The sequence below is a fragment of the Pseudomonas sp. F1_0610 genome (assembly GCF_047470865.1).
Classification (GTDB): domain Bacteria; phylum Pseudomonadota; class Gammaproteobacteria; order Pseudomonadales; family Pseudomonadaceae; genus JAZDRH01.
Genome location: NZ_JAZDRH010000020.1, coordinates 1 through 57,347, shown reverse-complemented (window position 1 = coordinate 57,347; position 57,347 = coordinate 1). Strand labels below are relative to the sequence as shown.

The 57,347-nt window shown below is 43.9% G+C and carries 50 protein-coding genes and 1 other RNA gene; 9 read left to right on the top strand and 42 right to left on the bottom strand.

Annotation, left to right across the window (positions count from 1 at the left end):
* Positions 1 to 355: 355 nt before the first annotated feature.
* Both VQ643_RS11670 and VQ643_RS11665 read right to left on the bottom strand, forming a co-directional pair.
* Positions 356 to 814: a hypothetical protein gene (locus VQ643_RS11670; protein ID WP_414199963.1), complete on the bottom strand. Its 459-nt coding sequence runs from the start codon at positions 812 to 814 to the stop codon at positions 356 to 358.
* 74 nt (positions 815 to 888) lie between these two features.
* On the bottom strand, positions 889 to 2,673 hold the full coding sequence (locus tag VQ643_RS11665; RefSeq protein WP_414199962.1) for a cation:proton antiporter: 1,785 nt from the start codon (positions 2,671 to 2,673) through the stop codon (positions 889 to 891).
* 151 nt (positions 2,674 to 2,824) lie between these two features.
* Between VQ643_RS11665 and VQ643_RS11660 the strand changes: the two genes are divergently transcribed.
* From VQ643_RS11660 to VQ643_RS11650, 3 genes are read left to right on the top strand one after another with little or no spacing between them, the layout of a single operon-like run.
* On the top strand, positions 2,825 to 3,493 hold the full coding sequence (locus tag VQ643_RS11660; protein ID WP_414199961.1) for a DUF6882 domain-containing protein: 669 nt from the start codon (positions 2,825 to 2,827) through the stop codon (positions 3,491 to 3,493).
* A gap of 1 nt (position 3,494) precedes the next feature.
* Positions 3,495 to 3,980, top strand: a complete 486-nt coding sequence (locus VQ643_RS11655) for a DUF2004 domain-containing protein (protein ID WP_414199960.1) — start codon at positions 3,495 to 3,497, stop codon at positions 3,978 to 3,980.
* A gap of 2 nt (positions 3,981 to 3,982) precedes the next feature.
* Complete coding sequence (locus tag VQ643_RS11650; protein ID WP_414199959.1) at positions 3,983 to 4,651, top strand: hypothetical protein; 669 nt, start codon at positions 3,983 to 3,985, stop codon at positions 4,649 to 4,651.
* 49 nt (positions 4,652 to 4,700) lie between these two features.
* Here the strand turns inward: VQ643_RS11650 and VQ643_RS11645 are convergent, their stop codons facing one another.
* From VQ643_RS11645 to VQ643_RS11610, 8 genes are all read right to left on the bottom strand, one after another.
* Complete coding sequence (locus VQ643_RS11645) at positions 4,701 to 5,999, bottom strand: adenylosuccinate synthase (RefSeq protein WP_414199958.1); 1,299 nt, start codon at positions 5,997 to 5,999, stop codon at positions 4,701 to 4,703.
* 68 nt (positions 6,000 to 6,067) lie between these two features.
* Positions 6,068 to 7,252, bottom strand: a complete 1,185-nt coding sequence (locus tag VQ643_RS11640; RefSeq protein ID WP_414199957.1) for an ATP phosphoribosyltransferase regulatory subunit — start codon at positions 7,250 to 7,252, stop codon at positions 6,068 to 6,070.
* A 305-nt stretch (positions 7,253 to 7,557) separates the two neighbouring features.
* Positions 7,558 to 8,430, bottom strand: coding sequence for a protease modulator HflC (gene hflC, locus VQ643_RS11635; RefSeq protein WP_414199956.1), 873 nt, complete (start codon positions 8,428 to 8,430; stop codon positions 7,558 to 7,560).
* Entirely contained in the window at positions 8,430 to 9,638 is a 1,209-nt protein-coding gene (gene hflK, locus VQ643_RS11630) for an FtsH protease activity modulator HflK (protein ID WP_414199955.1), read from the bottom strand. Before hflK ends, hflC begins: the two co-directional genes overlap by 1 nt.
* 84 nt (positions 9,639 to 9,722) lie before the next feature.
* Complete coding sequence (gene hflX, locus VQ643_RS11625; protein ID WP_414199954.1) at positions 9,723 to 11,021, bottom strand: ribosome rescue GTPase HflX; 1,299 nt, start codon at positions 11,019 to 11,021, stop codon at positions 9,723 to 9,725.
* Between the two features lie 17 nt (positions 11,022 to 11,038).
* On the bottom strand, positions 11,039 to 11,284 hold the full coding sequence (hfq, locus tag VQ643_RS11620; RefSeq protein WP_414199953.1) for an RNA chaperone Hfq: 246 nt from the start codon (positions 11,282 to 11,284) through the stop codon (positions 11,039 to 11,041).
* A 58-nt stretch (positions 11,285 to 11,342) separates the two neighbouring features.
* Complete coding sequence (miaA, locus tag VQ643_RS11615; RefSeq protein ID WP_414199952.1) at positions 11,343 to 12,308, bottom strand: tRNA (adenosine(37)-N6)-dimethylallyltransferase MiaA; 966 nt, start codon at positions 12,306 to 12,308, stop codon at positions 11,343 to 11,345.
* An 8-nt stretch (positions 12,309 to 12,316) separates the two neighbouring features.
* Positions 12,317 to 12,901, bottom strand: a complete 585-nt coding sequence (locus VQ643_RS11610; RefSeq protein WP_414199951.1) for a YajG family lipoprotein — start codon at positions 12,899 to 12,901, stop codon at positions 12,317 to 12,319.
* Between the two features lie 525 nt (positions 12,902 to 13,426).
* On the opposite strand from VQ643_RS11610, the gene mqo reads away from it, so the two are divergent.
* Positions 13,427 to 14,914, top strand: a complete 1,488-nt coding sequence (mqo, locus tag VQ643_RS11605; RefSeq protein WP_414199950.1) for a malate dehydrogenase (quinone) — start codon at positions 13,427 to 13,429, stop codon at positions 14,912 to 14,914.
* Positions 14,915 to 15,024: 110 nt separating this feature from the next.
* On the opposite strand, the gene VQ643_RS11600 is transcribed toward mqo, so the two are convergent.
* Both VQ643_RS11600 and VQ643_RS11595 read right to left on the bottom strand, forming a co-directional pair.
* On the bottom strand, positions 15,025 to 15,414 hold the full coding sequence (locus tag VQ643_RS11600) for a hypothetical protein (protein WP_414199949.1): 390 nt from the start codon (positions 15,412 to 15,414) through the stop codon (positions 15,025 to 15,027).
* A gap of 41 nt (positions 15,415 to 15,455) precedes the next feature.
* Positions 15,456 to 15,935, bottom strand: a complete 480-nt coding sequence (locus VQ643_RS11595; protein ID WP_414199948.1) for a YajQ family cyclic di-GMP-binding protein — start codon at positions 15,933 to 15,935, stop codon at positions 15,456 to 15,458.
* Positions 15,936 to 16,042: 107 nt separating this feature from the next.
* Here VQ643_RS11595 and VQ643_RS11590 point away from each other — a divergent pair, with 107 nt between their 5' ends.
* Positions 16,043 to 16,969, top strand: coding sequence for a 2-dehydropantoate 2-reductase (locus VQ643_RS11590; protein WP_414199947.1), 927 nt, complete (start codon positions 16,043 to 16,045; stop codon positions 16,967 to 16,969).
* Between the two features lie 7 nt (positions 16,970 to 16,976).
* Positions 16,977 to 17,546: a cob(I)yrinic acid a,c-diamide adenosyltransferase gene (locus tag VQ643_RS11585; RefSeq protein ID WP_414199946.1), complete on the top strand. Its 570-nt coding sequence runs from the start codon at positions 16,977 to 16,979 to the stop codon at positions 17,544 to 17,546.
* Here the strand turns inward: VQ643_RS11585 and VQ643_RS11580 are convergent.
* The 3 genes from VQ643_RS11580 to secA form a co-directional block, all read right to left on the bottom strand.
* Positions 17,543 to 18,487, bottom strand: a complete 945-nt coding sequence (locus VQ643_RS11580; RefSeq protein WP_414199945.1) for a Nudix family hydrolase — start codon at positions 18,485 to 18,487, stop codon at positions 17,543 to 17,545. The two genes, VQ643_RS11585 and VQ643_RS11580, sit on opposite strands and share 4 nt — an antisense overlap.
* Positions 18,488 to 18,534: 47 nt before the next feature.
* The gene (gene argJ, locus VQ643_RS11575) at positions 18,535 to 19,752 is read right to left on the bottom strand and encodes a bifunctional glutamate N-acetyltransferase/amino-acid acetyltransferase ArgJ (RefSeq protein WP_414199944.1); all 1,218 of its coding nucleotides are present in this window, start codon (positions 19,750 to 19,752) and stop codon (positions 18,535 to 18,537) included.
* Between the two features lie 81 nt (positions 19,753 to 19,833).
* Entirely contained in the window at positions 19,834 to 22,563 is a 2,730-nt protein-coding gene (gene secA, locus VQ643_RS11570; RefSeq protein WP_414199943.1) for a preprotein translocase subunit SecA, read from the bottom strand.
* 207 nt (positions 22,564 to 22,770) lie between these two features.
* Here secA and VQ643_RS11565 point away from each other — a divergent pair, with 207 nt between their 5' ends.
* Positions 22,771 to 23,223, top strand: a complete 453-nt coding sequence (locus VQ643_RS11565; RefSeq protein WP_414199942.1) for a DciA family protein — start codon at positions 22,771 to 22,773, stop codon at positions 23,221 to 23,223.
* Positions 23,224 to 23,270: 47 nt separating this feature from the next.
* Here VQ643_RS11565 and lpxC read toward each other — a convergent pair whose 3' ends face one another.
* The 19 genes from lpxC to tesB all read right to left on the bottom strand — a co-directional run bounded on the left by lpxC (position 23,271) and on the right by tesB (position 43,168).
* The gene (lpxC, locus tag VQ643_RS11560; protein WP_414199941.1) at positions 23,271 to 24,182 is read right to left on the bottom strand and encodes a UDP-3-O-acyl-N-acetylglucosamine deacetylase; all 912 of its coding nucleotides are present in this window, start codon (positions 24,180 to 24,182) and stop codon (positions 23,271 to 23,273) included.
* 101 nt (positions 24,183 to 24,283) lie between these two features.
* The gene (gene ftsZ, locus VQ643_RS11555; RefSeq protein WP_414199940.1) at positions 24,284 to 25,471 is read right to left on the bottom strand and encodes a cell division protein FtsZ; all 1,188 of its coding nucleotides are present in this window, start codon (positions 25,469 to 25,471) and stop codon (positions 24,284 to 24,286) included.
* Positions 25,472 to 25,519: 48 nt separating this feature from the next.
* Entirely contained in the window at positions 25,520 to 26,773 is a 1,254-nt protein-coding gene (gene ftsA, locus VQ643_RS11550) for a cell division protein FtsA (RefSeq protein WP_414199939.1), read from the bottom strand.
* 13 nt (positions 26,774 to 26,786) lie between these two features.
* Complete coding sequence (locus tag VQ643_RS11545; protein ID WP_414199938.1) at positions 26,787 to 27,641, bottom strand: cell division protein FtsQ/DivIB; 855 nt, start codon at positions 27,639 to 27,641, stop codon at positions 26,787 to 26,789.
* Complete coding sequence (locus VQ643_RS11540; RefSeq protein ID WP_414199937.1) at positions 27,641 to 28,573, bottom strand: D-alanine--D-alanine ligase; 933 nt, start codon at positions 28,571 to 28,573, stop codon at positions 27,641 to 27,643. Before VQ643_RS11540 ends, VQ643_RS11545 begins: the two co-directional genes overlap by 1 nt.
* Positions 28,570 to 30,021: a UDP-N-acetylmuramate--L-alanine ligase gene (gene murC, locus VQ643_RS11535; protein ID WP_414199936.1), complete on the bottom strand. Its 1,452-nt coding sequence runs from the start codon at positions 30,019 to 30,021 to the stop codon at positions 28,570 to 28,572. The genes VQ643_RS11540 and murC overlap by 4 nt, the downstream gene beginning before the upstream one ends.
* On the bottom strand, positions 30,014 to 31,084 hold the full coding sequence (gene murG, locus VQ643_RS11530; RefSeq protein WP_414199935.1) for an undecaprenyldiphospho-muramoylpentapeptide beta-N-acetylglucosaminyltransferase: 1,071 nt from the start codon (positions 31,082 to 31,084) through the stop codon (positions 30,014 to 30,016). Before murG ends, murC begins: the two co-directional genes overlap by 8 nt.
* Entirely contained in the window at positions 31,081 to 32,307 is a 1,227-nt protein-coding gene (ftsW, locus tag VQ643_RS11525) for a putative lipid II flippase FtsW (RefSeq protein ID WP_414199934.1), read from the bottom strand. The genes murG and ftsW overlap by 4 nt, the downstream gene beginning before the upstream one ends.
* Positions 32,304 to 33,653, bottom strand: a complete 1,350-nt coding sequence (murD, locus tag VQ643_RS11520; RefSeq protein ID WP_414199933.1) for a UDP-N-acetylmuramoyl-L-alanine--D-glutamate ligase — start codon at positions 33,651 to 33,653, stop codon at positions 32,304 to 32,306. The genes ftsW and murD overlap by 4 nt, the downstream gene beginning before the upstream one ends.
* A gap of 6 nt (positions 33,654 to 33,659) precedes the next feature.
* A complete protein-coding gene (gene mraY / locus VQ643_RS11515; RefSeq protein WP_414199932.1) occupies positions 33,660 to 34,742 on the bottom strand; it encodes a phospho-N-acetylmuramoyl-pentapeptide-transferase in 1,083 nt (360 codons plus the stop codon).
* A complete protein-coding gene (locus VQ643_RS11510; RefSeq protein WP_414199931.1) occupies positions 34,742 to 36,118 on the bottom strand; it encodes a UDP-N-acetylmuramoyl-tripeptide--D-alanyl-D-alanine ligase in 1,377 nt (458 codons plus the stop codon). The genes mraY and VQ643_RS11510 overlap by 1 nt, the downstream gene beginning before the upstream one ends.
* Positions 36,111 to 37,580, bottom strand: coding sequence for a UDP-N-acetylmuramoyl-L-alanyl-D-glutamate--2,6-diaminopimelate ligase (locus tag VQ643_RS11505; RefSeq protein WP_414199930.1), 1,470 nt, complete (start codon positions 37,578 to 37,580; stop codon positions 36,111 to 36,113). The genes VQ643_RS11510 and VQ643_RS11505 overlap by 8 nt, the downstream gene beginning before the upstream one ends.
* A gap of 2 nt (positions 37,581 to 37,582) precedes the next feature.
* Positions 37,583 to 39,307, bottom strand: a complete 1,725-nt coding sequence (locus VQ643_RS11500) for a peptidoglycan D,D-transpeptidase FtsI family protein (RefSeq protein ID WP_414199929.1) — start codon at positions 39,305 to 39,307, stop codon at positions 37,583 to 37,585.
* Positions 39,304 to 39,597 carry a cell division protein FtsL gene (gene ftsL, locus VQ643_RS11495; RefSeq protein ID WP_414199928.1) on the bottom strand — a complete coding sequence of 98 codons (294 nt, stop codon included), beginning with the start codon at positions 39,595 to 39,597 and terminating at the stop codon, positions 39,304 to 39,306. The genes VQ643_RS11500 and ftsL overlap by 4 nt, the downstream gene beginning before the upstream one ends.
* Entirely contained in the window at positions 39,594 to 40,535 is a 942-nt protein-coding gene (gene rsmH / locus VQ643_RS11490; protein WP_414199927.1) for a 16S rRNA (cytosine(1402)-N(4))-methyltransferase RsmH, read from the bottom strand. Before rsmH ends, ftsL begins: the two co-directional genes overlap by 4 nt.
* Position 40,536: 1 nt before the next feature.
* Positions 40,537 to 40,995, bottom strand: a complete 459-nt coding sequence (gene mraZ, locus VQ643_RS11485; RefSeq protein ID WP_414199926.1) for a division/cell wall cluster transcriptional repressor MraZ — start codon at positions 40,993 to 40,995, stop codon at positions 40,537 to 40,539.
* A gap of 284 nt (positions 40,996 to 41,279) precedes the next feature.
* An RNA gene (gene rnpB, locus VQ643_RS11480) (RNase P RNA component class A) lies at positions 41,280 to 41,628 on the bottom strand.
* A 40-nt stretch (positions 41,629 to 41,668) separates the two neighbouring features.
* Positions 41,669 to 42,277 carry an HAD family hydrolase gene (locus VQ643_RS11475; RefSeq protein WP_414199924.1) on the bottom strand — a complete coding sequence of 203 codons (609 nt, stop codon included), beginning with the start codon at positions 42,275 to 42,277 and terminating at the stop codon, positions 41,669 to 41,671.
* A gap of 3 nt (positions 42,278 to 42,280) precedes the next feature.
* A complete protein-coding gene (gene tesB, locus VQ643_RS11470; protein ID WP_414199923.1) occupies positions 42,281 to 43,168 on the bottom strand; it encodes an acyl-CoA thioesterase II in 888 nt (295 codons plus the stop codon).
* 125 nt (positions 43,169 to 43,293) lie between these two features.
* On the opposite strand from tesB, the gene VQ643_RS11465 reads away from it, so the two are divergent.
* A complete protein-coding gene (locus tag VQ643_RS11465) occupies positions 43,294 to 44,526 on the top strand; it encodes an NAD(P)-dependent oxidoreductase (RefSeq protein ID WP_414199922.1) in 1,233 nt (410 codons plus the stop codon).
* Here the strand turns inward: VQ643_RS11465 and VQ643_RS11460 are convergent.
* The 8 genes from VQ643_RS11460 to VQ643_RS11425 form a co-directional block, all read right to left on the bottom strand.
* Positions 44,508 to 45,800: a phosphatase PAP2/dual specificity phosphatase family protein gene (locus VQ643_RS11460; protein ID WP_414199921.1), complete on the bottom strand. Its 1,293-nt coding sequence runs from the start codon at positions 45,798 to 45,800 to the stop codon at positions 44,508 to 44,510. The two genes, VQ643_RS11465 and VQ643_RS11460, sit on opposite strands and share 19 nt — an antisense overlap.
* Positions 45,801 to 45,803: 3 nt before the next feature.
* A complete protein-coding gene (locus tag VQ643_RS11455; protein WP_414199920.1) occupies positions 45,804 to 47,555 on the bottom strand; it encodes a bifunctional alpha/beta hydrolase/class I SAM-dependent methyltransferase in 1,752 nt (583 codons plus the stop codon).
* On the bottom strand, positions 47,533 to 48,192 hold the full coding sequence (locus tag VQ643_RS11450; RefSeq protein ID WP_414199919.1) for a lysophospholipid acyltransferase family protein: 660 nt from the start codon (positions 48,190 to 48,192) through the stop codon (positions 47,533 to 47,535). Before VQ643_RS11450 ends, VQ643_RS11455 begins: the two co-directional genes overlap by 23 nt.
* Before the next feature lie 4 nt (positions 48,193 to 48,196).
* Positions 48,197 to 49,201, bottom strand: a complete 1,005-nt coding sequence (locus VQ643_RS11445; protein WP_414199918.1) for a phosphatidate cytidylyltransferase — start codon at positions 49,199 to 49,201, stop codon at positions 48,197 to 48,199.
* Positions 49,201 to 49,800, bottom strand: a complete 600-nt coding sequence (locus tag VQ643_RS11440; protein WP_414199917.1) for a CDP-alcohol phosphatidyltransferase family protein — start codon at positions 49,798 to 49,800, stop codon at positions 49,201 to 49,203. Before VQ643_RS11440 ends, VQ643_RS11445 begins: the two co-directional genes overlap by 1 nt.
* Positions 49,801 to 49,920: 120 nt before the next feature.
* On the bottom strand, positions 49,921 to 51,240 hold the full coding sequence (locus VQ643_RS11435; protein ID WP_414199916.1) for a DEAD/DEAH box helicase: 1,320 nt from the start codon (positions 51,238 to 51,240) through the stop codon (positions 49,921 to 49,923).
* Between the two features lie 16 nt (positions 51,241 to 51,256).
* A complete protein-coding gene (hrpB, locus tag VQ643_RS11430) occupies positions 51,257 to 53,734 on the bottom strand; it encodes an ATP-dependent helicase HrpB (RefSeq protein WP_414199915.1) in 2,478 nt (825 codons plus the stop codon).
* A gap of 112 nt (positions 53,735 to 53,846) precedes the next feature.
* The gene (locus VQ643_RS11425) at positions 53,847 to 55,139 is read right to left on the bottom strand and encodes a dicarboxylate/amino acid:cation symporter (RefSeq protein WP_414199914.1); all 1,293 of its coding nucleotides are present in this window, start codon (positions 55,137 to 55,139) and stop codon (positions 53,847 to 53,849) included.
* Between the two features lie 1,526 nt (positions 55,140 to 56,665).
* On the opposite strand from VQ643_RS11425, the gene VQ643_RS11420 reads away from it, so the two are divergent.
* Positions 56,666 to 57,235, top strand: coding sequence for a lecithin retinol acyltransferase family protein (locus tag VQ643_RS11420; protein WP_414199913.1), 570 nt, complete (start codon positions 56,666 to 56,668; stop codon positions 57,233 to 57,235).
* The last annotated feature ends 112 nt before the right edge of the window (positions 57,236 to 57,347 follow it).

Here is a 57,347-nt window from a genome sequence, read left to right as displayed (position 1 = left end):
ATATTTATTTTGTTACTTTAGATGGCAGTTCGATCGATAACCATAATAGTTTTATGTTGGACCTGTATAAGTTAAAAACAAACAAGAAGTACCAGTTTCCTTTGCTGTCCATTAACTTTATTGAATCTAATAAATAGTACTATAGTTTTAATAACTTTTTATTTTAAGGGAAAGGAAAATTAATAAAAAGCTCAACATCATGTGCTAGCTTAGGTTTAGGCCGAGCCAGCGTGCTTACATTGGCCTCTACGCCGAATCTAGGGTGTAGTTTCCATCACAAGCACGTACCTCGCAACTGATGATAGAAGGAGAAGGCTTGAGCTGCCAAACCATGTTAAGCTCCATTTTTATAATTTTATACGTAGTTTACTAAGGTTATATTCAACTGCTGGCAAATCATTGAAAACTTTTTAAATTGCACTTCTGAAATAAGCATTGAGATATTATCAACCGCGTCAGTCTCCAGCCCAACTAATATATAACCTGCTTGCTTGAGCGGCTGTGCTACTACCTTAAATACCTCGTTTAAATCTAAATCAGTATTTATATTCAAAGCCTTCAGTGAGATTGGAATGCTTTCTATTTTGCTTATTTCCTGCAACCAGTTTAGCCCTGATCCTGCCTCTTTCCAGCTTATTTTGGCGCTATAACCTATTGCAGATTGGTGAATATAACTAGCCAAAAGATTGCCCAGCTTACCCTCCTGAGCACAGTGTAAAATATATTCTTCCCTCATAACCGATTGCTCAGCTACGACTTCTTGGAAAAATTTAATACATAGCTGAGCATCCAGCACATCGCCATCGTTTAGCAAATACGATAGCTCTGTGATAGAAGGCAGCACTGCATCAATAATTTGTTGCAGCTGCGCCGATAGAGTGGCCTGCATTATGCTGATTGCACTAAAGCAATCAGAGTACAAGGTACTGGAGGAATACTGCCCTCTTCCATAGCATGCAGCTTTTCATCCACATCCATATAAAACAAAGGAATAACATCCTGATATTGCTGCAAATATTCATTCCAGCCAAACGTTTCATTTAGCTTCGTAGGTTTAATGGTTGCACCTTTAGCCAGCATTAAGCTTAAACGTGAATAGGTTGCATCAGGATTAAAGAGATTTTCATGACGCCGAAAGCGCTTATTATCGCTATTGGTTACTGATTTACTGCCGGCTGTTGAGCGAATTGTAAAGACTTTATTTTCGCCAATCATATGCCCAAAGTGATAAGCCGCCAATTCGTTTTGATGGCGGTTTGGTGATAACGCCCATACTTGTGCGGTATTGCTCAAATCTAAGAAGTTTTCTGCATGCTCTGAATAAGCATTACCAAAATAAGCAGGAATACCGTCCATACGCGCTTGGCGATAATATTCCCAACTACTGTCTGTCACTAGAACTGGTACTTTAAGTTTGATAAGTGCTTGAGCAACAGTGCGCGCGACATAATTACCACCAATGATGACTATTCCATTTGGCTTACTTTGTTGCACTTTTAGCAATTTAGCAACCAAGGTGCTGGTCAAACTTTGAAATACGACAGTGCCAATAATAACCGCAAAAACCACTGTAACGAGTTTGTTGGCATCAGCAAATCCTATACGTTCAAGGCTAAGTGCAAATAAAGAACTAACGGCAGCAGCGACAATACCACGCGGAGCAATCCATGAGAGCAATGCTTTTTCTCGCCAATCCAAATTAGAACCCAAAGTGGACAGCGCAATACAAATAGGTCGCGCCACAAATTGAATAATCACTAACAGACCTAATATAGGCCAGCCCATTTCAATCAAGGATGGTAAATCTAAACGGGCAGCTAAAATGATAAATAATGCCGAAATTAAAATCGTTGCCAGCTCTTCTTTGAAACGCAAAATATCACTGATATTAACGTCGCGCATATTGGCAAGCCAGATGCCCATCACAGTTACAGTTAACAAGCCCGACTCTTCAACCCAAGCATTAGATAAACCAAAAGCACCAATAACCAATGACAAAACAGCAAGGTTTTGCAGGTAATGTGGAATCCACACACGGCGTAACGCAACGCCTAATAAATAGCCAAATGCAACGCCCATAAATAGGCCTGCAGCGACAGTTTCAGCAAAAATAAATAGCAGATTAGTTAATGACTGGTGGTCTTGGCGCAACACAATAAAGTTAAATACCAAGACAGTAAAAATCGCACCCACGGGATCAATGACAATGCCTTCCCAGCGCAACACGCGGTTCACACTTGCTTTCGGACGCACCACTCGCATTAAAGGCGCAATCACTGTTGGCCCTGTTACGACTGTAACAGCACCAACTAAAGCCGAAAGCTCTGCAGGAAAATCTAATAACCAATAGCAGCTAAGCCCTACCACCACAAATGTAGCCAACATGCCGACACTAACAAGGTTGCGCACTACATTACCTAAGCCTTTGATCTCTGAAAACTTAAGCGTCAAAGAGCCTTCAAAAAGAATAATAGCCACTGATAAAGATACCAGTGGAAAAAGCAAACTACCGAAGGTTTCATCTGGATTTAATACGCCAGTCACAGGCCCTAGTGTTATGCCTAAAATAAGTAACGGCAAAATAGCAGGAACACGTAAGCCCCAAGCAATCCATTGTGCTATCAATGAGCCTGCACCAATAATTACAACAATCATAGAAGTCGATAACGACATAACTCTACCTTTATCCTTAAAGTAAACACGGCCAGCGCATACTAACGCTTTTATCTTTATGTTGTGACGTAAAAGTATTACTTTGTACTAATTAGATGACTAATATCTCACCTTCGCCTGCATCTCTTAACGGCCAATATGGATTCTTAGAATGGATAAATTAAATACGCTGATTTACACCACAGAGCAAGAGCTCATCGAGCGTTTTGCCGTCAGCGGCTATGACAAACAATATAATCTTTCAGAAGTGATTGGCGATCGTGATTGGCGTGTCGATTTAGATACACAAAAACTCTATTTTGCTGAGGATATCTGCTTTGACATCCAAGTACTCGGCACTTTTTCCCATGCAACAAGTACATGGCTGTGGAGCTGGGCCAATACACAATGGGAACTTCCACCTGCTTTATTAGAGCAAGCCTTGGCTTTGAAAAATTTTGGCGAAGAACATGATATCCCCATATTTACCCAAGATATGCAAGAAATTGAACAGCAACAAGTACATTTACTGGGCATGCTCAGCTCTGGAATGCTAAGTAATAGCTGCTATTACGCCGCTGACTACGGTGATGGAATTTTGTTAATGACTATCAATGACAAATCTATTGATGATGCTGATAGCGACGACTGCGCGCGAATTAGTAGTGTCTTTTCACAAACCATTTCTCTCTTTGAAATGAATCATAGAAAAGCATTCGCCCACTACCTAAGAGATAAAGGTTTTAAGGTCTGGAAAAATACCCTAGCCACTAAAAACAACCTTAGCATTCAAGCTGAATTTGATGAGTTCGACCGTTTAACCTCTTTAAGGGTGGGCTAAGATGATGCAATTAAGTGACTTTGGAATTGATGAAAACGCACTGCCTACTGGTTTTTATGAAGTGGAAGATGTTCTCATAAAAGGCTTTAAATCTTTTATTTTTATTGATTGTGAAGATGCTGAGGTGAATGCTGAAAAGCTAAAACAGTTAAGTGCTTTTTTACAACAATTAGAACAGCATATTGATAGCGCTTTTGCGGCTATAGCGGCAGAACTTAAGCATTCATCAAGCACATCCGCCCATTATCAACAACACCATTTAGAAAACATGTCTGAAGATGACAAACTAGGCTTTTTTGACACACAAAACGTCACACCAGAACTTTTCTTACAAGCATTACAGTTGACATCTATAGGCATTTATCCAGGGGATGATGATAGTTTTGCTATTGTAGATATACAACTGGATCCTGAATTTACTAACTATCTATTAAGCGTTGCCTTAACAGCTTCAGGCAAGGTAATTGATATCGTGATGGAAAGCTAAGCATGCTGGAATATGCAAATAGGTTACTGTCCATTTTGGACGAAGAAACAACAGGCTCTATACCTGAAGATGATGTATTTTTCGGGCTTTTCCAGTGTTTTATGCCAGATGCTGAAGGCATAGAGGCTGTCTTTAAACCATTAAAAAATGGCCACCTGTTGCAAGAGCGAATTTTGCCTATTTATACAGCGACCTCTCAACGTTACAAGCATTTGCTTGCTGAAGGTGCTGTACCTGGTTATTTCTGCCCTGAAGCGCAACGTAATATTGAAAACAAACTTACACAATTAGGCCAGCAGCATATAGCCTATCTAAAAGACTTTGCGTTATTTTGTAATGCCCCCGAGATTGCTCAGCAGCTTGATTCAGTACATCAAATAGAGGTTATCACTCAACCAAGAAAAAGAGCGCCTAAAACAGATGATTTAGAAAACGAGCTGTATGAACTGCTAACCGACTGGGCAATGGGGCAAGCCTTTACAGATCCGCGATTAGCACTATTGCAAGAAGCCTATTATTCTATTGCCTGCCATTACCCGCTTGCCTATTACCTACAATATCCAGCGTTCACAGATAAACCTGAGCAAGACTTTTTACGGCCTTATTTTGAATTATGGCTTAATGGTTATAGCAGTTGTTTTAGCGGTGGAAAGTTAGTTATTTATTGCTAAGTACTCGCAAATAAAAACCGACTCATTTGAGTCGGTTTTTTACTATTACTTAAGCGCCATAAGGGTTGCGTAAGATAATAGTTTCAACGCGGTCCGGGCCTGTAGATACAATATCAATGGGTGTACCAACCAAGTCTTCAATGCGCTTAATATAAGCTAATGCCGCTGCTGGTAGCTCTTTCATGTCTTTTACGCCAACAGTAGACTCACTCCAACCTGCCATTTCTTCATACACAGGGGTTAAACCAACATAGCTATCAGCATCAGTTGGCGCATCCTTTAGCAAGTTGCCTTGTGCGTCTTTATACGCCACGCAAATTTTCACGGTTTCCAAGCCATCTAATACGTCAAGTTTAGTCAAGCAAATACCTGATAGGCTGTTGATTTCAGCAGTACGACGCAAAATAACTGAGTCAAACCAACCACAACGACGCGCACGGCCTGTAGTAGCACCAAACTCATGACCTTTAGTAGCTAAGCGCTGGCCTACATCATCAAACAATTCGGTTGGGAAAGGGCCTGAACCTACACGTGTGGTATAGGCTTTAGTAATACCTAAAATGTAATCTAGGTAGAGTGGGCCAAAGCCTGAACCTGTTGCTGTGCCACCGGCAGTTGTGCTTGAGCTAGTTACGTAAGGATAAGTACCGTGGTCAATATCCAACAACGAACCTTGCGCACCTTCAAACATAATATGCGCGCCTGCTTTGCGCAGCTCGCTTAGACGTGCAGTAACATCCAAAATCATCGGCTGTAGCTCTTTTGCAAAAGCTAACGCCTCATCTAATGTTTTTTGGAAATCCACTGGCTCTACTTTGTAGTAGTTTTGCAACGTAAAGTTGTGTAGATCTAATACTTCACGCAATTTTTCAGCAAAACGCTCAGGGTTAAACAAGTCACCTACTCGTAAACCACGACGAGCTACTTTGTCTTCGTAAGCTGGGCCAATACCACGGCCTGTTGTGCCAATTTTACCTTCTTTACGGCTTGCTTCGCGGGCCTGATCCAGCGCAACGTGATAAGGGAGAATCAAAGTACAAGCTGGGCTAATACGTAAACGCTCACGTACAGGTACACCCTTTTCTTCCAGCTTAGTAATTTCTTTCATCAATGCGTCTGGAGCAACCACTACACCGTTACCGATCATACATTCTACGTTGTCACGTAAAATACCTGATGGAATTAAGTGCAAAACGGTTTTTTCGCCGTCAATTACTAAGGTGTGACCTGCGTTGTGCCCGCCTTGAAAGCGCACTACGGCAGCAGCTTGTTCGGTAAGTAGATCAACGATCTTACCCTTACCTTCATCACCCCATTGAGTGCCCAGAACGACAACATTCTTACCCATTGCATTTGCCTCTTTATGCAAATTGATAGCTAGTTTCCTAGCTCTGTAAATTTACGCTTAAGCGCGATTTAACTTAAAGTTTCAACAAGCCACTGGTTGTTTTTGAACACCAATATTCGGTCGCAACCTACTGCAGCAGCAGATTCTTGTGTTTGTTCAGGCAATGCCTGCACTACACGATGACCTTGGGCGCGCAACGCTGAAATAGCTTGCCATAATTCGTTATCTGATGAAGCTGGCGCCCAAATACTAGCGGGATATTGCGCCACTTCCATCTGTCCTAATGTTACTAAGCTTTTTAAGTCCGTAGAAAAGCCTGTTGCAGGGCGCGCACGACCAAAAACCGCACCTATATCGTCATAACGTCCACCCTGCGCAATAGCTCCACCTTGACCCAATACAAAAGCAGCAAAAACAACGCCTGTATGGTAGTGGTAACCGCGTAGCTCGCCTAAATCAAAATACATAGGCAAGCTTGGGAAACGCTGAGAAAGGGTTTCAGCTATTTGTTCAAGGTCATTTAAAGCAGCACGCACTGAGGCTGGGGCATGAGCAAAAACAGCTTTTGCTTGAGCTAGTACCTCTTGCCCACCACATAAAGTACTCAGCGCATTAAACATATGCGCATAGTCGCCGTTTAAACTGGCTGTTAACTCTTGAATTTCACAGTTTGCCTTACGCTGTAGCGCATCAAATAACTGCTGCTCAATTGTTGAACTTAAACCTGCTGCTTGCGCTAGCCCACGATAAATGCCTACATGACCTAGATCGATATGCACGTTAGGCACCTTGGCTTGTGCAAGGCATTCCAACATCAAGCTAATAACTTCAATATCAGCTGCATTACTAGCATCACCATAAACTTCGGCACCTAACTGAATAGGGCTGCGAGAAGTAGACAAAGCACGAGGTAACGCATGCACAACACTACCAGCATAGCAAAGGCGAACTGGGCCTTCGCGGCGTAAACTATGAGCATCTAAACGAGCAACTTGAGGTGTAATATCTGCTCTAAAGCCCATTTGCCGACCCGACCCAGGGTCAGTGACCTTAAAAGTACGCAGATCTAAATCTTGACCTGTACCCGTCAATAATGACTCTAAAAACTCAATATGCGGGGTAACTACATACTCGTAGCCCCATTGTTGGAATAAGTCCAACATATGACGGCGCGTTGTTTCAATCGACGCCGCTTGTGGCGGCAGAACTTCTTCGATGCCATCTGGTAATAACCAGCGGTCTACAGTTGCCATAACGCCTTCCTTCTATCAAACCATCTTTGACAGCCTATGTGCCGCCTATAGAACTTTTAACAGATGAATATAAATAATAGAGGTTAACCCTCTTGAAAATCATGCTGACTAGCCAATAGTTTCAACCAGCCCTGCGATACAAAGAGTTGCTTTAACACGATAAAATGCACAATCACCAAGATCACAAACGCAAAAAAGCCGGGCATGTTCCCGGCTTGGCTTATCATACCATGTTTTGCTGGAAGGTCACCCTTATTCAACAAGTTAAGATGAATGGATTACTCCATTCATCTTAGGCTTCATGGTTAATTACGCTTAGTATTCTCTAAATACTTAAAGAATTCATTATCTGGGCTTAGCACTAAAACATCGCTCTTATTAGCAAAGCTTTGACGATAAGCTTGCAAGCTACGAATAAAGGCATAGAACTCAGTATCTTGACCAAATGCATTAGCGTAAATGATGGTAGCTTTCGCATCTCCTTCACCACGTATTTTTTCAGCATCGCGATAAGCATCTGCTAAAATAACACGTTTTTGACGATCGGCGTCTGCACGAATACCTTCTGCAAGCTCACGACCTTGAGCACGATGCTCGCGGGCTTCACGCTCACGTTCTGTGCGCATACGTTCAAATACGCTGTTACTAACCTCATCAGGCAAGTCAATGGCCTTAACACGCACATCGATGACTTTGATGCCTAGCTCTTTCATGGCCATTTTATTCAACGAAGCCGTGATAGTGCCCATCAATTCATCACGCTGACCTGAAACTACTTCACGCAAGGTTCTTTTACCAAACTCATTACGCAAGCCTGATTCTAAGCGCTGACGTAAACGGTCATCCGCCAAGTTTCTATCACCTGAAACCGCTGTGTAGAACTGTTCTGGATTTTCAATCTGCCATTTAGCAAAGGCATCAACCATTACAGCTTTTTTCTCAGATGTTAGAAAACGCTGTTTACTCGCTTCTAAGGTTAAGATTCGACCATCAAAGATCCGCACTTGGTTAATGTAAGGTAGTTTGAAGTGCAAACCAGGCTCTACATTAGGCTCAGCAACTTTACCAAACTCAAGCAATACTGCTCTTTGTGTTTGCGTCACTATATACAAGCAATTAAAAGCTACAATAGCTAATAACGCTGCACCAATAATGGCAAAAAGAGATTTATTAGACATTAACGCATCTCCCGTGTACGAGAGCTAGGCGGCGTGATACGAGTTGCCGCATTAGTGCTGCTAGCTGACGATTGAGTTGCCGCATTAGCAGCTGGCTCAGTATAGATACTGCTAGCTGATGGATTTACGGTCCGTGCAGGGCGATTTTCTAGCATTTTATCCAGTGGTAAATACAGCAAGCTGTTTTTACCTTGATCACCAGAAATCATCACCTTGCTTGTACTACTTAATACATCTTGCATAGTTTCAATATACATACGCTGACGAGTGACTTCAGGCGCCTTGCGATATTCTGCATACAGTTGATTAAAGCGCTGCGCTTCACCTTCTGCTTTAGCTACCACCTCATCACGATAACCTTGTGCATCTTCTAACAAACGTTGAGCTTGACCACGTGCTTCCGGCACTATGCCTCGAGCATAGGTATCTGCTTGGTTTTTCTCACGCTGTTCGTCTTCACGAGCACGAATAACATCATCAAAGGCATCTTGCACTGCACCTGGCGCCTGAGCATTCTGCACGTTTACCTGAGTAACAGAAATACCTGTGCCATAGTTATCCATAAAGGTTTGCAGACGCACTTGAGTATCAGTTGCCAGTATTGCACGACCACTAACAATAACTTGGTCCATACTCATAGAACCTGCTACATGACGCAAGGCACTATCTGTTGCCTGCTCTAAACTACGCTCAGGATCAGCTACATTAAGCACAAACTTTTTAACATCAGATATTTTATACTGAACGGTTAAAGGTACTTCTACAATATTTTCATCTTCAGTCAGCATCTGCCCTGTTGACGAATAACTGCGTTCTTTCGTTGTGTTTTCTTGAAACTTTTTATCCATTGGCGGAAAGTAAATATGCAAACCAGGACCTACGGTGTCATGATATTTACCAAAACGCAGTACAACAGCTTGCTCTTGCTGATCAACTACATAAACACAGTTATATAGCCATACGCCAAGTACTATTAAGATAGCAATAATCGCTATTCCAACGCCGCCCTGCTTAGGTAACCCACTACCGCCAGATCCAGAGCCGCTTTTGCCTTTCTTACCGAAAAGGCTAGTCACGCCATCTTGCAGCTTGCGTAAGGTTTCGTCCAAGTCATTTTGGCTTGGGCGCTCATTATTCTTTTTCCCCTTGTCTGAGTTTCCCCAAGGGTCTTTATCATTTGAGTTGCCACCCGGTTCATTCCAGGCCATAACACTCTCCATTTAGCAAGGTACACATACATAACAACCTTGTATCTTAATCAAAAAGATACATTTTAATCTAGGCAAAAATACCTATTTGATTGCATAAGTTTGTAGAAAGGTTTCGATTTCAAATTGCTCGTGACTGAGTAATCGGTTTAAGTCAATTTTAGGCATGCGAAGCGTTAAAATGCTTTCACCTGACTCTGAGAATTGCTCTTGCTGTACAGCACCTAATGCAAACAGCTTACCTCGCACCCTACCTAACTTCTGAGGTAGGCACAACGTACCTGTATAGATTTCTTCACCTAATAACTCCGACATAGCCTGAGCTATTAAAATTAAGCCTTGATTATGCATGGCACTAACCCAAACTCGCACTGGTTTGCCATCTGCATCTCGTTGTATATGAGCCGGTACATCTGATAATAAATCAATTTTATTATAGATTTCCAAAGTAGGAATATCTTTTGCACCAATTTCATCAAGTACTGTATGAACTTGCACTATGTGCTCATCACGCTCAAGCGATGCTGCATCTATAACATGTAAGAGTAAATCAGCATTCGCTGATTCCTCTAATGTTGCTCTAAAGGCTTCGACTAATTTATGCGGCAAATGCCGAATAAATCCAACAGTGTCCGTTAAGGTGATAGGTCCGACATCAGGTAAATGATAGCGCCGCACCGTAGGATCAAGCGTCGCAAAAAGCTGGTCGGCTGCGTAGACTTCCTCTTGCGTCAAACTATTAAACAGCGTGGATTTTCCAGCATTGGTATAACCTACAATAGAAACGGCCGGAATCTCTGCACGCTTACGCGCGCGACGTGCTAATTCACGCTGATTGCGTACCTTCTCTAAACGCGCTTTAATTTGCTGCACCCGTATGCGCAACAAGCGACGATCGCTCTCTAACTGTGTTTCGCCTGGTCCACGCAAACCAATACCGCCTTGCTGGCGGCTAAGGTAGGTGCGACTATGCACCAAACGGGAAGATATATGCTCAAGCTGAGCCAGTTCGACTTGCAACTTGCCTTCGTGCGTATTCGCACGCTGGGCAAAAATATCAAGAATAAGCCCAACACGATCAATCACACGACATTCTAATTCGCGTGACAAATTGCGTTCTTGGCTAGGCGTTAATGCATGGTTAAAAATGACTAAGTCAACTTCTAACTCTTGCACTAAAAAACGTAACTCATCAACCTTACCACTGCCAATTAAAAACCGAGCAGTTGGCTGATGACGAGAGACAGTAACAAAGCGGGCAACTTGCGCGCCCGCTGAGGTTACTAATTCGAGGAATTCATGCGGATCTTCTCGCAGCTGGGGATCATTTCCTTCCAGATGAACTAAAATTACCCGCTCAGCATGTGCGCTTTGATGATCCAATGCAGCCTCAACTTAGATTAAAGGTTACCTACTTCTGCCTCATCTTCAGTTGGTAGACGTACTGGACGGCTAGGCACAACTGTTGAAATAGCATGTTTGTAAACCATTTGACTTACGGTGTTTTTCAATAAAATTACAAACTGATCGAAAGACTCAATCTGACCTTGTAATTTAATACCATTTACTAAATAAATAGAAACTGGTACGCGTTCCTTACGAAGGATGTTTAAGTAAGGGTCTTGTAGTGTGTGCCCTTTTGACATGAGCGCTACTCCTTAAGAGGAAAATATTATTAAACTATTTATAAAAAACTGCTAAAGCCTAAGATGGGGCATTATTAAGCAGTTTCAAGGCAGTTGATAAATTATCAGTTGCCAAACTATCCAACCAATGTGCATCAGACCAACTGCGCAGCCAAGTAAATTGGCGCTTTGCTAGTTGACGCGTTGCTGCTATACCACGAGCCTGCATTTCATCGAAACTACAATCGCCATCGAGATATTCCCAAACTTGGCGATATCCTACTGCCCGCATAGATGGCAACCCCATATGTAGATCACCGCGAGCACGTAATTTCTGGACCTCTTCAATAAAACCTTGTTGCAACATAAGTTGAAAACGTTGCGCAATACGTTCATGCAAAACGCTGCGCTCTAATGGCGCAATAGCAAACGTCTTAACAGTATAAGGTAAATTTCGTTTGCCTGCTTGTTCTTGACGTTGTTTTTCTAACTTTTGCTGCATTAAATGCCAACTCATACTCTTTCCGCTTAGGTGCCATATTTCTAAAGCACGAATAATGCGCTGGGTATCATTAATATTAATGCGTGCTGCTGAATCAGCATCCACTTTTTCTAATTCAGCATGTAACCAAGCTAAACCTTGTTCTTGTAGCTGTTGCTCAAGCATGGCTCTCACCTCTAATGAGGTTTCTGGCATAGTAGCAATGCCTTCAAACAAGGTTTTGTAATACAGCATAGTCCCGCCAACCAATAGAGGAATTCGCCCTTGTGCTGTGCTTTTAGCCATTAAGGCTAAGGCATCGCTTCTAAATTGGGCGGCGGAGTAACTTTCTATTGGATCTAAAATATCCACCAAAGCATGTGGATATTTTTTTAGCTCATCTGCGCTTGGTTTAGCCGTGCCAATATCCATTTGCCTATAGATTAATGCCGAATCGACACTAATTAAGTCGCAAGGTAGCACCTCACTTAAAGCCATTGCCAAGTTGGTTTTCCCTGAGGCGGTTGGCCCCATTAGAAAAATGACCGGCGGAAACTGCTGCATAACTAACCTTATTGCGCCAAAATACGCGTCAACGATGGATCTTTAAAGACACGTACCAAGGCATCAGAAAGCGCTTCTGCTATAACACGTTCATTTTTCTCTTGATTAGGTGCCACGACAAAACCACGTTCTATATTAGCATTATAGCTTCCCGTAAAGTTTTGCCCCAACTTATGCGCTGTTGCTTTAAATTGGGCAGTCACTATCACTTTATTAGCCACATTGGAGTTATTTGGCACTTTATAGGTTAGGCTTTCCAAACTCACAACAAGCTCAGCACCATTAGTAGGCTGGCTTACCGGAATAAAACCTTGTTGACGTAACACGGTATCAATTTCAGCACGTAGACGAGGAAGAATACGCTCGGCTTTGACAGATACTGTACTAGTATCCGCATAGCTACCACCGCGTGAGCCTAAAACGGGAGATGGACGGTTATCCATAACACTAACATAGACTTGCTGACCATTAGCTACACGCGAAAACTGCTCTGTAATTTGTGGCTGAGGGGCAAGTGTTTGTGGACTTAAGCCACAACCAGACAAGCCAATAAAAGCCAATATCACACCTGCAAATACTCTTTTTTTTGACATTTTGCCGCTCCGTTATCAATCATGCTGCCCAGTATATCAATAGTCATTCCAACTACCTATGCTAGACACCAAATTATCCAAGTCTTTCGTTTTCAAGCATTTTGCCTGCCAATTAGACCAATGATTGTCTTTGATATTCGACTTTTGAATAAATAAAAAATCCTTTAGGGAATCGTTTTTTGTAAAATCATCGTTATAATGTTAGCCCGACAATAAACGACGATTAGTTACAGTCACTCTGCTAACTGCAGATTTACACCTAGTCGCCTGCTTATGCCGTTATTAATTTAGCCTTCGTCATAAGGAGCCCTGTAAGGTGCTCTTGTATGACAATCCACGTCCATGTTTTATCAAATCATGGGTAAATGGTTTCACAACTTCATAAAAGTGTGGCAAATGATGAAGAGTTTAGCGTTTCTATCTCACGCAAAACCTCCTATAGCTTTACTGCTAATTAATTGCCGTTTTATGAATCACACTGCAAGTTTTTAGCATCCTTTGCTTTTGCATTCTGGAGAATCGCTAATGGCGCAAGATAATCACGCAACGTTGGACGTCCTGCTCGTCGGAGCTGGCGTCATGAGTTCAACGCTGTCCGTTTTACTTAAAGAGCTTGATCCAAGCCTTACCATGGAGATCGTGGAACAAATGGAAGCTGGAGCACTGGAAAGCTCCAACCCGTGGAACAACGCTGGCACCGGTCACGCGGGTTTATGCGAATTAAATTACACACCGCAAGCCAATGATGGTTCTATTTCTCCCAACAAAGCGATCAATATCAACGCCAAATTCGAAGAATCCAAACAGTTCTGGGCTCACTTAGTTGAGACAGGCATCTTCGGTGATCCACGCAACTTTATTACTCCTGTACCTCATATGAGTTTTGTACAAGAGGAAAAAGATATTCCATTCCTCAAAAAGCGCTTCGAGGTAATGAAAGAACACCACGCTTTTAGCGAAATGGAGTACACCGATGACTTCACCACTCTACAAGAGTGGATGCCATTAATGATGAAGGGGCGCGACCCTCAACAAAAAATGGCTGCAACTCGTGTAGTGCATGGCTCTGACGTGAACTTTGGTGGACTTACTCGCCAACTGTTAGATTATTTAGCCCAGCAACCAGGTACTAAACAGTCATACCGCCAAAAAGTCGTTGCCATCAAGCGCATTGACGGCATTTGGCATGTTACGAGCAAAAACCTAGACACAGGCGCTAAACGCGATATTCAAGCGCGCTTTCTGTTCTTAGGTGCTGGTGGCGCAGCGCTAACCCTGCTGCAGAAATCTGGTATTCCTGAAGGCAAAATCTATGGCGGCTTCCCAGTTAGCGGCCAGTGGTTGCGCTGCGATAATCCTGATATTGCTGCATTACATAAAGCCAAGGTCTACAGCCTTGCTGGCGTTGATGCACCGCCTATGTCAGTACCACACTTAGACACACGCGTAGTTGATGGTAAAACTTCGCTACTGTTTGGCCCTTTTGCTGGATTTACGACAAAATTCTTGAAAAATGGCTCATTTACCGACTTATTCTTCTCGGTACGCCCAAGCAATTTAAAACCCATGTTATGCGTTGCTCGCGACAATATGGATTTAACCAAGTACCTCATCAGTGAAGTGCGCCAAACATTTAATCAACGCCTTGATGCGTTACGCAAATTCTATCCTGAGCTGGATCCTAAAGATTGGCGCATTGAAATTGCAGGTCAGCGCGTACAAATCATCAAAAAAGATGCAGATAAAGGTGGTTCTTTACAATTTGGGACTGAGCTTGTTGCGTCTGAAGATGGCAGCCTCGCAGCTCTACTAGGCGCTTCGCCTGGGGCTTCTGTAGCTGTTTCTGTAATGCTTGATTTAATTAAGCGTTGCTTTGCTGACAAGCTAGCCTCTGATGAATGGCAAGAGAAACTCAATAAGATTTTCCCTGCACCACTAAAAGAGCTAGAAACCAATGCACAGCTGTACCACCAAGTACAGGCTCGTTCAAACAGCTTACTCAAGCTGGCATAAAACAAAAAAGCCGAACTTAGTGTTCGGCTTTTTTATCTACAACAACTGATCTATAAAACTGGCACGTTTATTTCTTACTTGAGGCGACTAGTTTGAACTGACCCCATTTTTTATATATACCAGCAAGAATTTGGCCGAGTACCTGTGAATGCAACAGCTCCAAATTCAGCTAAAATAGGAACAATATAAGTAATACAACGAACATTTTTATTTAATGCCCTTGTTGTCTTACATAGTTCCCCACCCTGCTCATCACCTTGGCTACCACCTAAAGGAACGGGTGAGTTTATATCATGCTTGTTTTCATGCAGATATGTATTGGCTGCAGTAAAAGCATCTATTGATATATAGATAGCATTGTTATTAGATGAATCTAAAACAACACATTCCTCAGTTACCTCTTTAATAGAAAACTCTTTGCCTAAAGCATTATCTGGCGTCCTATATACATTTCCCTTTTTTAAAGCCTTTAACTTTAATAGAATTTCTGAATTGTCCATAATAGTTTTCTTATGTATACCTAGTAAGTTATTTTGCTTGCTTAATCACGGAAGTTATTAAACTGTAATGGCATGCCTAATGATTGGCCTCGAAGTAATGCCATAACTTCTTGCAAGTCATCGCGTTTTTTTCCTGTGACACGTACTTGCTCACCCTGAATAGCCGCCTGTACTTTAATTTTGCTGTCTTTAATTAAGCCAACAATTTTTTTGGCTAATTCTTTATCAATACCTTCACGAACCGTCAGCTCTTGCTTAACCACCTTACCTGAAGCATAAGGCTCTTTAAGCTCTACACATTGAATATCTATTTTACGTTTGGTGAGTGAAATATTAATTATCTCTACCACCTGTTGTAGCATAAAATCAGCCTCAGCTGTCAGAGTGATTTCTTTTTCCTTGCATTCAATTGTAGCTTTTCCACGCAGGTCATACCGGCGCTCTAGCTCTTTTTCAGCATTATCTACAGCGTTCTGTAGCTCGTGTTTATCAATCTCTGAAACAATGTCAAATGATGGCATAACTCACCTATTAATTTTTACAAATCTCACACAGATAGCCTAAACCTCAGGCGCAATAAGTGCTATTGTATTCGCTCTATTTCAAAACTAACCAGTTAATGTAATCAATGAACGCACCATGGCATATTTTAGGCGCTGGTAGTCTTGGTTGTTTGTGGGCAGCCCGCCTACAGCAACATCTTGATACCCGCCTGATCCTGCGTAATAAAGCGCAGTTAAAAGCATTCCAAAAACATGCTTCCATTCAACTGTTTGATTCCCCACTTGCTGTCGAACCAAGCGTACACCAAGTTAAAGCTGAATTAGCTAGCGCCAAAGACACTATCACTAAGTTGGTGCTCTGCACAAAAGCCTATGATGCCTTAGATGCCGTTAAAAGCGTAGCCCATCGTTTCACTGATAAAACACAAATAGTGTTATTGCAAAACGGTGTAGGTAGTCAACAGGCCATTCAGCAGGCTTTTCCTCATATTCGTTTAATTGCCTGCGCAACAACCGAAGGCGCTTATTTAAAAGAGCCCTTCTGCGTTATTTGGGCGGGTCATGGTGTTACTCGCCTAGGTGACTTTGGTGAACCCAAGGCGCAACCGCAGTGGTTAGACGAATGGAAAAGTGCCGGTTTTAATTATGACTGGACTGACGATATTGAAACCACCCTATGGCGCAAACTAGGTGTTAATTGCATTATTAACTCATTAACTGCGTTACATGAATGCTCTAACGGCGAACTAACCCGACCACAAAATATGGTCAACCTGCTCGCTTATGATTTGCAAGATTTAATGATTGCCGCTAAACAGCCTAAAGCCGCTGCTGATTTGCACGCTTTAGTTTGGCAAGTCATTGAGGATACCTCACGTAATCAATCCTCAATGCTACAAGATATCAAACGGGGCAGACGCACAGAAATGCAATATATGATTGGCTACGCCTACGAAAAAGCCAAGCAACTTGACGTTGAAATGCCAGCCGTTCGAAAGATCTATCAACAGTTATGCGAAAAAATTGACAGCTTAGGTCTACCAGTAAACTGAGGATGCTATGGGATATCGTTTAAGCAAAATTTATACACGTACAGGCGATCAAGGAACGACTGGTCTGGCTGATGGTAGCCGTGTTAGTAAAGCACATCCACGTATTGAAGCCATAGGTGAAATAGATACTGTAAACAGCCAACTTGGGCTATTACTGGCTCATCTCACAGAGGATCTTGTGATGTGGCCTGGCTTAAACGAAATCATTGTGCTTTTGCATGAATGCCAGCATCGTTTATTTGAAATAGGTGGTGAGCTGGCCATGCCGGGTTATGAAAGCCTTTCCCAAGCAGATATAGAATTGCTTGAGCAAAAATTGGATGAATGGAATCAAGAGGTAGGTCCTTTAGAGGAGTTTATCTTACCTGCTGGTTCTATTGCTATTGCGCAATCCCATATCTGCCGTAGCAGTGCACGTAGCGCAGAACGACGCTGTGCTTTGCTGCATGAACAAGAGCCCATTCGCAGCGAGCTTCTTAGTTATATCAATCGTTTATCTGATGTTTTCTTTGTTGTCGCTCGCTTAATTGGTAAGCGACAACATATCAACGAGGTACTATGGCAACCACGCGTTTAAGTGACTGGCCATAGGCTACGAATAGCGGCGATACCTTGAGCGCCGCTTTTTTGTGCTTGGGCAACATCTTCAGCAGCTAAGCCACCTAAAACAAACACGGGCATCTTTGCTTGACTTATAAGTTCTTGCACTTTCGTCCACCCTAATGGATTAATATCAGGATGAGTGGCTGTTGCCAAAACAGGTGATAAGGTCACAAAGTCGACCGCTAATTGGTTAGCTAACGCTATTTCATGCGCGTTATGGCAGGAAGCTGCTAACAAGCCATTTTTAATGATTTTTTGCTGAGCAAAATATTGTAATTGCTGGCTGGTTAAATGCCAAATTAGCTGCGGGTAATAGGTCCAAGGGGCATTTTCACTTTTTACCGCCAAGCGCGCTCCTGCGCCATCACATAAGCTCAGTAAAGGTTCAATTAAATCCTGATAGGCTTTAGTTGATCGTTGTGGATCACGCCATTGAATCAGTTTTATACCTTGTTCTAGTAACCTAGCGACACCTGCTAACACCTGAGTATCCGTTAAACCATGGGGCGTAATAGCATAATGTTTTGGCAATTGCGCGGCCTGCACTATAGCTGCGTTGGCTGCTGGAAATTCATAGTCTGTTAGCGCTTGCTGCTCAACCCATTTAATCGGCTGCCCTTCTTTTCCGGAAGGTTCTCCTAAAAAAGCTGTGACTTCATGCACATCTAACAGTACTGTTAGCTCTGGATATGTATGGCGCACTTGAATAAGCGGATGGCTTTGCTGAACACTAATTCCAAGCTCTTCTTCCAGCTCTCGCTTTAATGCCTGCGTAACTGTCTCACCTTGCTCTACTTTACCACCTGGGAACTCCCACAAGCCGCCCTGATGTTTCTTTTTCGCACGAAATGACAATAGTACCTGTTGCTGAGCATTTCTAATCACTGCAACAGCTACATGCAATGCTTGACTCATGTTTTCTCCTAACCTACTGCTGGCTAATTAGCAGTAGGTGTGATGAGTTAAGAACGATAATCAGCGTTAATTCGGACGTACTCGTAAGATAAATCTGTGGTCCACAAGGTTTCGCTAAAAGTACCGCGTGCCAATTCAATACGAATGCTAATTTCAGCTTGCTGCATAATTGCAGCCCCCTGCTCCTCGGTATAACTAGCCGCACGACCGCCAGACTCAACAATCTGAACATCATCTAAATAAATATCTACCTGACGGCTATCTAAATCGGGCACACCTGCATAGCCTACAGCGCAAGCAATACGTCCCCAGTTTGGATCAGAAGCAAAAAGAGCCGTTTTAATTAAAGGCGAGTGCGCAATAGCATAAGCCACATCCAAGCATTCTTGAGCTGTTTTTCCGCCATTAACCTGCACTGTTACAAACTTAGTAGCACCTTCACCGTCGCGCACAATGGCTTGTGCTAACTCTTTAGCTAAGTCGATTAGTTGCTCACGAAACAATTCATATAGTTTGGTAGTTGTATCCGTGATTTTATCGGCACTCGCTTTACCTGTGGCAACCACAATAAAGGAGTCGTTAGTTGAGGTATCGCCATCAATACTGATGCGGTTAAAGGACTTATTAGCCACTTCTTTAATCAGCGATTGCAATAGTTTTTGCTCAATACCTATATCTGTTGCGATATAACCCAACATAGTTGCCATGTTAGGACGTATCATGCCAGCGCCTTTACTCATACCAGTAAGCGTAAAGGTGACGCCATTATGCTGAAACTGACGACTGGCTGCTTTAGGCAAGGTATCAGTCGTCATTATCCCTTCAGCGGCGTGCGCCCAGTTATTTGGTTTTAAGTCGGCCAAGGCTGCATCTAAGGCGTTAGTAATTTTTTCCACAGGTAGCGGCTCACCAATAACACCTGTAGAAAAAGGCAAAATTTGTTCTGCAGTAACACCTACACGCTCAGCCAAAGCAGAGCAAACTTGCTGCGCTGCTTGTAAACCGAGTTCTCCCGTTGCCGCATTTGCATTTCCTGTATTAACCACAAGGTATGCAATCTCATTTTCTTTACGCGCTTTGCATAACTGAACGGGCGCTGCGCAAAATGCGTTCTGTGTATAGACGCCAGCTACACTTGAGCCTTGAGCACAGCGCATAACTACCACATCTTTGCGACCCTCTTTCTTAATGCCTGCACTGGCTATGCCTAACTCAAAGCCTGCTACAGGATGCAGGGTTGCCAATGGTGCTAAACCTACCGCCATGCTGATCTCCTTGATGTTATCAGCCAAAAATGAAAACGCCGCATAACCAGTATGCGGCGCTAATTTACTGAACAACTGCAGTTATTGAATTTTACCGCAACATTGTTTGTATTTTTTACCCGAGCCACAGGTACACGGATCATTGCGCCCTACTTTAGGGCCAACACGTTGAAAAGTCACGGGCTGAGTGGGTTGTTCTTCCGCATTATCCTCATCACCTTCTTCTGCATAGGCTTCATGGCGATACTGAGCTTGTGCTGCGCGCTGTTGTGCCTCTGCACGTAAACGTGCTTGCTCTTCTTCTGGATCTTGCTGGCGAATTTGCACATGAGAAAGAATACGAATAGCGTCTTGCTTAATCGATTCCAATAACTCTTGGAATAAAGCAAAAGACTCGCGCTTATATTCTTGTTTCGGATTTTTCTGTGCATAACCACGCAAATGAATACCTTTACGCAGGTGATCCATAGTGGCTAAGTGATCTTTCCATAAATTGTCTAGCACACGCAGCACAATTTGCTTTTCAAAATCACGTAAGCCTTCACTGCCTACTTGATCTTCTTTAGCTTGATATTCTGCTGCAATCGCTTGGCCAATACGTTCGATTAAGGTTTCTTCGTAAAGTGTATTGTCTTCATCTAGCCATTGTTGGATAGGCAGATCAATAGCAAAATCTGTTTTCAGTGCTTCCTCTAACCCAGGTACATTCCATTGTTCAGGTAGTGACTGCGGAGGAATATAGCCTGACACTACTCGCGCCAAGGCTTCAGCACGGAAGGCTTGAATAGTTTCACCAATATCCGCTTCTTCAAGTAAAGAGTCACGCATACGGTAAATCACTTTACGTTGTTCGTTAGCGACATCATCGTATTCAAGTAGTTGCTTACGAATATCGAAGTTACGGCCTTCTACTTTGCGCTGCGCGTTCTCAATAGCACGGCTAACCATACCATGTTCAATCGCTTCACCAGGCTTCATACCTAGCGTTTTCATAAGGTTAATCACACGCTCTGAGGCGAAGATACGCATCAGGTTATCTTCAAGAGAAAGATAAAAACGGCTTGAGCCAGGGTCACCTTGACGCCCAGCACGACCACGTAGCTGGTTGTCGATACGGCGCGATTCATGGCGTTCACAGGCAATTACATGCAAACCACCCGCATCTAAAACTTTTTGATGGCGTTCAGCCCAATCTTGTTTAATTTTGTCAATCTGCGCTTGGCTTGGCTCTTCTAGTTTGGCAATTTCTGCTTCCCAGTTACCACCTAGCAAAATATCAGTACCACGCCCTGCCATATTGGTGGCAATAGTAACAGCTCCAGCACGTCCTGCTTGAGCAATAATATCCGCTTCTGACTCATGCTGTTTAGCGTTAAGTACGTTATGCTCAATACCTGCTTTTTTCAACAAGCTCGATACATACTCTGAACTTTCTACAGAAGCTGTACCTACCAGAACAGGGCGACCTTGTTTGCGTGTTTCTTCAATGTCTTTAATGATGGCGTTGAATTTATCTTCCGTATTTAAATAAATAAGGTCATTGTAATCTTTACGTGCGATAGGACGGTGAGTTGGAATAACCAATACGTCCAAACCGTAAATTTGGCGGAACTCAAAGGCTTCAGTATCGGCAGTACCTGTCATGCCTGACAGCTTATTATAAATACGGAAGTAATTTTGGAAGGTAGTTGACGCCATAGTTTGCGTTTCAGCTTGAATCTCTACACCTTCTTTAGCTTCAATTGCTTGGTGTAAACCTTCTGACAAACGTCGTCCTGGCATAGTACGACCAGTGTGTTCATCAACTAAAATAATCTGGCCTTTTTCAACAATATATTCCACATCTTTATGGAATAGCTTATGTGCACGTAAACCTGCATACACATGCGCTAATAAGCCTAGGTTGTTAGCTGAATAAAGTGACTCACCTTCTGCCAAATAGCCTTTTTCGCTGAGTTTATCTTCTATGTATTCGTGACCAAGTTCAGTTAGCTCAGCTTGACGGTTTTTCTCGTCTAATACATAGTGGCCTTCTGTAGTCACTGTGCCATCTTCGGCCTGAATTTGACGTGTTAATGCGGGTATTAGCTCGTTAATTTGGCGATATAAGTCTGAGCTATCATCGGCCTGACCAGAGATAATAAGCGGTGTACGTGCTTCGTCAATTAAGATGGAGTCAACTTCATCGACAACTGCAAAGTTTAGCTCGCGCTGGAATTTGTCTTCCAAACTAAATGCCATATTGTCGCGCAAGTAGTCAAAGCCGAACTCGTTATTTGTGCCATAAGTAATATCGCAGCGATAAGCTGCATGCTTTTCTTCAGGCGACTGAAAAGGTACAACCACACCTACCGTCAAGCCCAAAAATTCATAAAGCGGGCGCATCCAGTTGGCGTCACGACGTGCCAAATAATCGTTAACTGTAACGACATGAACACCTTTACCACTGAGTGCATTTAAATAAACGGCTAAAGTACCTACTAAGGTTTTACCTTCACCCGTACGCATCTCGGCGATTTTGCCTTCATGCAATGCCATACCACCAATCAACTGTACGTCAAAGTGACGCATTCCCATAACGCGGCGGCTGGCCTCACGACAAACCGCAAAGGCTTCAGGTAAAATTTGTTCAAGTATTTCGCCTTTTCCTAGGCGTTCACGAAAGCTTAAAGTCTTAGCTTGCAGCTCTGTATCAGATAGAGTTTTTAGCTCATCCTCAAACGCATTCACAACCTTAACGGTTTTCAACATGCGTTTTACTTCGCGGTCGTTTTTGCTTCCAAAGATTTTTCTGAATAAAGGCGCAAACATATTAACAACATTTCCCTAGTCGGAATGAGGGTCTTACTAACCATTGATTAGCAAATGCAATGCAACATTCTACCTTGATTTTCATTTGAGAAAAGTAGCTCGCTGCCACATTGCGTTGATTATCCTCATAAATGAACACATTAATCTGTAATTTATGGCTAGTTACGTTAGCATTATCAAAGCCTGTTATTTTAAATAGGAAAGCCTATGACTAAACTCCCCCACCCCGCACAAAGTAGTGCATCTATACTAAAAAAGCACTATCTGTTAAAACCTTTAGTTAGCCAAGCCGCACGACACCATGCTCTACAAACAGCACTACAGCAACAGCTACCTGCTGCCGCTCGCGAGTTTTGTTTTTTAGCCTCTTGGCAAAACCAACATATTACCATTTTAGTAACCCAGGCTATGTGGGCTACTCGACTTCGTTTCTTGCAAACGCACTTGCTGGCTGATCTACAAAAAGTGCCCGAGTTTGCTGGAGTACTAGGTTTAAAATTTAAAATAATACCCAAGACACAAAAACATCAACCAAAAAGGCAAGCACCTACTCTATCTGAGGGCGCAGCTAAAGTAATTCAAGCAAACGCACAAATTATTCAAAATGAAGATTTACGTGCTGCATTAGAGCGCTTAGCTAGTCGCGCTCAAAAACCATAAAAAAAGCCACCCAAAGGTGGCTTAAAAAATGAGAAGAGGTTTTACAATTATACGCTGGCTGTTGCTTGCATATAAGAAATTGGTGCTGTGCCATCATCTTCAAATGTCACAACTTCCCATGCATCTGGTTCTTTAATTAAGGTACGCAATAGTTGGTTATTGAGCGCATGACCTGATTTAAAGCCGCGAAACTCGCCAATTAAGCTTTTACCTAATAAGTATAAATCACCAATTGCATCTAAGATTTTGTGTTTTACGAATTCATCTTCATAGCGCAGACCGTCTTCGTTCAACACACTTGACTCATCAACAACGATTGCGTTTTCTACGCTACCGCCCAGCGCCAAGTTCTGTGAGCGTAGAAATTCAATATCTCGCATAAAACCGAAAGTTCGAGCACGACTGACTTCCTTCACAAATGAGGTGCTGGAAAAGTCAACGCTTGCAGTTTGTGTACGTTTTTTAAAGGCAGGGTGATCAAAATCGATCTCAAACCCAACTTTAAACCCATCAAAGGGTAAAAACGTAGCACTTTTGTCACCGTCGGTTACTTTAATTTCACGCAGAATTCGAATAAAAGGCTTAGCTTTATCCTGTTCTTCGACACCTGCCGACTGAATTAAGAATACGAAAGGACCTGCACTGCCATCCATAATTGGAACTTCAGCGGCAGATAGTTCGATATAGGCATTATCAATGCCTAAGCCTGCCATGGCAGATAATAGATGTTCTACTGTGCCTACTTTTACATCGCCCTTAACCAGCGTAGTTGACATAGTAGTTTCACCCACATTTTCCGCGAGCGCAGGGATCTCAACCACAGGCGTTAAATCCATGCGGCGAAATACGATTCCGGTATCCACCGGTGCTGGTTTCAGGGTCAAATATACTTTTTTCCCAGAATGCAAACCGACACCAGTGGCACGGATAATGTTCTTCAATGTACGTTGTCTAATCATGACTTAGGCCGCTACAGTACCTTTGGGAATAGTTTCAGCAATTGGCATATCCTAGCAGATAACTGCGCTTACTGAGAACTAATCACGCATATTCCTAAAAATTAATCCGCTTGACGGCGTAAAAATGCAGGAATATCTAGGTACTCCATATCATCTTGAGGCTGTGGCTTTGCAACTGCATTGCCTGAAGAACGATAATTACGGTAAGTCGGTGGTAAGTCATAATCAATTTCAGCTTGTGCTGCAGTGGCTGCTGGTGCTGCCTCTACTTCACGTGGAGCTGGCGTATTGATGACTACAGATTCAACTGCAGGTTTCGCTTTGTGCTCACCACGTTGATCTAAACCTGTAACCACTACGGTAACATGCAGCTCATCGCGCATATCAGGATCAATCACAGTACCTACTTTTACAGTCGCCTGTTCTGATGCCAAATCTTCCACAAGGTTACCAACTTCTGAGTATTCACCTAGTGATAAATCTGGACCGGCTGTGATGCTAACTAAAATGCCGCGAGCACCTTGTAGGTTTACATCATCAAGCAATGGGTTACGAATAGCTGCTTCAGTAGCTTCACGTGCACGATTAGGGCCTGTTGCACAGCCTGTGCCCATCATTGCCATACCCATTTCGCTCATCACAGTTTTAACGTCAGCAAAGTCAACGTTAATCATACCTGGGCGTTTAATAATGTCTGAAATACCACGAACTGCGCCGGCTAGAACGTCATCTGCTTTAGCAAAAGCAGATAGTAAACTGGCATCTTTACCTAAAATGGTCAGTAGTTTTTCGTTAGGAATTGTAATTAACGAGTCTACATTTTCTGCGAGTGCGCGCACGCCTTCATCGGCAATTTGCGCACGACGCTTGCCTTCAAAGCTAAATGGACGTGTTACAACAGCAACAGTTAAGATACCCAGCTCTTTTGCAATTTTTGCAATCACTGGTGCTGCACCTGTACCTGTGCCGCCACCCATACCTGTTGTGATAAACAGCATGTCAGTACCTTGCAGTACTTCATGGATGCGTTCACGGTCTTCTTCTGCTGCATTGCGACCTACTTCTGGGTTAGTACCTGCACCCAATCCTTTAGTCACATGCGCGCCTAACTGTAGAACAGTTTTAGCAGAAATATCTTTCAGTGCTTGAGCATCTGTATTAGCACAGATGAACTCTACACCTTCAATGCCTGAGGTAGTCATGTGATTAACGGCATTACCACCACCGCCACCAACACCTATGACTTTGATGACTGCACTCGCTGGTGCTTGATCAACTAATTCAAACATACCCTTCTCCTCTTCTCTTTTATTTATGCGCCAAGCCGGCGTTTTAACTTAAAAATTTCCTTGTACCCACTGCTTAATTCTTGCTGCCAGTGAGGGCTTAACATCGTCTTCCTCGCGGAAGTTGCTAGTACCGTTATATGCAACATCTTGGTTTTGCTTACGCGATCCATGCAACAACAATCCCACTGCAGTGGAATAAACAGGGTTATCCACTAACTCTTTATGTCCAGTAATGCCTTGCGGATGACCTAAGCGGACTGGCATATGGAAGATTTCTTCAGCTAAATCCACTGCACCTTCCATTTTTGCGGTACCGCCAGTCAAGACAATGCCTGCTGGAATTAAATCTTCATAACCACTACGACGCAGCTCAGCCTGAATCAAGGTAAATAGCTCTTCGTAACGTGGCTCAATCACTTCGGCCAAGGCTTGGCGTGATAATTCACGCGGTGGACGATCGCCCACGCTTGGTACTTTAATGGTTTCATTTGCGCTAGCCAGTTTGGCTAATGCACAAGCGTAACGGGTTTTAATTTCTTCGGCGTATTGCGTTGGTGTACGCAAAGCCATAGCAATGTCATTGGTAACCTGATCGCCAGCAATAGGGATAACAGCGGTATGACGAATAGCCCCTTCAGTAAAAATAGCGATATCTGTAGTGCCGCCACCAATATCAATCAGGCAAACACCTAACTCTTTTTCGTCTTCAGTTAATACTGCATCCGCTGATGCCAGCTGCTCAAGCACCAAGCCATCGATTTCAAGGCCGCAACGGCGCACACACTTTTCAACGTTTTGCGCAGCATTCACTGCACAGGTCACAACATGCACCTTAGCTTCTAAACGCACGCCAGACATACCCAACGGCTCGCGCACACCTTCTTGATTATCAATCACATAATCTTGTGGAATTGCATGCAGTACACGCTGATCAGCTGGGATGGCTACTGCGCGGGCGGCATCTAGCACACGCTCAAGGTCTGCGTCGCTGACTTCACGATTACGAATAGCAACACTACCGTCAGAATTTAAACTGCGAATGTGATTGCCTGCTAAACCAACAAAGGCCGAATGAATACGGCACTCTGCCATTTGCTGGGCTTCATCAAGCGCACCTTGAATCGACTGCACAGTAGACTCAATATTAACGACTACGCCTTTTTTTAAACCACGCGTAGCATGCATGCCTAACCCGACAATATTAATAGCTCCTTCACGATCGAGCTCTGCCACCAAAGCCACTACCTTGGAGGTTCCAATATCAAGGCCAACAATCATTTTTGGGTTGCTTTCGCCTGCCATGTTTATCTCCAAATTACCGTATTGTGCGCGCTTGTGAGAGCAAGGCTTGCTCGTCATGCCACTGCACGGCTACTCCGTTGGAGTAGCGCAAATCAATCTGCTTAATTTTTGCAACATCTTGCTTTAGCGCCTTGTTAAACACAGTGCTAAAGCGACGCATTTTCTCTACTAAATGATCTCGACCAAGCAAAATTTTTAATTCTTGCTTAGTTGTGATAATCCAACTGCCTTGTTCGCGCATTTCTAAACTAGCAATCTCAAAACCTAAAGGCCGTAACATTTGTGACAAGCTATGGTATTGGTTCATTACTGTTTTAGTTGCGCGCAATGGCCCAAATAGCTGTGGTAAATGTTGGTAGGCTTCAATATTAGGCGCTGCAAAAGTCTGCCCGTCCGTATTGAGTAAAAATTCTTGCCCCCAACGCGCCACAGGAAGCTGTTCTTTAATCAGTATTTCAATTTTATTTGGCCATACTCTACGTACTTCTGCGTGTTCAACCCAAGGCATGTTCTTTAATTCATCATTAATGGCGACCAAATTAACTTCTAAAAATTTATCTGCTAAATATGGCTCAAGGCGTTTTTGCACCTCGCGCTGGCTAACATAATTAAGGTTACCCTTAACATCCACCTGCTCTATTGGTTGGTTAAGTACAGGTAACAAGTACTGTATTGCAAAATAGGCACTCACCACCAAAAGACTAAACAGCATCCAGCCTGCAATATTCTTTAGCACAGCCGAGCTAGGCGTAGGAATATTGCGTGTTAGTATTGGCTCACGCACTACTTTACGAGTAGCACCACGCGCACCAGTATTGCGGCGTACTGCTGACTCTTTCGTAGTGGTTTGACGTGAACCTTTATCCATTAGGCAACCTCGACCGTATCTTGCAAAATACGCAGTACCAATTGCTCAAAGCTAATACCTTCGGCTTTAGCGGCTAAAGGAACTAAGCTGTGATCAGTCATACCAGGAGCTGTATTTACTTCCAACAACCAGAACTTACCTGTTGCTGCATCTTGCATAATGTCGGCACGGGCCCAGCCTCTCACATCTAAGGCAGCACAGGCTTGTAGCGTTAACTGGCGCAATTCAGCTTCCTTTTCTGCGGTTAAACCACAAGGAACTTGGTACTGAGTGTCATTGGCAATATATTTAGCTTCATAATCATAAAAATCATGGCTAGTGCCTAATCGAATTGGCGGCAAAGTATTGCCACCTAGTACAGCTACAGTAAATTCTGGTCCGCTAATCCACTGCTCAACCAAAACATTGTCATCAAATTTTTTCGCTTCCAACCAAGCTGCTTTTAATTCAACAAGGTTATTTACCTTCGCCATACCGACACTTGAGCCTTCCAATGAAGGTTTTACCATTAATGGAAAAGCCAACTGTTTTGCTGCTGTTTCACAGTCACTCGCTGTACGCAGCACGCTATAGCGTGGTGATGGCAAACCTATGCTCGCCCAAAGCTGTTTAGTACGTAATTTATCCATCGCCAAAGCAGATGCCATTACACCACTACCTGTGTAGGGAATACCTGCCCATTCAAGTAAACCTTGAATGGTGCCATCTTCACCACCGCGGCCATGCAAAATAATAAAAGCGCGATCAATTTTCTCTTGCGCAATGCGCTGCACAATATCAGCGCCGACATCAATGCCAAAGGCATCCACACCAGCATCTAATAAGGCTTGCAATACAGCGGCACCTGATTTCAAAGAAACCGCACGCTCTGCGCTAGTGCCGCCAAACAATACGGCGACACGTCCAAATTTCTGTATATCTATATGACTCATAACTCACCCGCCTTTTGTGTAAATAACGGATGTTTAATTAAACTCGGCGCAATACCGCCAACATCCCCTGCACCTTGGCAAAGCACAATATCGCCATCTTTAAGTAAAGGCTTTAACAAAGGCGCAATATCACTACCGCGCTCGACATACAGTGGGTCAATTTTCCCGCGCTGGCGAATGCTATGGCATAGCTGTCGGCTATCAGCACCTGGTATTGGTTCTTCGCCGGCTGGGTAAACCTCAAGCAGGAGCAGCACATGTGCATCGGCTAATACTTGGACAAAATCTTCATAAAGATCACGTGTACGGCTATAGCGATGCGGCTGGAATACCATCACTAAGCGACGCTCAGGCCAGCCATCATGTACTGCTTTAATCACTGCAGCCATTTCACTTGGATGATGGCCATAGTCGTCAACCAGCATGGCGCTACCACCACCTTCTACGGGTAAGTCGCCATACACTTGGAAACGTCGACCTACACCTTGGAAATCAGATAAGCCGCGCATAATATCGGCATCACTAATTTCTTCATCACAAGCCACAGCAATAGTAGCCAGTGCATTTAATACATTATGTTTGCCAGGCATATTGAGCGTTACATCCATCGGCTCAAAGCCTGCACGGAGCACAGTAAAACTAGTACGCATGCCATTTTGCTTCACATTAATAGCGCGCACATCAGCATCTTCAGAGAAGCCATAAGTAATGACTGGGCGCTTAACGCCTTCGGCAATTTCACGTACTGATGGATCATCAATACACAACACGGCTAAACCGTAGAATGGTAAGTTGTGCAAGAAATCCATAAAGGTTTTCTTAAGTTTATTAAAATCGCCGCCATAGGTGCTCATGTGGTCAGCGTCAATATTGGTAATTACGGAAACCATTGGCTGTAAATGCAGGAAGCTGGCGTCGCTTTCATCGGCTTCGGCGATCAAGTAGCAACCACCACCTAATTGCGCATTAGCGCCTGCGGCGGTTAAACGCCCGCCAATCACAAAAGTAGGATCAAGATCAGCGGCTGCAAAAACCGAAGCTAATAAACTTGTGGTAGTTGTTTTGCCATGAGTACCTGCCACTGCAATACCATGGCGATAACGCATAAGTTCTGCGAGCATTTCGGCACGCGGCACAATAGGAATGCGGCGTTCAAAAGCACGGGCTACTTCTGGGTTTTCACGGTTAATCGCACTAGACACCACTAGTACATCAGCTAAATCGGCGTTTTCTGCTTTATGCCCAATGACAATATTAATACCTAGGCCTTTTAAACGATCCGTCACAGCACTGCTTTTTAAGTCAGAACCACTCACTTCGTAACCAAGGTTCAGCAAGACTTCTGCAATACCGCACATACCTGTGCCACCAATACCAACAAAGTGAACACGGCGAATACGACGCATGCGGCGCATTTCAGCTGAGGTTAAACGTCCTAAGTTAGGCATGAGCCACCTCCAAGCAAATATCAACTACTGCTTCAGTTGCTTTTGGCTTAGCCAACTGATGTGCTTTATCACCCATCAGTTTTAATTGTTGCTTATTCATTAAAACCTCAGTTAACTGCGCGGCGAGTTTGCCTGCGTCAGTTGTATGTTGCACCAATAGCTGGGCCGCGCCGGCATTGGTTAAAAATTCTGCATTGCGTGTTTGATGATCATCAATAGCATGTGGCAGTGGAATCAAGAAGGACGCCACACCAGCAGCCGCAATTTCACTGACTGTTAATGCACCTGATCGACAAATCACTAAATCAGCCCATTGGTAAGCTTGCGCCATATCACTAATAAACGGCACAACCTCTGCTTCAACCTGAGCTTCCTGATAGCGCTCCTGGGTTAGCTGCGCATGTTTTTTACCCGCTTGATGTTTCACCACAGGGCGAATATCTGCTGGTAATAACGCTAAGGCTTCTGGCAACAGTTTATTTAGAGGTTCTGCACCAAGGCTGCCTCCCAAGACCAGTAAATTCACTAAGCGTTCCGTTAATTCACTATCTTTTTGTAAATTAAATAATTCAGCACGCACTGGATTGCCTGTTGTATGGCATTTAGCTGTTGACGCAAAGGTATCTGGAAAGGCTTGGCAAATACGCGCAGCATAGTTTGCTAAAGCACGGTTAGCCGTACCAGCCACTGCATTTTGCTCATGAATAACTAGCGGAATACCTAATGTTTTGGCGGCTAGGCCACCTGGACCAGTCACATAACCGCCCATACCCATAACGCAAACTGGCTTTAGTCGTTTAAGTATTTTACGTGCCTGCAAAAGTGCTTTAAGTACATTAAAAGGTGCTTTCAACAAAGCTAATAGGCCTTTACCACGTACACCAGCCATATCTATGCGTTCAAGGTTAATTCCAGCATTAGGTACGAGGTCATTTTCAATACCTGTTGCTGTGCCTAACCAATGTACGGTATAACCGCGTGCCTGAAACTCTTTTGCACAAGCCAAAGCAGGAAACACATGTCCGCCTGTGCCTGCTGCCATAATCAATACATTCTTACTCATGCGCGCTCTCCTTCTAATGCCGGTGCTGGCTCAGAGTGCATACGCACTTTATTAACGCTTGTTTCGGCAATATGAGTGCGACGTTCCCACTCAATGCGTAACAACATGCCTAAACTCACGCAGCAAATAATTAAAGAGCTACCGCCATAGCTTAAAAACGGCAAAGTTAAGCCTTTGGTTGGCAATAGCCCAATATTTACGCCAATGTTAATTAAGATCTGGCCAACCCATAAAAAAGCCAAACCATAAGCAATATAGGCTGAAAAATACTGTTTTGAGCGCTCTGCCCATGAGCCAATAATAATCGCGCGGATGCTCACAAAAATCAGTAAAGCAAAGGTGACTAGAGCGCCTACCAATCCTAATTCTTCTGCCAATATAGAAAACACAAAGTCTGTATGTGCTTCGGGTAGATAAAATTGTTTTTGGATACTGTTGCCTAAACCTAAGCCAAGCCATTCACCCCGACCAAATGCAATAAGCGCTTGTGATAGCTGATAGCCAGCACCATAGGGATCAGCCCAAGGATCAATAAAGTTTTGCAAGCGTTGCACACGGTATTCTTGAGTACCTACTACAAAGGCACCTAAAGCTACTACGAAAATAATGAGCGATAACGCCCAAGCCATGCGCATGCCACCTAAAAAAATCATCACCATAACAGTGCCGCTAAGCACAACTGTGGCACCAAAATCAGGCTCACCTAATAACAATCCAGCAAACAAGGCTAAAATGAACATAGGTTTCAAGAAGCCACGGATTCGCTGTTGCACATCATTTTTGTGATGCACCAAATAGCCTGCAATAAATACAACAAGACAGATTTTGGCAATTTCTGATGGTTGAATATTAAACAGTGGGAAGGCTAGCCAGCGACGTGCACCATTCACTGACTTTCCAATAACAGGAGCAAACACCAAAGCCAGTAATACCACACCCAATACTAATAAATTCCACCGATGCTTTTCCCATACCTTCATAGGTACTAGCATTGCCCCAATGCAGGCAAGAGCGCCTAAGGTTAAGTATGCAATCTGACGCGTTAGGTAGTATGTGCTAGAGCTATTACGCACCGCCGCCACTTCTGTAGACGCTGAAGTGACCATGACTAGACCTAAACCTAATAAGGCAACACAGCCTGCCAATAGGGGAAAGTCTAAATCGGCTTGGCCATTATGGCGCAGTGGTGATGGGCGAGAGAATAAAGTGCTTAACCAGTTCATAGTGCTAAGCCCTCTACTGCCTGTACAAAAAACTCGCCCCGCTGCTCAAATCGTTTGAACATATCTAGACTAGAACAAGCCGGAGATAGTAAGACAATGTCACCCACTTGAGCTGTTTCAGCACAAGCAGTAACTGCTTGCTGCATATTTAAAGCCCAAATTTGCTCAACACTATCATCTAATACAGCTGCAATTTGCTGCGCATCACGACCTAAAAAAACCACAGCACGGCAATAGGTTTTAATGGGTTGCGCTAATTCAGTAAAGTCCGCTCCTTTACCATCACCGCCAGCAATTAATATCAATTTACCAGCACAGTCTGCACCCAGGCCTTCAATAGCCGCTAAAGCAGCGCCCACATTGGTTGCTTTACTATCATTGATATAGGTAACGCCTTGCTTTTCTGCTACCCACTGGCAACGATGATCTAAGCCTTTAAAGTCGCTCAAGGCTTGCAGCATAGGCGTCATGGGTAGCCCTGCTGCACGACCTAAAGCCAAAGCCGCTAAGGCGTTACTGTAATTGTGTAAGCCTTTAATTTTTAGCGCACTAACAGGCATAAGCAAGCGCTGACCAAAAGCAAGATGCAAGGCGCCTTGTGCATCCTTAGCCAGCCCAAAGCTGTTATCCGCAGGAGCTTGCGTACCAAAGGTTAGCAGATGTTTAATTGGCTGCGTCGGTGCATAAGCTTGCATATCATCTAAATTAACCACAGCCGTATTGGCACCTTGGAAAATGCGCTGTTTAGCTTGAATATAAAGGCTTAGTTGACCGTCATAACGATCCATATGGTCTTCGCTAATATTCAAGCAAGTCGCTACTAGGGCGTTAAGATGTGTGGTAGTTTCCAGCTGAAAACTGGATAGTTCCAATACATAAAGCGCTACGTCATCGGCTAGTAAATCTAATGCTGGTGTGCCTAGGTTACCGCCAACAGCTACCTTCTTGCCTGCGGCCGCTGCCATTTCACCGACCAAGGTTGTCACTGTGCTCTTAGCATTAGAGCCTGTGATAGCAACAATAGGTGCTTTGGCATGGCGCGCTAGTAGATCAATATCGCCTGAAATCTGTACGCCCTTTGCTGCTGCATAGGCAATAGCTGGCGTTTTAATGCACAGCCCAGGGCTGACATACAACACCTGTGCACATGCAAGCCAATCTGCATCCAGCTCTCCACAACGCACTTCAACCTGAGGGTAGTCGCGCTCAAGCGTTGCTAACTCAGGTGGATTACTGCGTGTATCAGCAACGGCAAACGCAATACCTTGGCGCGCAAGAAAGCGCACCACGGACATGCCGCTTTTGCCTAAGCCAACAACTATGTGCAGTAAACCTGATTCTTGCACGATCTCTTACCTCAGTTTCAATGTGGATAAGCCCACAAGCACTAAAATCACAGTAATGATCCAAAAACGCACGATAACCCGTGGTTCTGGCCAGCCTTTTAACTCAAAATGGTGATGGATGGGCGCCATACGAAACACACGCTTGCCTCTTAACTTAAAGGAAGCTACCTGAATCATTACCGATAGGGTTTCCATCACGAAAACACCCCCCATAATGAACAGCACTATTTCTTGGCGCACAATAACCGCTATAGTTCCCAGCGCAGCACCTAAAGCAAGAGAGCCCACATCCCCCATAAACACTTGCGCTGGATAGGTGTTAAACCAAAGAAAACCTAACCCAGCACCAACCATTGCCGCGCAAAACACCACTAGCTCGCCTGAGCCTGGGATATAAGGCATAAACAAATACTGAGCAAAACTAATATGCCCTGACACATAGGCAAAAATACCTAAAGCACCTGCTACTAATACGGTTGGTAAAATCGCCAAGCCATCTAAGCCATCCGTTAAGTTAACTGCGTTACTAGTACCTACAATCACAAGGTAGGTCAGCACAATAAAGCCGATACCTAGTGGCAAACTGAAATCCTTTAAAAATGGCAAGATTAAAGAGGTTTCTGCTGCATTATTTGAGGTATAGAACAGTACAAAGGCAGCGGCTAAACCAAATACAGACTGCCAAAAATATTTCCAACGGCTTGGTAAACCTCGTGAGCTTTTTTCAATGACTTTGCGATAGTCATCCACCCAGCCAATAGCACCAAATAATAGAGTGACAGCTAGTGTTATTAGCACATAGCGATTGGTTAAATCTGCCCACAATAAAGTACTAATGGTAATCGCTGATAAAATCAGCGCACCGCCCATAGTTGGTGTGCCTGATTTTGATAAATGACTTTGCGGGCCATCTGTACGTACGGACTGACCAATTTGCAATTCACGCAGTTTGTTAATCATCCAAGGGCCTAGCCATAACGACAGCACTAAAGCCGTTAGCACAGCCAAAATCGCGCGCAGGGTAATATATTGAAAAACAGCGAAGCCTTTATAAAAGTCTTGTAGGTACTCCGCGAGCAATAACAACATTAGTGGATCTCCTCATTGGCGGCACAAAGCGCATGGACTACATGTTCCATCGCTGCACTGCGCGACCCTTTTACTAAAACGGTAGTATTGTCAGTAAATTCTTCTGACAAGGCGGCTATCAGACCTTTTTGATCGCAAAAGTGCTGCGCCGACCCAGAAAAAGCTGCCACTGCATGCGCCATCAAAGGCCCAACTGCTAGCAACCTATCCACTTTGTTATTGGCGTATTCGCCGACATCGCTATGACTTTGCTCAGCCCACTGCCCAAGCTCACCGATATCACCTAAAACTAAAAGTTTGCGGCCTGCAAAACCAGTTAAGGTATCAATAGCAGCGCAGACTGAGGTTGGGTTGGCGTTGTAGGTGTCATCAATGACACAGCGATTCTGTGTAAAACGATGTATTAAGGTACGTCCCTTAACCGCTTGCATGCTCTGCAAACCTTGAATAACCGCGGCCGCATCAAAACCCAAAGCATAAGCACAAGCCGCAGCTGCCAGTGCATTACTGACATTATGCTCACCAAGTAGATTTATGCTAACCGTATGCTCACCCAGAAGTCCGCATAAGGTAAATTGACTGCCTTGGTTAGTACTGTGAATATTTTTTGCGTAAAAATCTGCGCTGTTTTGTTCTTTAGCAAAACTAATGAGTTGTTTCTGCCCATGCATGGCTTGCCAGGTAGAAAACGCTGCATCATCTCGATTAAGCACGGCAATACCTTGCTCATCTAAGCCCTGCAAAATTTCACCTTTGGCTTTAACAATGTTTTCAAGGCCACCAAACTCACCAAGATGCGCTGTGCCTGCATTGTTAATTAAGACAACATGTGGCTTCACTAAACCAACTGTGTAAGCAATCTCGCCTTTGTGATTAGCACCTAACTCAAGAACTGCCGCTTGATGTGATTCTGCCAACTCAAGCAAAGTTAAAGGCACACCTAGATCATTATTGAGGTTGCCACGTGTTGCTAACACCTGCTCACGACCTACAGCCGCTGCCATAATGCTGGCGAGCATCTCTTTTACTGTAGTTTTGCCGCTAGAGCCGGTTATTGCCGCCAGCTTGCCTGTAAATTGCTGGCGATTTAGCGCGCCTATTTGTCCTAGCGCTAAACGGGTATCCGTCACTTTAATTTGAGTTAAAGGGCAGTTTTCCTGCACATTATCTACTAGTGCTACCAGCACACCTTTCGCAGCCACCTGAGCTAAATAAGCATGCCCATCAAAGCGTTCGCCTTTTAAAGCAATAAACATTTGCCCCTGACTAACCGCACGGCTATCTGTGCTTACGCCGGCAAAGTCAACAGCGGCACCTACATGCTGAGCATTTAATAAAGTCGCTAGTGTTTGGCTATTAGTTAATGATTTAAACATGCGCCACCTCCCATTGAGCAAGGGCTGACTGCGCCTGTTCTAAATCGGAGAAGTGATGCTTAACGCCTTGAATATCTTGGTAATCCTCATGTCCCTTGCCGGCTAACACAATAACATCTTGCGCCTTTGCACTGGCGATAGCAGTAGCAATAGCTTGAGCACGGCCATCTACAACCTGATACTGAGTGCCCTCGAAACCTTGAATCACTTGCTGACGAATAGCCTCCGGATTCTCAGTGCGTGGATTATCATCAGTGACAATGGCAAAATCCGCATAACGCTCAACGGCTTGTGCCATCAATGGGCGCTTACCTGGGTCGCGATCACCACCACAGCCAAAAACTGCCACCAAACGCCCTTGTGCTGTGACATGTGCACGCAAAGCTTTTAATACTTGTTCCAAGGCATCTGGAGTGTGCGCGTAATCGACCACCACTAATGGTTTTTCCTGCCCACCCAAACACTGCATACGCCCTGCAGGCGCTTGTAACTTAGGCATTACAGATAAGGCTTGAGATAAACTAAAACCCAAGGCGAGTAACCCACCAACAACAGCCAATAGATTACTCAAGTTAAAACGACCTAGTAATGGACTATCTAGCTGCCCTTGCTCACCGGTCTGAGTAACCACCTGAGCACTAATACCTTGATCAGCAAAGTGAACAGAGGTGCAATAAATACTGGCTTGAGGATTTTTTTCGCTATAGCTAATTAGCTGCCCAGCACCTTCTAGTTGGGCCAACTGAGCGCCAAAAGTATCATCCAGATTAATCACGCGTGCGCCTAGATGTTGCCATGCAAAAAGCTTGGCTTTGGCTGCACCATAGGCCTGCATTGTGTGGTGATAATCTAAATGATCACGCGACAAATTAGTAAACAAGGCCACATCAAACTGCACGCCTGCCACTCGCCCTTGGTCGAGTGCATGTGACGAAACCTCCATGGCAACGGCTTTAGCACCTTGTTCCTGCATCAGCGCAAGATCTGCTTGCAAACTTACAGGATCAGGCGTGGTATGCCCTGTTTCAACTAATTTGCCATAAAAACCATTACCTAAAGTACCCACAATAGCGCAAGGCATTGCCAGCAAATCAAGCGCCTGAGCTAACAGCTGGCTAACACTGCTTTTTCCATTTGTTCCTGTAACCCCCAACACTTGCAAGTTGGCACTTGGCTGGCCAAAAAACTTAGCCGCAAGACCCGATACTTGCTGCTGTAAGTTTTCAATCGCCATTAAAGGCACGCTAGTGGACAACTCAACCTGAGCGCCCAGCGCTTCATAAGCTACAGCGACAGCACCGTTTTCGATAGCCGACGCAATATGCTTGCGCCCATCGTTTTGAGTACCTGCAACAGCTAAGAACAAGTCACCAGCTTTTACTTGACGGCTATCCAGCGCCAAGCCTGTAACTTGGATATCTGCTGGGGCTTTAGCGAATAATTCAGATAAATACATATTCATTTCTAGCGTCCTCCCTTAACGGTATTAACACCAGCGGTCTGTAGCATTTCCGCTGGAATGTTATCGGGAGTAATATTCAATAAACGCAACGCCCCACTCATCACACCACTATAAACTGGAGCAGCTACTAAGCCACCGTAATAACCACCTTCAGTTGGCTCGTCAATGACAATGGCAGTTGCAATTCGTGGGTTACTCAAAGGCGCAACCCCTACAAACAATGAACGATAAGAAGCTTGGGTATAGCCACCACTGCTGGATGTTTTTTTCGCAGTACCACTTTTACCGCCCACAAAATAACCTTGCACTTTAGCGCGCGCACCGCCTGCACCGGGTGTTTCTACAACAGATTGCAGCATGCTTAGCACCTGCTCAGCCACCTCTGGCTTCATCACCTGCACTTCATTCACTGAGCGATCTAGACGCAATAAGGATAAAGGGACAGCCTTACCTTGATTGCCGATGGCAGCATAGGCATGGGCTAGCTGCACAGCAGTTACTGAGAAACCATAACCGTAAGATAACGTGGCTGTTTCCGCTTGTGGCCACGTTCGACGTGCCGGCAAATAGCCCGTTTGCTCACCAGGAAAACCTAGCCCTGTATCCTGCCCAATACCAACCTGCTGTAACATGTTGTAAATTGGCTCAGCGCCAATATCGAAGGCAATTTTACTCATACCAACGTTACTGGATTTTTGGAGCACTTGCGCCAAAGTAAACACACCAGGGCGCGATACATCTTTAATTGTAAAACGTCCCACTTTCATCTGACCTGGACGCGCATCCACTGTTGAGTTTAGATTCCAACGTCCTGTGTTTAAGGCCGCTGCCATACTAATAGGCTTGATGGTCGAACCCGGCTCAAACACATCAACCATGGCGCGATTACGCATAAATTCTGGATGCATTGTTTGGCGATTATTAGGGTTGTAGGTGGGATAATTGACCATGGCTAAAATTTCGCCCGTCTGCACATCCACCATCACCAAAGTGCCGGCCTTGGCTTTGAAGTTATCAATACCTTTACGCAGCTCACGATACGCCAAATACTGCAAACGCAAGTCAATGGATAGAGCCAAGGACTTGCCTTCACGTGCGTTACGCACGACACCGCCTTCACGAATAATATGTCCGCGGCGGTCTTTAATCACTTGCCGCCGACCTTCCTCGCCAGTTAGCCATTGATCATAAGCCAGCTCAATACCTTCCTGACCTTTATCATTTGTATCCGTAAAACCTATTAAGTGAGCTGCAACATCACCTGCTGGATAGAAGCGCTTGTATTCATCTTTATGATAAACACCCGCAATGCCTAACGCCGCTACTTGCATGCCTACTTCTGGCGGCAAACCTTTTTTTAGCTCGTAATATAAGCGCGAGGCGCGATCATCGATGGTTTTACTTAGACTGTCTAATGGCATGCCCAAAGCGCTAGCCAGTTCAGGCCAACGCGCGCGGTCTTGCACTAACTCTTGCGGATTAACCCAGATAGTACTCATAGGTGTGCTTACAGCTAGAGGCTCGCCATTGCGATCGGTAATCAGCCCCCGATGCGCAGGAATAACGCTATAACGCAAGCTACGCGCATCACCTTCGGCGGCTAAAAATGATTGTTTAGCTGTAAACAAATAGATAAGCCATGCGGCAATAACTGCCGACAAGACAAAAACGCCTAAAAGGACGACCTTTAGGCGTCCTTCATTAGCCAAACCAGAAAACAACTTCATGGCTTAACCATCCTAACTTCTTTGGCCTCAGGCATATGCATACCCAAGTGCTGCACAGCAAGTTTTTCAATACGGTTATGCGCTGTCCAAGTGCTTTGTTCGAGCATTAAACGCCCCCATTCAGCCTGAGCGTTATCACGTACTTTATACTCGCCATACAATTCATTCAGCAGTAAGCGCGTATGATAGGCATTTTGTGAAACCCAAATCGCCGAAGCCAAAATAGCAATCCATAATAGCCACAGCAGCCATGATCCTTTTGGCATAGGTTTAGCGTACAGGCGGCTCATTTTAGTTTCTCCGCTATACGCATTACAGCACTACGTGAACGTGGATTTTCTTTCACTTCCTGTTCACTGGCATACACAGGTTTGCCTATAAGCTTAATTTCTGGCTCAAATTTCGCTGGAATGATAGGCAAGTTGCGTGGCAAATTATCAGCCTCGCCTTTAGCTTTACGGCGCATAAACTGCTTAACAATACGATCTTCCAACGAATGGAAGCTAATGACGGCTAAACGTCCACCCACGCTTAAACAGGCTAAAGCCGCTTCTAAGCCAGCTTCAAGATCACCTAGCTCATTGTTGACATGAATACGTAAACCTTGAAAGGCTCGCGTTGCTGGATGACGGCCTTTTTCCCATGCAGGGTTAGCCTCTGTAATCACCTGAGCTAAATCAGCTGTACGTGTAAAGGCTTGCTCTTGACGGCGCACAACAATGGCACGCGCCATACGCTTGGCAAAACGTTCTTCACCGTAATCTTTAAAGACACGAGCAATATCTTCTTCTGTTGCGGTATTAATCCAATCCGCAGCACTCACCCCTTCATTAGGATTCATACGCATATCTAGCGGGCCATCATGCATAAAGCTAAAGCCACGCTCGGCGTCATCTAACTGTGGCGAGGACACACCCAAATCCAGCAATATGCCATTTATCTGACCAAGCTTATTGCGCACTGCCATTGCCTGCGCCATTTGAGCAAAACTTGATTGAATAATTTGAAAATTAGCCTGCTCATCTGCAAGCGCCAATCCAGTTTGGATGGCTTGAGGATCTTTATCAAAACCAAAGAGCTGACCTGTGCCTGCTAATTGTTCAAGCACTAAGCGGCTGTGACCGCCTCGACCAAAGGTGCCATCGATATAACATCCGTTGTGTTGTACTGAAAGCGCCGACACGGCTTCATTCAGCAACACTGTGATATGTTTAAATGGCTCGCTCATATTATAAAACCAATGTTTTCCGAAGTTCGTCAGACAAACCGCCTAACAGTTGCACACTATTAAAATCATCTGCACGTCGTTTCTCCCACTCAGCCTCATCCCATAACTGGAATTTTTCAAGCTGCCCCATGAGCACAACGGATTTATCTAAACCTACCCACTCACGTAAGCGTGGTGGAATTAACAGACGTGAACTGGCATCTAGACTGACATCTACGGCATTACCAATAAGCAAACGAAATAAACGACGATTTTGCTCATCTAGGCTGGGCAAAGTACGCAATTTAGCTTCTAACTGCTCCCAGTCAGCCAGCGGATAAATAGATAAACAAGGATCAACGAGGTCAATAGTAATCACCATTTCACCATTACAACGGTCAATAAGCTCCTCACGATACCGACTTGGCATCGCTAAGCGCCCTTTCGCGTCTAGGTTGATATTGGTGGAGCCTCTGAACACTTTTTAATCCTTTCTTGGCTTTTCTATCTAAAAATTCCCACTTTCTTCCACTTTCTCCCACTTATGCACACTATAGAAATCAGCCTGCTCAGCGTCAAGTGAAAAACACAGAAAAAGCCTTATAAGATGCGGACTTAGCGCAATATTTAGAGAAAAAGTAGAGAATAGGAATTTTATAACGATAAAAACTTTCAGAGGATTAAACAGATATGCACACAACTTAAAGTAACTTCTTAAGATAGGAGAAATTTTACATTTTGTGAGAATATTCACAGGAGATAAAAAGTAAGAGTTGGTCTATAAGCCGGGTTCTGTCGAGGACAGCCATTCCTCTAGGCTAATCGTCACCAATTAGCTCAAGCAACCTACCCGAATCCAGTGCGGGCCGCACCAATGGATTCCTATTTGGTCTTGCTCCCAGTGGGGTTTGCCTAGCCATGAACTGTTACCAGTCATGCGGTGCGCTCTTACCGCACCTTTTCACCCTTACCGACGCTATGCGTTTAGGCGGTTATTTTCTGTGGCACTTTCCGTAAGCTTGCGCCTCCCAGGCGTTACCTGGCACTTTGCCCTGTGGAGCCCGGACTTTCCTCCCCTTTGCAGATGCAAAGCAGCGACTGTCCAACCAACTCTCGGCGCACAGAGTAAGGCTGAATTATTCACCACGCAACCTTTATTTATGCTTATCTTTAAGTATTGCAAGCAAAGCAGCACAGTCGGATAAATACAAATCCGTTATTTCTGGCCATTGATTAGTGGAGTTATTAACTTGTATCGCTATAGCGCCAGCTGCTTTTGCGCAATTTAAATCAAAGTGAAAGTCGCCCACCATAGCCATCTGCTGCGGTGTAACACACCATTGCCGCGCAAGTGCGAGCAACCCCGCCGGATTAGGCTTAGCCGGCCCCTGCTCACGCCCAAGAATATTGGATGGCGAAAAATACGCCAGCAAACCAAGGCTAGTTAAGGTGTCTATGGCAAGCTCACGGGTATTTCGCGTCAAAATAGCCAGTTTGTAACCTCGTTGAGCCAACCATTGCACCAGCTCAACGGCCCCTATAGCAGGTTGCGTAAGCGCTGCTTGGGCACGCTCATAGGCCAGCAACCAAGCCTGTTTGGCTTGAGCCTCTGCGGCTGGTAAGCTGGCTAAATAATGAATAATATCAGCTGTAGCTGGAATATTTAATTCTTGGCGAACATAAGCAAAATCATGGACGTCACAGGTTAAAGTGCCATCCAAATCAAATACCCAATGCTTTACCGCGCATAATGGTTTGAGCATAGATCAACCCATACTCGGGCGATCTTTCCAGTCTTCACGCACGCGCGTTAATCCTTCTTGCGCTACAGAAGCGACTAAACGCCCATCACGGGTGAAGATATGCCCACGTGAAAATCCACGCGCATTGCCACTCCAAGGACTGTCCATTGAGTAAAGCAACCAATCATCAAGGCGCACATCCTGATGGAACCAGATTGCATGATCAATACTAGCCACTTGCATAAATGGCTGCCAAATAGAAACACCATGGGGAATTAAAGAGGTTGTCAACAAGCCAAAATCTGAAGAATAGGCTAGCAAGTACTTATGCAGAGCAGGATCATCAGGTAGCTTGCCATCGGCTTTAAACCAAACCTGCTTAATGGGTTCAGCTTTCTCAGGGTTTAGTGGATCTAAAACATGCACGGCGCGTGTTTCAATTGGCTTGCTACGCAGCATTTTTTCCCGTTTATCTTGCGGTAAACGATCAGCCAATAGCTCTGCTACTTTAACTTCAGGCTCTAAGTCCTCAGGCATAGGCACGTCAGGCATTTGTGGCTGATGCGTAAAGCCTTCTTCTGGCACATGAAAGGACGCACTACAGGTAAAAATCGGCTGTCCGTATTGAATAGCCGTCACCCTGCGTGTGCTGAATGAGCCGCCATCGCGAACTCGCTCGACGCTATAAACAACAGGCTTTGTTGCATCACCACGGCGCAAAAAGTAACCATGTAATGAATGCGCTTGGCGCGATTTATCCACTGTCTGGCTTGCCGCCGATAACGCCTGTCCTAATACCTGTCCACCAAATAACTGCCTAAAACCTAAATCTTGGCTTGCACCACGAAACAGATTTTCTTCTATGGTTTCCATTTGCAGTAAGGATACTAGGCTTTCTAACACAGCGCTCATGGGCACTCCTCAGTTCTTTTCTTAGTGTTTGCACGGCAATATTTTACACAGCACCCTATAGTAAAGTTTTTCTCAGCATTTGTCGGCAGCCTGTTAAAATATTGATTTATCCTGAGAGTATCAGCATGTCTGCACCCAACATCTTATCTACCCCAGCCTGCATTATTGGTGGCGGACCTGCAGGTTTGCTGGCAGCTGAACTACTTTCTAAGCAAGGCATTAAGGTGCATCTGTTTGATGCTATGCCATCAGTGGGGCGCAAGTTTCTACTCGCTGGCATAGGTGGCATGAACATCACCCACAGTGAGGAAATGCCCGTTTTTGCGCAACGCTACCAACCAGCCGGTGTACTGGATGCTTTCTTACCCTTGTTTGATAACCAAAAAATTCAAAGTTGGGTACGTAGTTTAGGCTTAGAAACCTTTACTGGCAGCTCAGGACGTATTTTTCCTACAGACATGAAAGCAGCGCCTTTACTTCGCGCTTGGCTGCGTCGTTTACGTGAGCAAGGCGTTGAAATACATACTCGTAGCCGCTTTCAAGGTTGGAATGAACAAGGGCAACTACTGATTGAAAAAAATGCACAGCCTATACTAGTTAACGCCAAAACCACTTTGCTTGCTCTTGGCGGTGCTAGCTGGCCACGTTTAGGCTCAGATGGCGGCTGGGTAAAGTTATTAAGCCAACATAATATTCACATTGCCCCCCTTCAACCGAGTAACTGTGGTTTTTTGGTTGAACAGTGGAGCCCTCACTTTATAAGTAAATATGCTGGTGCCCCCGTTAAATCATGCGCAATTAGCCTAACTAACCAAACGTTTCGCAAAGGTGAATTTGTTGTGACCAAGGATGGTGTTGAAGGCAGCCTAGTTTATGCCCTGTCTTATTCGATTCGCCAGCAACTGAATAGCACAGGCAAAGCTACAATCTATATAGATTTGCAACCTCAACGCACCTTGGAGCAGGTTATTCAAAAGCTGCAGCGACCACGCGCCAGCCAGTCTTTTAGCAAATTTATCCACAATCAATTGAAATTAGACGGCGTACGTGCAGGCTTGCTTCGGGAGCTTGTACCGAACTGCCAGTCTTTAACTCCCATTGAGCTAGCTAAAGCAATCAAGTCTACGCCTTTAGCGCTTATCGCCACACGTCCAATTGACGAAGCTATCAGTACAGATGGCGGCATTTGCTTTAGTGAGCTAACTGAACAGCTGATGCTAAAAAAAATACCTAGCGTTTTTTGCGCCGGTGAAATGCTCAACTGGGATGCACCTACAGGCGGTTATTTACTCACAGGCTGCTTTGCCACCGCCGCAGCCTGCGCCCAAGGTATGCTGAACTACTTAGCAAAGGCTTGATAATCAGCCAGCAATGTTAGATGTGCCTCAGCTAACAGCACATTGGCCCGTTTGCTTTTTAATTGCTGAATCAGCGCATCCATGCTTTGCGTTTTATCTTGTTGCCATAAATAGGCAGCCACCACCACAGCGCTACGTGACAGACCCAAAGCACAATGCACTAAGGTGTCACCCTGATGATGCAACTCAGCCAAGGCATTCACCGCCTGATCAAGTTGCTCTACACTAGGCGCCAGCAGATCTAACATAGGCACGGTTCGATAGTATGTTGTCGTGACTTTATCGCTTGCTGCATACTCAGCACATAAATCAAGCACCCCAACAAACTGCCCTTGCTGTGGATAACTACCCAAATATAATCCACTGCTTACCTTATTAATGGCGTCTTGTTTTTGGCTGTAATAACTGCGAGTTAAACGTGCCACTATATGGTATGGCAGTAAAAGAATTTGTGCCGACAAACTCTGTTGCCCATTGTGTGTTTTTTGAAAAACACTAGCGCCTGCACCAAAATATCCAAAAGCAATAATGATGCAAGAAGTAGCCGGCCAAATAAGCCATTTAGCATAGGGTAGCCAGATCAAAAACAGCAACAACAGCCCAAGAGTCAGGTAGCTTAAACCAATCAAAACTGATGTTTTACTAGCTTTTTGCCAACACCAACGCCCTTGCATTGGAACCAAATAAGTGACCAACAAACCAACAAATAAGCCTGTTGGTATATCAATAAAATGATGTTGCCAAGTTGTTAAAACAGAAAGACCTATTAGGGCAAACCATGCACCCCATAAAACTCGTCCTAAACATCCCACATGTGCTGCATAGCGAACAAAGAGTACCCACGCCAAAATAATGTGCAACGAAGGGGCCTGATTGAATGGCATATCAAACAACTCTAGTTGAGTAAACCACCAACCAAAGAAGCCTTCCGTTTCAGGGCGAGGAAAACTAAATTTTAATGGAAATAGAAAAAAACCAACGCAGGCTAAAGCGGATGAAAGCAATAAGCGCAGACCATGTCGCCATTGCTCTTGGCTTGTTGTACAAATAAACAACGAAATTCCATAGAGAAAATTAATGCTCCAATAGGGAATAATACTCCAAGCCAGAAAGGGGATCTGAGACTCCCAAGCATAAGCAAAACTAGGCACATCAGTTAAGCTCGCAGTATAGCGATTCAAAACCCCGTAGGTGAAATAAAAATAAGGCGCTAGCACCGCAAGCCATGCGATGCCACGCCAAAATACAGCACCTCTCCAATGAAACTTCAGCATACTTTAGTTTTTAACAGCCATGCTAACGGTGAAAATCCCCCACTCATCAACCAGCTCTTGCACTTTAGTAAAACCTGCTTGCTCTACCAGCCAATCCATTTCACCTTGTGTACGAATACGCATCACCCAAGGTTCACCACCTCGATGGCTGTTCAAAACACGCGCGATCAGTTCTTGCTGAGGGTGCCAAGGCTGTCCCGTGTAAATCAAAATACCGCCTTTAGGAACAGCTTGTGCAATACCTGATAATGAACGCTGCAATAAATGATTTTCAGGAAATAACTCATATAAGCCTGAAACAATAGCCACTGAAGGCTTAACAGCTACCTCAGCTAGGCTTTGCTCATCAAAGGCATCACCTTGCACAAAACGAGCAACTGCTTGCAAATTGCGCTGTTCAATATAGTTCTGCCCTGCTGTTGCATTATCTTGGCTAAAATCACGTAATAAGACGTTTTCAATACCTGGCTCTTGAGAAATAACGTCCAATACATAACGTCCATGTCCTGCGGCCACATCCATCAAGGTGACAGGTAGCTGTTTTTCACGAATAGTTGCCAGTGCTTGCTTAATACTGTGCTCTAAATGCACTTTGCGCTGACGAATACCACGCCAACCAATAGCATTAAGGTAGTTTTTATCCACCAAACGCCCTAAAGCATTACTTCCTGTTGGCTTATTGCGATAGACATAATCAAGAGATTCGCCAGAATCAAAACCTACCTTTTGCCCTAATTTCAAACCCTCTGAAATATGCCCAAATCGTGCCAGCATCCAGCTTTGCAACGAGAAAAATAGTTTTTTAGGACAGAAAGTTGGTAATTTAGCTTGCAGCCAACGGTATTGATCTGCTGTTTTACTCCACACATCTTCATATTGATAATCATGTTGATAACGTGGCGCAGCGTAGAGTTTCCCAATAAAACAACGCATTTTTTCCAACGCAATATGACGATCAATTTCACCTAGTGTGTCATGAAAAAAACCATCTAATACATGCTGCTCTTTAATAGGGCAGTTAATGCCTTCGTAAAATACTTTCTGCGGTTTGCGCGCTACCACATAATCATTGCCCGAAATAAGCAATTGAGTTGGAATAGTAATCGCGTGCGCATCGGCCACTACCCGCTCGGATGTGCTGTATAAATCCAACAGAATATTAGAGGAAATCTGCCGACTAACTAGAGGATCATTGTCATAGCTGCGTGCACGTTCATAGTCATGGGTGAGATGCTTACCTTTCACATAAGACTGAACAAAAAACGGCCCCTTGAGCTTTTGCCATAAAGCCAAACCCGAACGCGCAAAAGGTGCATAAAGCTTCACTTTAAAAGCCGGTGATGCCAAAATCATGCCACGAATTTTTGGCGCATAATCATGCGCCCATGTTGCGACCAATACAGCGCCAACGCTTTGCGCAATAACCACAATATCACTAACCTCAACGCCAGCATCTTGGGCAACATGCTTAATAAACTCATCCACATCTAAAACTGAACGAGCTAAGCTAGGGCTATAACCCCGCTCGCCAGATGTATTACCATGCCCTCGTGCATCCCACGCATAAAAGCGCACCTGAGCTAACTCAAGTTCATCAACAATATGCTGCATGCGAGCAGAATGCTCATGCCCACGGTGAAACAAAACAATAACCTGTTTTTGTTCCGCTTTTTCTTGTGCCTCCCAACAACGATAAAAAATTTCCTGCTGATCACTTGTTGTAAAACGCTGTTCAATTGCTTGGCGGTGGCTCATTGTGTTCACTCCCTGTTACATAACGAGATTTCATACACTGAAAACGATCCTGTAGCTGTGTAATAAAAACCTCTTTATTGTCATTAAAAAAGCAAGGACGCCCAACATAAACATGAATAAAAAACGGGACTAATAGATGCTGCCCCTTACCCATTGCGCGCCCTAAACCATGTAAATAAATCGGGATCACGGGTACTTCTGGAAACTCTTTAGCTAAATGCCAAAGCCCTGATTTAAAACGTGATAGCTTGTCCGGCTCGCCACGCGAACCTTCTGGAAACAGAATAATAATCTTGTTATCTTGCAGAGCATCAATGCAGCCCTGTAGTGGGTTACCTTGCCCTTCTTGACGGCGATTTACAGGAATAATGCCAATTACACGATCTGAGAACCAAGCCATCCATTTATTGCGGTGGAAATAATCCACAGCAGCCGCTGGCAAGGTTTGCAACATGGTCCGAAATGGTAACAGGGTTAAAAGTGTTAAGGTGTCTAAATGACTATTATGGTTGGCAATAATAATAGCGGGGCCTTTGATTGGCAGCCGCTCCTTGTGGCGCAAAGTGATGCCTAACCAAATAAAGATAACGGGATAAACAAGTAACACCATAAATGCCGCACGTAAAAAGCGATTCATAGTATTAATAGAAAAAGTATTTTGATAAATGAAAAAACAGGGGCGCGGTATAAATCAGAGAATCTAAACGATCTAAAATACCGCCGTGTCCTGCCAGTAACTTACCTGCGTCCTTAACACCTAAATCACGCTTAACAGCTGACATCACCACATCACCACAAAAACCTGCTACGCCAATAAAAAGTCCTGCGATAAAGGCTTGCCACCAATTCATTAAAGTAAACCAAGGTCCTAAAAGACTAGCTATGACAGCCGTCGTTAGCATGCCGCCTAAAAAACCTTCGACCGTTTTATTCGGGCTTACCTTAGGTACAATTTTATGTTTACCAAAGGATTTACCCCATAAATACTGTGCAACGTCATTAAGCTCAGTGAGTATTACAAGATAAATAACTAATAACGCACCTTGATATTTGAGCGAGGTACCAACTGAGGCATCTTGCAATAACATCGGATTAGGAATCTGGCTGAAATTAATAATTAAACTACTAGGCGCTGCTACTGTTTCTGGCAATAACATCAAAGCAACAACATGGCTAATGGCAAATACGGTTGTCATTAGCCCCCACTGAGTACTAGCAGCAGCATGTAAAAAACCTTGCGTATTACCTGAAATCACCATACGCATCGGAATAAACAAGAAGGCATACACTGGAATAAAGATGATATATAGATTGTACCAATCAATTCCAATCAAATAATAGTTTATAGGAATAGTGACATACAGCCACATCAAGGCTTTAGCGTCAGATACACGTGTTGATATCAGCGTTAAAAACTCTTTTAACGCCAGGAAACTAACAAAGGCGAATATGGTAAGCCTAAGCCAATCAGGACTTAACATGGCAACCACAAAAACAGTGATAATTAACCACCAACTTTTAATACGACTTACCAGCTCAGACCAGTCTTTTTTAGGCTTTGTCACTTTTAATGCAATAATCACTAAACTGGCAAAAACCAATACACCGTAGATGGATGCCAGGCTTAAATAGACAAGGTTAGCCATTATTTAACCTCGCTAACTAATGCGGCGCGACAACGATTAATGCATGTCCAAATCAGTAACAAGGCTAAAACCATCATCACATGACTTCCCCAGACAGACCATTCAGGAAAGATAGCTAAAACCAAAGCCCCAGCTCCAAAGACAAAAGCTCTATCACTTTTACCCATAGGCCCCGCATAGCTACGCTGCCCAATTAACACCTGAGTCAGTACACCGCAAAATTCGCTTAAGACCGCAAGAAACACCACACTAACGGTTAGCCATGGCATAGGCAAAAATAATGCAAAAGGAAGATAGAGCGCTGCGTCTGAAACCACATCGCCCACCTCATTAAGTATCGCACCTAGCTGAGATTGCTGATTACATTCACGCGCTAACATGCCATCAATCGCATTCAGCGCCATGCGTAAGAAGAGAAAAAAAGGAAGTAGCAATAGCCAAAGAACATGGCTAGCGAAACTTAATGCAATGCCTAACGCAACAGATAACAGCATGGCCAATAGGGTTACTTGATTAGCAGTAACACCTTTAGCATTTAGCCTTAACATGAGTGGGCGTAGCAGGTTTTGAAAAGCGGGCTTTAATCCATACAGTGTCATTACTCACTCCAATGAGCCGTTTAGCACACCAAACAATAACGGTTAAGACAGCACACAAATCCACTAAGTTTCAAATTAAATGCTTTTCACAGAAAATCCTATACCCAATACAGATCCAGGTTATTTTTTCTTATTTGAACCTGACAAAAAACTGGGCTTGCTACGCACGTTTTTCACTTTGGGCGTTTGGTTAAAAGCATCGCCTAAGTGAATACGTGAATGCGGATCATCAATAGCCGTTTTAACTTTAGGCTTTTTCGGTTTTTTCTTTACACCTAAACGCAAATCAGTTGCCGGTACTCGATGCTCTGCAATAAAACCAGGCTCCTCTAAGCGATTAAAGTTTCTACCTTGTAATTGCTCAATGGCCAGCAATAACTCAACCTCATCGGCACTAACTAAAGAAACAGCCAAACCTGTTTCCCCAGCTCGTCCAGTACGCCCAATACGGTGCACATAGTCTTGGGCTACTACAGGCAAATCCATATTCACCACCACTGGCATTTGTGCAATATCCAAGCCGCGTGCTGCTACATCTGTGGCAACCAAGTAATGCACACGGCCTTGTTTAAAACTGTCTAACGCCTTAAGTCGAGCTGCTTGTGGTTTATCACCATGAATACTATCTACCGCCAAGCCTTTTTCACGTAATAACCCTGTTATTTTTTCAGCCGACTTTTTAGTTTTTACAAAAATCATAGCCTGCTGCCAAGCATGCTGTTCTAACAGATAAAAAAACAAATCAACTTTGTGTTTTTTATCTGTTGTATAAATTTTTTGGGTAACCGTATTTACTGCCTGATTTATCGGATTAACTGCTACTTTTAATGGATTTTGTAGCAGCACCTTAACCAGCTCAGCCACCCTGTCACTGAGCGTTGCAGAAAATAATAACGTCTGTTTTTTTCGAGGAAAAACACGCAGTAATTGATTGATTTCTTGAGCAAATCCTAAATCCAGCATGCGATCGGCTTCGTCAAAAACCAAGTGATTTAAAGCATAAAAGTTAACTGCATTCTGCTGTACTAAATCCAATAAACGACCTGGTGTTGCAATGAGCACATCTAAACCTTTTCGCAAACGCATCATTTGTGGGTTGATACTAACCCCCCCATAGGCTACGCCTAAGCGCACTGGAAGATTCTTACTAAAGGCTTGGCTGGCTTGAAAAATTTGCTCAGCTAATTCACGCGTCGGTACTAATACCAAGCACCTAATCTGATTTGACTGAACTTTAGCCCCACTGGTTACCAATTGCTGTAATAATGGCAACATAAACGCCGCTGTTTTACCGCTTCCTGTTTGTGCGGTAGCTAACACATCACGCCCTGCCAAAACACTTGGAATCACTTTTTCTTGGACCGCTGTAGGAGTTACAAAATCTAATTTTTTAAGATTAGCCAGTAAAGGCGCAAACACGCCTAAGTGATTAAAGCTCATATCATCTCTCTTATGCTTAGGTACGGCGTTTAGCGCGTGATGTAGGTTCTGCCTGTAATGGATTATCAGGCCAATAATGTTTTGGATAACGCCCTTGCAAATCTTTTTTTACATCAAAATAAGTGCTCTGCCAAAAACTTGCCAAATCCATAGTCACCTGCACAGGACGATGGGCTGGCGATAGAAGATGCAACTTTAATCCTTGCTGGCCATTTGCAATACAAGGCGTTTGCGCTACACCAAATAACTCTTGCAAACGCACCGCCAACACAGGGGGTTGCTGGCTATAATCAATAGTTATATTAGACCCTGTAGGTAATTTGTAATGGCTAGGCGCGAGCTCATCCAATAGCTTACTCTGTTCCCAAGATAACAAACTCTGAAGAATTTCCAAGAGATCTAGTTGCTGTAATTGAGTCAGTTTATCTACTTGCTGAATATAGGGTGCAAGCCATTGCTCAAGTGTTTCTAGCAAAGCTTGGCTGGAGACATCAGGGAAATCAGCACACTGAGGTAGGTCCAGCCCTCTCAGTAATAAAACCCGCGCCTGCCAGTGTTTGACAGACGTTGTAAAAGGCAAAACCTCAAGTCCTTTTTGCCGTATCATGCCCAGCAGCGCATCAACACGCATCTGCTGATCTATTAGCTTAAGCGGTTGAGTTGCTAACACTAACTGCCCAATTTTCTTCTGCTGCTGAGCCACAAAACTATTAGATGCGGTTTGCCATTCAGCAATTGTATCTGTGTTAATCAAGCCGGCTAATAACTGATTAAATAACGCCGGATCAAGTTCAGCCGCTAAACTTATACGTTCCTCTTTACGTCCTACTTGCCCCACCATATCAGCTACAACCAACCACTTTGCTTTTTGCAGGCTATCGGCCTGAGCAAAGTAGGCACCACGGCCATTGGCCAACTTATAACTATTACTTCCTTCACGCTGCTGGGCGATACGCTCTGGAAATGCCACTGCTAATAAAGCCCCTAACGCCTGTTCTTCCGTAATATCACTGGTTTTATTAGTCGCCTTTAATAAGTGCTCAAACTGTTTTGCCAGTTGCTGCACACGCTTTATCTGAGGCTGTTGACTCGCTACCTGTAGCGCATTAATACGCAACTGAAGATCAGTATCCGTCGTGTTTAAAAAGTCACGCTCTGTCAAAATAGCAACTATTTGCGCACCAAGCCTTAACTGCCCCCAACTTTGCGCTGCTAATAATAAACGCGCTAAACGAGGCTCCATAGGTAGATCCGCCATACGCCTACCCATAGCGGTCAGTTGCTGCTGCTCTAGCGCCTGTAATTTTACCAATAAATCCACAGCTTGCTGATAATGCGCCGCTGGTGGTTTATCCAACCAAAATAGCTCATCTGGCGTGGCTCCCCAGTCAAATAAACTCAGCGCTAGAGAAGACAAATCAGCCTGTAATATCTCTGCAACAGCATGCTCCTCAAGCTGCTCATGCTGTTCAGCCGACCAAAGGCGATAACACACCCCTTTGCTTAAACGCCCCGCACGACCCGCTCGCTGCTGAGCTGAAGCTTTGGAAATTTTGCATAAGGCTAATCTTGTAATCCCTTTATTCGGATCAAAAATAGGGCGGCGTTCAAAACCGCTGTCCACTACAACACTAATACCTTCAATAGTTAAACTAGTTTCAGCAATATTGGTAGCCAATACAATTTTACGTTGTTGGCTAGGTGCTATAGCTTGGCGCTGTGCGGATAACGATAAATCACCATATAAAGGGGCAATTAAAATTGAATCATCCTGTAAGCTGTCCGCAAGCTGTTTTGCCAATTGGCCTATCTCCGCTTGCCCTGGCAAAAAAACCAAAATAGAGCCTGCCTGCTCATCCACTGCACGCTCAACCAACGCATGAATTTTAGCAACAAGCCTATCCTCTCGGCGCCATGCAGAGGCCCATATAATATCAACAGGGAAACTACGCCCTGTACTTTCGACAACAGGTGCTTGTAAAGCCGTGGCTAACTTAGACTGATCTAAAGTCGCCGACATGAACAACAGCTTTACTTCATGCTGACAAAATAATTCATTAGCACTTAAGCTGAAAGCCAAAGCTAAATCGGCATTTAAACTACGCTCATGAAACTCATCAAAGATAATAATGCCAACCTCTGACAAGCTTGGATCTGCTTGTAATTGCCTAAGCAAAACACCTTCAGTTACTACTTCTATTCGTGTTTCAGCACTCACCTTGGTATCTAGCCGCATACGATAGCCTACCTGCTTCCCCAGCGGCTCATGCAACTGCTCTGCCAAACGCTGGGCAACGGTACGTACAGCTAAGCGCCGCGGCTCCAACAAAAGTATTTTTTTACCGGCTAACCAAGGCTGGGCTAATAACGCCAAAGGAACCTGTGTAGTTTTTCCTGCCCCAGGTGGCGCTTGTAAGATGCACTTAGAATGGGCAGCCACTGTATCTAGCAACTGTGCTAACACAGCATTAATTGGAAGGTTTAAAGTGGACATCGCATCTAGAAAAAGAAAAATCAGCGCCAATCATACCTAAATTTAGAAAATAGCGTGTAATGCAAGTACAAAAAAAGCAGCCGAAGCTGCCTTTTAAGTTCAGTAAATAGCATTACTCAGTAGTGCTTGCCTGACTCACCGTGGCATCGCCCCGCTGCGCGGCGAGCGCTGCCGCTTTACGCTCAGCACGACGCTCACTTTGATCAACCACTTTAGCGCCAACTAAATCGCCTGTTACATTGCCGCAAGTAAAGGCCATATCTAACAATACGTTAACACCCGCAGTTAAGGCGACAATCTCAATTGGTAAGCCAGCTTGAGTAAATACAATTGACATACCAATTAAACCAGCACCCGGCACCCCGGCAGTACCCACAGCGGCCATAGTACCAATAATAACAATGGTCGCCAGCTCAGGTACGGATAGTGTAATTCCCATAATTTCTGCTGCAAACACAACAGCTACGCCAAAACGCAAAGCTGTTCCATTCATATTGACCGTAGCACCAATGGGCAGCGTTAATTTAGCCACACGCTCATTAATACCTGCTTTTTCAGCACATTTAATGGTCAGCGGCAATGTACCTAAACTGCTACAGGTAACAAATGAAGTAAATACGGCTTCTTTGATATCACGATAAAACTTGATAACACGCACGCCAGCCAACTTCAAGAAAATAGGGAATACCACAGTAAGCAGTAGAATAACGCCCAAGTACGAAGTGCCAACAAATTTGCCAAGCACTATTAAGGTATCAACGCCTTGATGACCAATGGTTTGCGCTGTAATACCAAAAATACCAATAGGTGCATATTGCAAAATACCATTAAGCAACTTCATGGTTGCTTCATTGCCTGCGTTGGTTACTTTTAGCAGTAACTCGCCCATGGCTTGCTGCTCTTCATTTCCGCTATGACGCAAGTACAGAAACGATAAACCAACAACCACAGCCACAAACACCACAGACAATACATCGCCAGCAACAAAGGCTTCAAAGATATTGCTTGGCACCATATTCATTAAAATACTTAAAAAAGAAGGCTTCTCCGGTGCTACCACCTCTACATCTGTAGGCAATGTTAAACCAACCCCAGGATTGGTTAGCTTAGCCAACATAATACCTACGCAAACAGAAATACCTGTTGCAATGATGTAGAACGGAAAAATCTTAGCGCCAATACGCCCTAACTCTTTTGGATTAGAGTGATTTACCGCCACAATTAGTGACAATAAGATCAGTGGCAAAACCACCATCTTCAACAGCTTTAAGAACAGCTCGCCCAATGGGCCAAACATTTCACTTTGCGGACCTAAAATTAAACCTGCGATTATCCCTAACACGAAGCCGGCAGTCATTTTGGTCATAAAAGATTTCTGTAAATACCACGACCAGATCTTTTTCATAATGATTCCTCAAAATCTTTTATGTTTTCTATATAGTTATTTTTTGTAATTGTCTTTGTTTTAAAAAGTCTAGAGGACTGCGTTTAAAGGCAACAAACGAACAAAAATATGGAGATCATTCCATTTCGGCATAGTATGCGACCTTAGTAGAGAAAAATACCTAACTAGATTTGGCAAAGCCTTTTATGACAAGGGACAATACTTAATACTTTAAGCAATTCAAGGCTTACTAGACCTTCGTACAATTACGCGACAGTTTAACTGTCTTTTTCCAAGCTTATAAAAGAAAAGTTTTTGCTAGATATGTAAGACTGCTAGTGAACTTTTTCTCAACCAAACGAGCAGCGCTTAAGCAACATTCCTCTATCCAACTCAAATCTGCCTTTATGCAGTACTATAATTATTCATCTTCATACACAAAAAAGAGCGCTACCCTTAATGCTTTGCCTAAGGCACTCCTCCTTATCCAAAATGGGTAACGCTCTGTCATCACTCCTATACAACGTAGGGCTAAGCTCCCCCTAATAGCCAGATTAACGCTTCTTACTCTTGCACCCCATATAATTACAAAGCAGCACTCAGCAAAACGCCTAATTGCAAGGAGCACGACCTGAACGCTCCTGCAGACGAAACAGCTCGTTTAGCAATAGATACCACCCCAAATTGGTTAAAAAACAGTCAACTTTTTAGCTTTTCGCAAAATCACATATTTAATATAAATAGAATATATTTATCTAAATAGCATTTCATCCAGCTATACCTACGCCAAATGACTATTTATAGTATTTAAATCTATTTTTTATATTGCTAAAAATTGATCAAAAAACAGACAACTTTTTCTGCTCATTTTTTAACCCACAAAAACCCTTTTTAATATCTTGATTTTATTGGTTATTTTTTTTAGGCTACTCTCAGAGAGAAGCCCCGCTTTTAAGGGGATTAAGACCACTACGATCATCTTCATCATAACTATCGGACGCTCAGAGAGAAACCCCGCTTTTAAGGGGATTAAGACTCAGCTAATAATTCTGCAAACGCCGGACTCAAGCTCAGAGAGAAACCCCGCTTTTGAGGGGATTAAGACAGTGCTTGAAAGTATTATTTCCATGACGTTAGGCTCAGAGAGAAGCCCCGCTTTTAAGGGGATTAAGACTTTTGCGCCATTGATAACCACCCGGCATCACCGCTCAGAGAGAAACCCCGCTTTTGAGGGGATTAAGACCGCCCTATCTTGAGCTGCTCAGCCTTATGTTTACTCAGAGAGACGCCCCGCCTTTAAGGGGCTTAAGACTTAAATTACTGGCTTTCATCACGAGAGCCAGAAAGCTATGCTCAAAGAGCACTCCAGCTTAAGTTAACTCAGGCTCAGTTATTGCATTAAACCTGCCTAGGCGCTTAGTCTTTTTATTTGTTAGCCTTACTCGCCATCTAGGTGATTTTAAGCATGGACAAACTTGTGTATTCCCTTTTTATTGTTTAAGCCTGCAAACTAGCTGCATCTACTTTATTGGGTTTAGGTGCCGACGATGACAACCTTAATGCTTGCTGATCATTTAAAAGTTAGCCGTGGTCTTTATAGCCATCATGCTTTGTATATTGGTAATAACCAAGTTATTCACTATGCTGGAAAAAATGCTTTATGGAATAATGAAAATAGCCATGTGCAAATTACTTCATTAGAAGATTTTGCAGCAGGTGAAACTATCTATAAGGTTTACCATAACGATACTTTATATAGTGCCGATGAAATTATACGCCGCGCTAAGTCACGCTTGAATGAAGATAGCTATTCCATTCTTTTTAATAACTGTGAGCACTTTGTTAATTGGTGTATTACTGGTGAAAACTGTTCTGCTCAAGTCGATAATCTAACTGATGCTGCACTATCTTTAGGCACAGCAAGGCTGCTAAGCTCTAAAGCCAGCGCTGCCTTGGTTTCTGGGGCCATAGGTTCGACAATGGGCACCACTAGCACCTTAGGAGCCGTTAGTTTTGCCGGCGCCAGTGTATCTTTAGCGCCTGCCGTAGCCCTTGCTGCTGGCAGCTATGTGGCCTTCATGGCCGCAGAAGCTGTTATAGACTGGCTACTGGATTAGCCCGCCCCAGCCATTGGTTAAAAAACAGTCAACTTTTTAGCTTTTCGTAAAATCACATATTTAATATAAATAGAATATATTTATCTAAATAGCATTTCATCCAGCTATACCT

Excerpts from the sequence above, each read along its gene's own strand:
- murC (WP_414199936.1), bottom strand. The coding sequence starts at position 30,021 with ATGCCTAACTTAGGACGTTTAACCTCAGCTGAAATGCGCCGCATGCGT.
- VQ643_RS11505 (WP_414199930.1), bottom strand. The coding sequence starts at position 37,580 with ATGAATATGTATTTATCTGAATTATTCGCTAAAGCCCCAGCAGATATC.
- miaA (WP_414199952.1), bottom strand. The coding sequence starts at position 12,308 with ATGCAGCAGTTTCCGCCGGTCATTTTTCTAATGGGGCCAACCGCCTCA.
- ftsZ (WP_414199940.1), bottom strand. The coding sequence starts at position 25,471 with ATGTTTGAATTAGTTGATCAAGCACCAGCGAGTGCAGTCATCAAAGTC.
- VQ643_RS11640 (WP_414199957.1), bottom strand. The coding sequence starts at position 7,252 with ATGGCAACTGTAGACCGCTGGTTATTACCAGATGGCATCGAAGAAGTT.
- VQ643_RS11450 (WP_414199919.1), bottom strand. The coding sequence starts at position 48,192 with ATGAATCGCTTTTTACGTGCGGCATTTATGGTGTTACTTGTTTATCCC.
- VQ643_RS11665 (WP_414199962.1), bottom strand. The coding sequence starts at position 2,673 with ATGTCGTTATCGACTTCTATGATTGTTGTAATTATTGGTGCAGGCTCA.
- VQ643_RS11455 (WP_414199920.1), bottom strand. The coding sequence starts at position 47,555 with ATGAGCCACCGCCAAGCAATTGAACAGCGTTTTACAACAAGTGATCAG.
- VQ643_RS11420 (WP_414199913.1), top strand. The coding sequence starts at position 56,666 with ATGACAACCTTAATGCTTGCTGATCATTTAAAAGTTAGCCGTGGTCTT.
- VQ643_RS11460 (WP_414199921.1), bottom strand. The coding sequence starts at position 45,800 with ATGCTGAAGTTTCATTGGAGAGGTGCTGTATTTTGGCGTGGCATCGCA.
- mraY (WP_414199932.1), bottom strand. The coding sequence starts at position 34,742 with ATGTTGTTATTGCTCGCGGAGTACCTACAAGACTTTTATAAAGGCTTC.
- tesB (WP_414199923.1), bottom strand. The coding sequence starts at position 43,168 with ATGAGCGCTGTGTTAGAAAGCCTAGTATCCTTACTGCAAATGGAAACC.
- VQ643_RS11595 (WP_414199948.1), bottom strand. The coding sequence starts at position 15,935 with ATGCCATCATTTGACATTGTTTCAGAGATTGATAAACACGAGCTACAG.
- ftsA (WP_414199939.1), bottom strand. The coding sequence starts at position 26,773 with ATGGCAGGCGAAAGCAACCCAAAAATGATTGTTGGCCTTGATATTGGA.
- VQ643_RS11540 (WP_414199937.1), bottom strand. The coding sequence starts at position 28,573 with ATGAGTCATATAGATATACAGAAATTTGGACGTGTCGCCGTATTGTTT.
- VQ643_RS11655 (WP_414199960.1), top strand. The coding sequence starts at position 3,495 with ATGATGCAATTAAGTGACTTTGGAATTGATGAAAACGCACTGCCTACT.
- secA (WP_414199943.1), bottom strand. The coding sequence starts at position 22,563 with ATGTTTGCGCCTTTATTCAGAAAAATCTTTGGAAGCAAAAACGACCGC.
- hfq (WP_414199953.1), bottom strand. The coding sequence starts at position 11,284 with ATGTCAAAAGGGCACACACTACAAGACCCTTACTTAAACATCCTTCGT.
- VQ643_RS11510 (WP_414199931.1), bottom strand. The coding sequence starts at position 36,118 with ATGTTTAAATCATTAACTAATAGCCAAACACTAGCGACTTTATTAAAT.
- ftsW (WP_414199934.1), bottom strand. The coding sequence starts at position 32,307 with ATGAACTGGTTAAGCACTTTATTCTCTCGCCCATCACCACTGCGCCAT.
- hflK (WP_414199955.1), bottom strand. The coding sequence starts at position 9,638 with ATGGCCTGGAATGAACCGGGTGGCAACTCAAATGATAAAGACCCTTGG.
- VQ643_RS11660 (WP_414199961.1), top strand. The coding sequence starts at position 2,825 with ATGGATAAATTAAATACGCTGATTTACACCACAGAGCAAGAGCTCATC.
- VQ643_RS11580 (WP_414199945.1), bottom strand. The coding sequence starts at position 18,487 with ATGAGTCAAGCATTGCATGTAGCTGTTGCAGTGATTAGAAATGCTCAG.
- VQ643_RS11600 (WP_414199949.1), bottom strand. The coding sequence starts at position 15,414 with ATGGACAATTCAGAAATTCTATTAAAGTTAAAGGCTTTAAAAAAGGGA.
- VQ643_RS11465 (WP_414199922.1), top strand. The coding sequence starts at position 43,294 with ATGTCTGCACCCAACATCTTATCTACCCCAGCCTGCATTATTGGTGGC.
- murG (WP_414199935.1), bottom strand. The coding sequence starts at position 31,084 with ATGAGTAAGAATGTATTGATTATGGCAGCAGGCACAGGCGGACATGTG.
- VQ643_RS11500 (WP_414199929.1), bottom strand. The coding sequence starts at position 39,307 with ATGAAGTTGTTTTCTGGTTTGGCTAATGAAGGACGCCTAAAGGTCGTC.
- VQ643_RS11585 (WP_414199946.1), top strand. The coding sequence starts at position 16,977 with ATGGGATATCGTTTAAGCAAAATTTATACACGTACAGGCGATCAAGGA.
- argJ (WP_414199944.1), bottom strand. The coding sequence starts at position 19,752 with ATGGCGGTAGGTTTAGCACCATTGGCAACCCTGCATCCTGTAGCAGGC.
- mqo (WP_414199950.1), top strand. The coding sequence starts at position 13,427 with ATGGCGCAAGATAATCACGCAACGTTGGACGTCCTGCTCGTCGGAGCT.
- VQ643_RS11645 (WP_414199958.1), bottom strand. The coding sequence starts at position 5,999 with ATGGGTAAGAATGTTGTCGTTCTGGGCACTCAATGGGGTGATGAAGGT.
- ftsL (WP_414199928.1), bottom strand. The coding sequence starts at position 39,597 with ATGAGCCGCCTGTACGCTAAACCTATGCCAAAAGGATCATGGCTGCTG.
- VQ643_RS11425 (WP_414199914.1), bottom strand. The coding sequence starts at position 55,139 with ATGAAAAAGATCTGGTCGTGGTATTTACAGAAATCTTTTATGACCAAA.
- VQ643_RS11650 (WP_414199959.1), top strand. The coding sequence starts at position 3,983 with ATGCTGGAATATGCAAATAGGTTACTGTCCATTTTGGACGAAGAAACA.
- VQ643_RS11475 (WP_414199924.1), bottom strand. The coding sequence starts at position 42,277 with ATGCTCAAACCATTATGCGCGGTAAAGCATTGGGTATTTGATTTGGAT.
- hrpB (WP_414199915.1), bottom strand. The coding sequence starts at position 53,734 with ATGTCCACTTTAAACCTTCCAATTAATGCTGTGTTAGCACAGTTGCTA.
- VQ643_RS11435 (WP_414199916.1), bottom strand. The coding sequence starts at position 51,240 with ATGAGCTTTAATCACTTAGGCGTGTTTGCGCCTTTACTGGCTAATCTT.
- lpxC (WP_414199941.1), bottom strand. The coding sequence starts at position 24,182 with ATGATTAGACAACGTACATTGAAGAACATTATCCGTGCCACTGGTGTC.
- VQ643_RS11590 (WP_414199947.1), top strand. The coding sequence starts at position 16,043 with ATGAACGCACCATGGCATATTTTAGGCGCTGGTAGTCTTGGTTGTTTG.
- VQ643_RS11440 (WP_414199917.1), bottom strand. The coding sequence starts at position 49,800 with ATGACACTGTATGGATTAAAGCCCGCTTTTCAAAACCTGCTACGCCCA.
- VQ643_RS11445 (WP_414199918.1), bottom strand. The coding sequence starts at position 49,201 with ATGGCTAACCTTGTCTATTTAAGCCTGGCATCCATCTACGGTGTATTG.
- VQ643_RS11610 (WP_414199951.1), bottom strand. The coding sequence starts at position 12,901 with ATGTCAAAAAAAAGAGTATTTGCAGGTGTGATATTGGCTTTTATTGGC.
- VQ643_RS11565 (WP_414199942.1), top strand. The coding sequence starts at position 22,771 with ATGACTAAACTCCCCCACCCCGCACAAAGTAGTGCATCTATACTAAAA.
- hflC (WP_414199956.1), bottom strand. The coding sequence starts at position 8,430 with ATGTCTAATAAATCTCTTTTTGCCATTATTGGTGCAGCGTTATTAGCT.
- VQ643_RS11545 (WP_414199938.1), bottom strand. The coding sequence starts at position 27,641 with ATGGATAAAGGTTCACGTCAAACCACTACGAAAGAGTCAGCAGTACGC.
- rsmH (WP_414199927.1), bottom strand. The coding sequence starts at position 40,535 with ATGAGCGAGCCATTTAAACATATCACAGTGTTGCTGAATGAAGCCGTG.